Here is a 57,671-nt window from a genome sequence, read left to right as displayed (position 1 = left end):
GTACTCTACGGCTTAGACACCTTGTTGTCTAACCCAGATAGTATTGCCAATACAGCATGGCCCAACTACGCTAACGTTTGGTTGCCAGGCTGGTTAGATGCCATCAATGCTGGTACTAACTCCCTGTTCTTGACAATTGGCCCTGGCGACTTCTTGGTACACCATGCGATCGCTTTAGGTCTGCACACCACCACTTTGATCTTGGTCAAAGGTGCTTTGGATGCCCGTGGTTCTAAGCTGATGCCCGATAAAAAGGACTTCGGCTATGCCTTCCCTTGTGACGGCCCCGGTCGTGGCGGTACTTGCGACATCTCAGGTTGGGATTCCTTCTACCTCGCTACATTCTGGATGCTGAATACCCTTGGTTGGGTTACGTTCTACTGGCATTGGAAACATCTAGGTATTTGGCAAGGCAACGTTGCTCAGTTCAATGAGAACTCTACATATCTCATGGGCTGGTTCCGCGATTACCTCTGGGCTAACTCTGCTCAGTTGATTAATGGTTACAACCCCTACGGCGTGAATAACCTTTCTGTCTGGGCTTGGATGTTCCTGTTTGGACACCTAGTTTGGGCTACTGGTTTCATGTTCTTAATCTCCTGGAGAGGTTACTGGCAAGAGTTGATTGAAACCCTTGTTTGGGCACACGAACGCACTCCTCTAGCTAACCTAGTTCGCTGGAAAGATAAGCCCGTGGCTCTGTCTATCGTTCAAGGTCGTGTAGTTGGTCTAGCTCACTTCACTGTTGGCTACATCGTGACTTACGCCGCATTCTTGATTGCTTCTACTGCTGGCAAGTTCGGTTAATTTGGCTGCTAGTTTCGTAGATAAGTAATAAAAATCCCCTGCCGCAAGGTGGGGGATTTTTTCATTTTTGATTACTTTTTATACTTTTTTGGGAACTCTAAAGCACAGAAAATACTTTATGTACATATCAATAAGATGAGATTAGAAACTCAAGTTAAACAAAATTCGCATTGTGCAGTTTTTTCTCGAAATTACTCTGAACATCTTGATGAAGCAGTTGAAATTAGTAATTGTAATCCCAAACAGCCAATTACCTTCCGCTCATCTGTAGTTTGGTCATCAGCTAAAAAAGCAATAGAAACTCACGGTCAACGTAAAATTTACTTTGCAACCGTAGGAGATTTTAACTTAGTTAAATACGAAGGAAACTTAGAAAAAGTTGAATTGAATCCAGAATTAAATCCTCAAACAGCACAAGAGTTAATAATGTTTGACAGGGCTGCAAATTACCCCATAATTATCCCAAAATAATTTCAGAGCCTAACCTTTTTTCAGTAAATTCTCGAATATGAGTAAGAATAAACTTTCATTTGCTCATTAAGAGCAGATTATCGTATTATATTCAACTAATAGCCAAGGTTATACATACTTACAATATTTGTAACCACTGAGTTATAAAAAATGGTCATTTTGGGAAAATACTGCTTTCAGCAACAGTGTTTTCACAAAGAAGACTTGTATACCACCAAAAAACTGTACTTTAAAGAGATCGTAAATTGTCTAAGATAATCTCCTCAACACACTTTACAGAACTATACAGTGTAAATAAGAATAATAACTTAACCGAAGTAAAATTTTCCTGAATGCAGGCAATTAATGTTGTGATAGGGAAAAGAGTGAGTAGAGGAGAGAGAAAGCGATGAGGGATCCTTATCTGTTGGCAGCAGGCTTGTTAACAGGATTAGCAATACCAGCATCGGCTCTTCCACATTTGTCGATTGTCCTGCCAGAAAGTTCTAGATTCCTGTGGGATTTAAAACAAGGCTCGCAGACAATAGTAAGTAGACAAATCATCCCCAGCGTTGATCTCTCCTTACCAGAACTCAGTGGGCAAGCGTTCCAACCCCTAAAAAATTTACAGCCGACGGTAGACGAGAAAAATGTCTCTAGCGTACCCGAACCCAATAGTGAAGGATTACCAGCCTCAACAGAATCATTAGCCAACCCCAGCGCTCAAGCAACGAGTATTTCATTGACATCTGGTAATCAACTTTACTACCAAAGATTGGCGGCTTTGAAAACAGGTCAGATTTATACACGCGCTAATAGTAATAATTTGCAATCATTGTGGGAGTCGATCAGGAAACGTCAACTGACTTATGATGACTGGAAAAGTTTACTCGCTTTAGAAGCCAGAGCGATCGCTCGAGGTCAAGGTTCAAATCATCTAAGCATCTTAGTTGGTGATTCTTTGAGCATGTGGTTTCCTAGAGAAAAACTCCCCACTGGGAAATTGTGGCTCAATCAAGGCATCTCTGGAGATACTTCCAGTGGAGTTTTAAAAAGATTAGGGGCATTTTCGGCAACCCGCCCCAATGTTATTTACGTCATGGCTGGGATTAACGACTTACGAAAAGGCGATAGCGATGACACAATCTTGCGTAATTATCGCCGGATTGTCCGTCGTTTAAGGGAGACTCACCCAAAAACTGAAATCATTGTTCAATCAATTCTGCCTACGCGCCTAGCAAAACTTTCCAATAGCCGTATTCGTCACATAAATAGCCAACTAACCCAGATTGCTAAACAAGAAGGCGCTAATTATTTAAATATTTATAGCTGGTTTACGGATATGGAAGGAAATTTGCGCTCAGAGTTGACCACCGATGGTTTACACCTGTCGCAAGAAGGTTATGATGTTTGGCGCTCGGCACTACAGCAGATAGAATACAAGCTAACTCAGCGTGAAAATTGAGCGATCGCCTCAAGCTTCGAGCGATGTCTACGATGGGCTGCGCTTACGCAACTTTAGATTTATGGAAATTACCGATAACGATGCTATCACCATACGTTCGCTAATTGAAAATCAATTGGCAGCATTTCAAAAGGATGATGCTCAAGGTGCTTTTGCTTTCGCCAGTCCAGGAATTCAGGCGCAATTTGGCACTCCAGAAAATTTTGTCCAGATGGTGAAGATAAGTTACCCAGCAGTATACCGTCCTCGTTCCGTCTTTTTTGAGAAGATAACAACCATTGAGGGAAACATAACTCAGCCACTGCTACTACTTGCTCCTGATGGAGTTCCCTTAAGAGCTTTATATCTTATGGAAAAACAGCCGGATAATGCCTGGAGGATAAACGGCTGCTTTCTAGTTTCTGTAGAAGGTAAAAAAATATAAGAGTGTTCCAAAAAATAAATGATCCAAAACCCGTCATTGCGAGCGAAGCGAAGCAATCGCAAGGGCTGGGATTGCTTCGCTTCGCTCGCAATGACAATTGAGCATTTTTTTACTTGGAGGACTCTAACTGGATCTCTATAAAACCAAAATTTTATAATTTAACGCCCAAAGCTTGCCGATTATTCAAAACCTGATTCAACTTACCACTGCGATAACCTTCCAAATCCAGGGTTACGTAAAGAAATCCGAAATCCTGAAATACAGAAACTACTTTTTGTAAATCTGTCGTTAACACAAACTCTTTAATTTGTTCTGGTGATAATTCAATGCGTGCTGTATCCCCTTCCGATCGCACACGCAAATTCTGCCAACCCAGCTTTCTTAAGAAAATTTCGGCTCTCCCAACTCGTTGTAACTTAGTGACAGTAATCTCTTCACCATAAGGAAAGCGAGAACTTAGGCAAGGTTGAGCGGGTTTATCCCACCAAGGTAAACCGAGTTGTTGTGAAAGTTGGCGAACTTCAACTTTGGTAACACCCACTTCGGCTAAAGGCGATCGCGCCCCTCTTTCTTTCGCCGCCTGAATTCCTGGGCGATAATCATGCAAATCATCGGCATTTACCCCATCCACCACGTAGGGATAACCCGACTGCAAAGCTAAAGGTTTGAGAGTATCGTGCAACTCACTTTTGCAAAAATAACAGCGATTAACCGGGTTAGAGGTGTAATTAGGATTTTCCATCTCGTGAGTCTGGACTATTTTATGAGCAATCCCAATAGTTGCCGCTTGAATTTTGGCATCTTCCAACTCTTCTGGTAAAAGTGAAGGAGAAACAGCCGTGACAGCCAGAGCGCGATCGCCCAGTGCATCATAAGCAATTTTGGCAACTAAAGTGCTATCAACGCCCCCAGAGTAGGCAATCAATGCCTGATCCATCTCTTCAAATAAGGCTTTTAATTGCTCAAATTTTTTTGTCAGCATCATTTCCCAATCCTACTCAAACCCTATAGCACCCAACAATTTTTATTGTAGTCATTGGGAATTGGGAATTGGGAATTGAGAATTGGGTATGGCTCAAGAATCAATAAATAGTTCTTCTTCCCCTGCTCCCTGCCCCTTGCTCCCTGCTCCCTGCCCCCTGCTCCCTGCCCCCTGCTCCCTGCCCCCTGCTCCCTGCCCCCTGCTCCCCTACTCCCTGCCTCCTGCCCCACTGCTGTACTTGGCTACCAGACTGGCTAAAAGTGGTAAATCAATCGGCTTAGAAATATAGTCATTTACTCCAGCTGCTAGACAGGTTTCGCGATCGCCTTTCATCGCCATTGCTGTTTGAACAATTACCGGAATTGTCCGATATTGCTCGTGTTCTCGCAGTTGTTGCACCAAGTTAAGACCATTTCCATCTGCCAGACAAACATCCATTAAAATCACTGCTGGATCTAGCTGTGTTAGAGCTTCCCACATTTCGGTAGCATTTTTAACCCAAGTTACCTGATATCCTAATCTCCGCAGATAAATTTGCATTAAATCAGCGTTGGGTAAGTCATTTTCTACCAGCAAAATATCTTTAGAGGAACTAGGGGTGAAAGGTAGAGGAGATGAGGAATATTGGGCTTCCTTATCTACGTCATTTACGTCATCTCCCGCTACTCCCGCCTCTTGCTTAAGGGGAAGTACAAGGGTAAAACGGGAGCCGCCATCTACTTTAGATTCCACTTTCACAGAACCACCGTGAATTTGCGCGAGTTCCCGAGTTACTGCTAAACCCAAACCAGTCCCTTCAGCACCACCAGCGATAGCCTTGGCAATTTGAAAATAGGGTTCAAATAATTGAGTTTGGTCTTTTGGAGAAATACCACTGCCAGTATCCCAAACTGTAAAATGTACAGACACACCTTTGGGAACAACCTGTAAACCAACACTTCCTTTGCTGGTGAACTTTAGGGCATTGAAAAGTAAATTCAACAGCATTTGCTTAAGTCGCAAAGAGTCAGCTACTAGGGTTGTGATCTCGGAGTCAATTTCTAGACGAAGTTTTAAACCCTTATTAGCAGCTTTCTCTTTCACCAGTGCGAGAACATTGCTACATAACAGTGGTACATCTACTGTTTCCCACTGCACCTCTAGCTGGTTTGCTTCAATTTTAGAGAGATCCAAAATATCATTAATCAGAGCTAGCAAATGTTTACCGCTAGACTGGATGATGTGTAAATACTCTTGCTGGCGTTCTTTAGTTGGTTCATACCCTTGAGCTAACAGCAAGTGGGTAAATCCAATAATGGAACTAAGCGGTGTGCGAATTTCGTGGCTAGTGTTTGCCAAAAACTGATTTTTCAGTTGATTAGTGCGCTCCAATTCTTGATTAGAAGCACTTAACTCTTGATATTGTCGCTGCCAAGATAGGATATGTCTGAGTTGTACCAAGGCTGTAGTACAGTACTTGGCAGACCTAACCATCAATTCCGATCTCAGTTGAGCAAGTGAATCTATGAGCGACTCACAATTAGAGTTTAGGGGAGTTGCGGCGATAATTAGCCAGCCCATGACACAGCCAGAATCATCAGCTAACCGCCAAGCGCTTGGTGGCTGTTGATTCTCAAGCTGCTGCAAATCTTCGAGTTCTATAACCTGTTGCAATCTCAACAGCAGCTTTTTTTCTGCTGTTAACACTTCTAAAAATAAAGGTTGTGAGTTTGGGGATGGAGAATGAGAAACATAGCAAACTGTGGCAACAGCTTCTTGTGGTTGAAACAGAGCCATGCCTACAGCATAATCTGTAATCACCAGATTACTGCTGCTAACAGCAGTGTTAATCTCGTTAACCACCATTTGGAGAATTTCTGCTTCTGCGGCCTCTGCTTGTGGGACAGTATTACAAGCAGAAAGCAGGTAATCATTAAGACGACTTTGCAACTGGCTCAAGCTGCTCTCCAGCCACAACTTGGCGCGAAGTTGCTGAATTGTTGTCAAAACTTTTGGCGTTGCATCTATCTGTGAGTTCTGGTCTGATAAGCTTGAGTACTGCTGCATGGTCAACTAGACCGTTGAACAAATTTAGCTTCGTATAAAAATCCAAAAAGGATTTTATGCATATTAACCGACAATTCTTTTTTATTTATAAACCATAACTTATGTTGTTATAAACCATAACTTATGATGTCGAATTTAGCACTAGTCCAAAAAAATTATTCTATAAACCACTGTCCTAAAATTTTTTAAAGCAATTGAAGACTTATGGATATACAATTCGCCCAGCTAATCGTCAACGGGATTGCGGTAGGGAGCATTATTGCTTTAGCCGCAGTAGGACTGACTCTTACTTATGGAATTTTACGGCTATCTAACTTTGCTCATGGTGATTTTTTAACTTTAGGAGCCTATCTCACTTGGCTGATCAATAGTATTGGGGTTAATATTTGGCTGTCAATGATCCTGGCGGCGGTGGGAACAGTAGCAGCAATGCTGTTATCGGAAAAGTTATTGTGGTCGAAGATGCGCTCTATCCGTGCTACTTCCACTACGCTGATTATTATTTCTATCGGACTTGCCTTATTTCTTCGCAATGGGATTATTTTGATCTGGGGTGGCAAGAACCAAAACTATAATTTACCTGTAACCACAGCTTTAGACATCTTTGGCTTAAAAATACCGCAAAATCAATTATTGGTATTGGGGTTAGCGGTGCTAGCAATTTTGGCTCTGCATTACCTCCTGCAAAATACCAAAATAGGTAAGGCGATGCGAGCAGTTGCTGACGATCTTGACTTAGCCAGGGTTTCAGGTATTAATGTCGACCGAGTAATTTTCTGGACTTGGCTAATTGCTGGCACTCTTACGTCATTGGGAGGCAGTATGTATGGGTTGATTACAGCCGTGCGTCCAAATATGGGGTGGTTCTTAATTCTACCGTTATTTGCCTCAGTAATTCTTGGCGGGATTGGCAACCCTTACGGTGCGATCGCAGCAGCTTTTATCATTGGCATTGTCCAAGAAATTAGCACCCCCTGGCTAGGTTCCCAGTATAAACAAGGTATAGCACTGTTGATCATGATTTTGGTGCTGCTCATTCGTCCCAAAGGTTTATTCAAAGGAACGATTTGAGCAGCACCACTCCACTTCTAACTATTCAATAATGTGGAAATAGTAGGCTGCCACCAAGAAATTGATAGCTAATAACAACAGTGCCCAGCCTGTGCGAAAGGCGTAGGGAGGTTTAGCTCCACTGTCGGCAACTGGGGAATTAGCAGGATTCTTCGTTGTTTTAGCGGTCATAATGCGACTCTCCTAATGTCATGACTTTTTAAGGAATACCAAACTGGCGTACCAAATACCCAAATTCTTTAAGAATATTTGTGTGAAGTTGGGAATTGGGAAGAGGCAGAGGGGCAGGGAGCAGGGAGAAGAGGGGAAAGAGGTAATTTTTATTCTCCCCCTTGCCCCCTGCCCCCTGCTCCCTGCTCCCTTGCTTCATCCCCACTCCCCACTCCCTCCTCTCCAGCATGATAGGAACTGCGAACCAGAGGCCCGGAACGGACATGGTTGAATCCCATTTCCCATGCTAATCTGCCGAGTTGATCGAATTCCTCTGGAGTCCAATATTTTTGAACTGGCAGATGTTCTAAAGAAGGGCGCATATACTGCCCCATAGTCAAGCGATCGCACGCCACAGCCCTTAAATCAGCCATTGCTTCAATGACTTCATCAAGTGTTTCACCGTGTCCCAGCATCAAACCTGATTTAGTGGGAATTGTCGAATCGATTTCTTTAACCATAGCTAGTACTGAGAGCGAGCGATCGTATTTGGCCCCCCGACGCACTGGCCCAGTTAACCGCCGCACTGTCTCGATATTGTGATTGAAACACGCTGGTTTAGCTTTCACAATCATCGCTATTCGTTGGCGTTGACCTGATTCCCCAACACCAGCACCACCCCAAAAATCTGGGGTCAGCACTTCAATTTGAGTCTCTGGGTTTAATTGGCGGATAGTAGCGATCGTCTCCACAAAATGCCCTGCGCCCTGATCGGACAGGTCGTCACGGGCGACAGAAGTCAGCACTACATAACGCAATCCCAAAAGCTGTACAGCCTCTGCTACCTTTTGCGGTTCTTCTAAATCAAGAGGCATCGGTGAATGACCTTTATCTACTTGACAAAAAGCACAAGAGCGCGTGCAGGTAGGCCCCATTAGCAAGAAAGTTGCAGTTTTTTGGGCATAGCACTCTCCCCGGTTAGGACAGCGACCTTCTTCGCAAATTGTGTGGATTTGGCGCTGCTTAATAATGCGTTGTACGGTAGAGATTTCACTAGCTTTAGCGATCGGGCGACGTAACCAGCTAGGCATTGCCGCAATTTCAGATTTTAGTTCGGCTTGTTGTGACGAAATCATAGACATCCAAGCAAGATACGGATATAAAGTAGTGGTCTTTAAATGGACAAAACAAGAATAGACGCAGAAACGGTCTTAATATCTCCGTGTCTCCGTGCCTTTATATGCTTTATGCACTAAAACAAAGCTAAAGCCTTAAATATCACCATGACATAAATCGAAAAGAGCGCAAGCAAAAGTTTTACAAAACACCTCTGGCAATGTCATTTATACCGAAATATACTATCCCCCAATTGCTAGAAATTTTGTATATAGTGGGAGGATTCTCAAGGACAATCGGCAAAGTCGCTATTTACACTTAAAGTTTCTGTTAGAGCAAACAGTCGTGGCAAGCAACAAGATTTTAGTTATCGATGACACTACAGTTGTCAGGGTAAAAGTACGAGAAATGTTGCCTCCGGGCAATTTTGAGGTACTGGAAGCAAAAGACGGTTTAGAAGGACTAAATTTTATTCTTCAGGAAAAACTCAGCCTGATTATGCTGGATTTCCTGTTGCCTAAAATGAGCGGCTGGGAAGTTTTCCAAAAAGTCCAAGCCGATCCGGAATTAAGGAAAATTCCTTTGGTGATCATGTCTGGTCGCAAGGAAGAAGTAACTGAGAAGATCACGGAACCCTTTGAATACTTTGAATTTCTGGGTAAGCCTTTCGATCAGAAGCAACTAATTAACGCAATTAAGTTAGCTATGACTAAGGCGAAACTGCCGCGCCCAGAATTAGTCGCAGTAGGAGCAGGGGTTGCTGTTAAAAATAGCACGGTTGCAACTTCTAGTGTTGCAACTGCTACAGTAGCAGCCCCTAACGTCGCAAATACTGCGATGCCTATGGCGGCAAGCAACGCAACTCCTACTGTTGCCAATACTGCGATGCCTACGGCGGCAAGCAACGCAACTCCTACTGCTGGAGGAGTTTCGGACGCAGAAATTAATGCGTTGAACGAGAAAATTGTCAAAATGCAAGCTGAAATCGATGGCTTGAAGAAACAGCTAACTCAAGTTGTTACCTTTATTAAACAAAAAATCAAGTAGCATTTGTGTTCATTATTATTATCGCAGCTAAAAATGCCCCGTTATGATGAACGGGTGTCCGATTAAAAGCGGGTAAAAATAGTTAATTCAAAAATACTTATGTTGACAAATCATCGTTGACAACAAAATTCAGAAACAAGAAGAAAATTACACGTAGGAGCAATTCGTGAATTGCTCCTACATTTTGATTGTAATTTCGCGTAAGTTTTATAGGTGCATCTTCAAAAATAAATGGTATCAATTCCTCGTCTAGAAAAACATTCCTAGATCACCGAAGCCTGCCACAGTTTACTTTTAACCCAAGAAAAACGGCAGGCTTTTTTGTTGTTTAGTCTCCCAGATACAAAATATTTTTCATAACTTGATAGCTAACCCACAGACGTAAAACAGTAAGAGCAAATATTTACCAAATAAATTTAGTAGCAATGTGCTTGGCAATCTTATGTCTTTATGCCCAAATTAGCCTGTTCATAATTACATCCTTCAAAATCGGGTATTTAGGTAAAAATTAGTTTTATTAATACAAATTAAACAAACGAAATTATTATTTCATGATAATGATAGCCTTCACACGGGAATACTAAGCCATAGAAACAAGTATTAAGAGCATAGTCCGCAATGTTAGTAGTATTAGATACGTTATATGCATTTCCCGGCTATCGGATCACCGAGCAAATCTACTCAGGTAGTAAAACCCTTGTTTATCGGGGAATTAGAGAACAAGACCAAAAACCAGTCGTTCTCAAATTAATGCGGAATGAATATCCCACCTTTGCAGAAATCGCCCAGTTCCGCAATCAATATATCATCGCTAAAAACCTTGATCTTCCTGGCATACTCAAAACCTATAGCTTAGAAAGCTACCGTAACAGTTACATCTTAGTGATGGAAGACTTTGGTGGCATCTCCCTGCAAGACTGGCGACTAGAGAATAAGGAGAAGCAGGAAAATTGGCTTTCCCTTGATGAGTTTTTACACATTGCGATTAAAATTGCTTCTACTCTAGAAGGACTGCATCGCGATCGCATCATTCATAAAGACATTAAGCCTGCCAATATCCTAATAAACCCTACCACAGATGAAATAAAAATCATCGATTTTAGTATTGCTACTCTCCTACCAAAAGAAATTCAATCTCTTACTAATCCCAACATCATAGAAGGCACTCTGGCTTACATTTCTCCAGAACAAACCGGAAGGATGAACCGAGGTATTGACTACCGCACTGATTTTTATTCTCTTGGTGTAAGCTTCTTTCAACTCCTGACCGGACAATTGCCCTTCACTACAAAAGATCCGATGGAGTTAGTTTACTCTCATATTGCCAAACAACCGCTAAAAGCTAACCGAATTAACTCTAATATTCCGGCAATTTTGTCTGAAATTATCAGTAAACTGATGGCAAAAAATGCCGAAGACCGCTATCAGAGTGCTTCGGGGTTAAAGCATGACTTAGAGATGTGCCAAAGCCAGTGGCAAGAAACACAAAATATTGCACCCTTTCAACTAGGTGTGAGGGATATCTCAGATAGTTTCGTAATCCCTGAAAAACTTTATGGCCGCCAAGGTGAAGTTGAAACCCTACTCACTGCTTTTAAGCGTGTGACAGAAGGGGCAACGGAAATGATATTAGTCGCGGGTTTCTCTGGCATTGGCAAAACGGCTGTGGTTAATGAAGTCCATAAACCTATTGTGCGACAGCGTAGTTACTTCATCAAAGGGAAATTTGACCAGTTTCAACGTGACATTCCTTTATCAGGATTGGTGCAAGCTTTTCGAGATTTAATCGGACAACTACTTTCAGAAAGTGATGCCCAAATTCAACAATGGAAAACCAAAATTCTACGGGAATTGGGTACGCAGACTCAGGTAATTATCGATGTAATTCCTGAGCTAGAACAGATTATTGGTAAGCAACCTCCGGTTACAGAACTATCTGGCAATGCTGCTCAAAATCGTTTCAATTTATTGTTTCAAAATTTTATTCAAATCTTTACAACTAAGGAACATCCCCTAGTTATTTTTCTCGATGACTTGCAATGGGCAGATACAGCCTCTTTAAAATTAATTCAGTTATTGATGTGTGAAAGCAAGTTATCTTCTCTAGCCGAAGAGATAGAACAGATGCATGAACATCAGGCAGGATTCTTGCTAATCGGTTCCTATCGAGACAATGAAGTTTCCCCAGCACATCCACTTTATTTAACATTGCAAGAGATTGAAAAAGCAGAAGCAACTATTAATACGATCACCCTAACGCCATTAAATCAGGGTGATTTAAATCATCTCGTTGCTGATACTCTGCATTGTCCTGAAGTAGTTGCTATTCCTCTCACCCAAATGGTGTTTGCCAAAACTAAAGGCAACCCATTCTTTTGCGTCCAATTTCTCAAGTCTTTACATGATGACGGGCTAATTTCATTAAACTTTGATGTTGGTTATTGGCAATATGATATCTTTAAAGTCAAAGAATTAGCTCTCACAGATGATGTAGTAGAATTTATTGCCTTACAAATAGGTAAATTGCCAATATATACTCAAAAAGTTCTGAAACTAGCTGCCTGTATTGGTAATCAATTTGACTTAAAAAGTTTAGCGCTTGTCAATGAAAAATCTGTAGTAGATACAGCATCAGATTTGTGGCAAGCATTACTTGATGGGCTAGTTTTACCACAAACTGAAAATTACAACATTTTTGCACAAGAAAATACTAATCAAGAATTAGTTGTTCATGGAATAGAATCCATAGCATTTTCAAATCCTCATTTACAGTTACCTCAATATAAATTCGTACATGACAGAGTACAGCAAGCCGCTTATTCTTTAATTCCCGAAGAAGAAAAAAAGCCAATTCACTTAAAAATTGGGCTACTGTTATTGAACAATATTCCAGTTGCAGAGCAGGAAGAAAAGATTTTTGAGCTTGTCAATCAGTTTAATATCGCACTAGAATTTATCTCTTCTCAAGCTAAACGAGATGAACTGGCCCAGATGAATCTAATTGCTGGACGTAAAGCTTTAGCATCAACAGCTTATCCTGCTGCCGTTAAGTATTTAACTATCGGCATCCAACTGCTAACAGGTGATAGTTGGGAGACGCAACATCATCTTGCCCTGGATTTATATGAGACTGCAACAGAGGCAGCCTATCTAGCTGGCAATTTTGAACAGATGGAGGAATTAGCAGATGTGGTGTTAGGAGGTGAAACACTACTAGAAAAAGTAAAAGTTTATGAAGTCAAAATTCAGGCTTATGGGGCGCAGAACCAATCACTAGAGGCGGTGAATACTGCCCTAACTTTTTTGAACCTTTTAGGAGTGGAGTTTCCTGAACATCCAAGCCAATCTGATATTCAGTTAGCAATGACAGAATTAACGTTAAATCTCAATGGAAGACCTATTGAGGACTTAATTAATCTGCCAGAGATGATAGAAGCTCAACCTCTAGCAATCATGCGTATACTATCAACTGTAACCCCAATTACCTATGCAGTTGCTCCTAAACTTTTTCCACTGATTATTCTGAAACAAATCGAATTATCGCTCAACTATGGGAATGCCCCATTATCTGCTTTTGGCTATAGTAATTATGGGTTAATACTCAGCAGCTTAATAGGAGATATTGAATCTGGTTATGAATTTGGCAAACTTTCTAATAGTCTGGTGGATAAGCTGAATGCTAAGGATGTTCAAGCTAAAATAATGCTGGGATTTAACGCAACTATTCGGCATTGGAAGGAACATATTAGAGAAGGATTAAAACCTTTAATGGAAGGTTACTATGCTGGCTTAGAAATAGGAGATTTAGAATATGCAGCTTATTATCTCCACTCTTATTCCTACTCTTCATATTTTATTGGCAAAGAATTAACAGCCTTAGAGCGTGAGATGGCAAGTTACAGCAATGTCATCAGGCAAATTAACCAAAAAACGGTATTTAACTGGATTACTATCTATCAACAGAGTATCTTGAACCTGACAGTAAATTTAGGAGATACCTGTCATTTAATTGGTGAAGTTTACGATGAGAACAAAATGCTGCCCCTTTACCTTGACACTAATGATGTCATGGGAATTTTCTATCTATATGTAAGCAAACTACATCTCTGTTACCTGTTTCATAAATATCCTTTAGCCTTGGAAAATGCTACTTCAGCAGAAAAGTATTTACAAGGTGGTATAGGACAGCAAGTAACCCCTATTTTCTACTTATATGATTCACTAACACGGCTAGCTGTATACCCAGATTCATCTGATTCTGAGCAAAAATCCATTCTGAATAAGGTTAAAGTCAATCAGCAAAAAATAGAGCATTGGGCACATCATGCTCCGATGAATTATTTACACAAATATTATCTTGTAGAGGCTGAAAAGTATCGGATTAGTGGTCAATATCTTGAAGCAATGGAATTTTACGATCGCGCTATCTCGCTTGCAAAAGAGCATGAGTACGTTAATGAGGAAGCCCTCGCTCAAGAACTTGCCGCTAAATTCTATTTAGAATGGGGCAAATATAAAATTGCCCAAACTTATCTCACAGATGCTTACTATAGCTATATTCGCTGGGGAGCCTCAACTAAGGTTGACGATTTAACAAAACGCTATCCCCAATTATTAACTTCTATATTTCAGCAAGAAAAACAGAATATTGGTTCCAGCAAGGGAAGTATTTCTTGCAGTAACACATCCATATCGTCTCTATCTACTCTGAGTAATCAACAAACTGTTATTGGCTCAAAGACAAGTATTTCTGATTCTCTGGATTTAGCCGCATTCATTAAAGCATCTCAAGCCCTCTCTGGAGAAATCGAGCTAGAACGACTACTTTCTACGCTGATGGGAGTTGTGATGGAGAATGCAGGAGCCTCTAAATGCGCTCTAATTTTGAGCGAAGGTGATAACTTAGCATTGACTGTCACTGCGGTTTGTTCAAGTTCCAACTTTGAGGATACTTATACTGAGTTTCCATCGACTTTCCTAGAGTCAAGCTACGATGTTCCCATTACTTTGATTAACTACGTTAAACGTTCCAGAGAGATATTGGTGATTGATGATGCAATGGCTGTTTCTTTTCTAGCAGGTGATAACTATATTCTTAGTGAAGAACCTAAGAGTTTATTGTCTATGCCTCTTTTAAATCAAGGTAAATTGATTGGGATTCTTTACCTAGAAAATCATCTAACGACGGGAGCCTTTACGCGCGATCGCGTGGAAGTCCTCAAACTCCTCACCACTCAAGCAGCAATATCCTTAGAGAATGCCATCCTCTACAAGAATTTAGCCCAAGCTAAAGAAAGCTTGGAAGAGTACAACCATAACCTAGAAGAAAAAGTTCAGGAAAGAACGCAGGAACTCAACGACAAAAATAACTGTTTACAAGAAACTCTACAGGAATTACAACGTACCCAAATCCAATTGATTCAAAGTGAGAAAATGTCTTCACTGGGACAAATGGTAGCGGGCGTTGCTCATGAAATCAATAACCCAATTAACTTTATTCATGGCAATATTAACCATGCTAGTGATTATGTCCAAGACTTGCTGGATTTAGTAGTTGTTTATCAGCAAGAATATCCCCGTCCATCACCTTTAGTTGAGGAAAAATCTGGAGAGATTGACATAGATTTTTTAGCACAAGACTTGCCAAAAATTCTAGATTCAATGAAGGTGGGAAGCTCGCGGATACGAAATATTGTTTTGGGATTACGTAACTTTTCTCGCCTAGATGAATCTGAAATGAAGCCTGTAGATGTCCATGAAGGGATAGACAGCACTTTAATGATTTTGCAACACCGGCTGAAAGAAAATAGCAATTTTCCCGAAATTGAAGTCATTAAACAATACGGAAAGTTACCGGAAGTTATTTGTTATCCTGGTCAACTTAATCAGGTGTTTATGAATATCCTCAGTAATGCAATCGATGCTTTAGAAGATTCGTTTATCATTGCTCATCCATCATTGTCAAATAGTGACGAGCAAATAACAAAAGATATAGACGCATCATCGGCTGCTAATTTTGCCGGACAAATTCACATTTTTACTGAACTAACAAATTCTAATACGGCGATAATTCGGATTGCCGATAATGGTTCTGGTATGACAAAAGCGGTGCAGCAGAAAATTTTTGATCCATTTTTTACTACCAAGTCGGTAGGAAGTGGCACAGGTTTAGGGTTGTCTATTAGCTATCAGATTATTGTGGATAAACACAAAGGTAGTTTAACCTGTGATTCCACATTAGGAAAGGGAACTGAGTTCGTAATTGAGATTCCGATGCAACAGTCAGATATCAATAGGAATTCTATTTGATTGTTGAAAAAACTAATACAACTTAAATAGTTTTTTCCCATTGCCTATTACGCTTCGCGTACTACGCAAATAAATTTAAAAATCTAAGTATACGAGGGGCGCACAGATTTACGCCCCTCGTATATTTCAGAAATAAAATATGATTCCTACCGTGCTGCCTTGCCGTCTAGTTTACTTCAACCATCGCGCCGCATCTTTGGCATGGTAAGTCAAAATCAAATCTGCGCCAGCGCGTTTAAATCCAGTTAAAGTTTCCATAACTACTCGCTCCTCATCAACCCAACCATTGAGAGCCGCAGCTTTTACCATCGAATACTCACCAGAAACATTGTAAGCCGCAACTGGTAAATTACTCGCTTCTTTCACACGCCAGATAATATCCATGTACGCCAAAGCTGGCTTAACCATGAGCATATCAGCGCCTTCAGCGATATCCAATTCAATCTCTTTAATTGCTTCGCGCCCGTTACCTGGATCCATTTGGTAAGTTCTTCTGTCCCCAAATTGCGGTGTCGAGTCTGCTGCATCCCGAAATGGGCCATAGTAACCCGAAGCATATTTAGCAGCATAAGACAATATCGGCGTATCTTGAAATCCAGCCTCATCCAAACCTACACGAATTGCCTGGACAAACCCATCCATCATCCCAGATGGCGCAATAATATCAGCACCGGCTTTCGCTTGAGAAACTGCTGTTTTCTTCAACAATTCCAGAGTTGGATCGTTTAAAACTCGTCCTGTTAAATCACCAGTTTGTAAATAACCACAATGCCCGTGACTGGTGTACTCACATAAACAAGTATCAGCAATTACAATCAAATCTGGCACTGCTGATTTTACCGCCGTCGCTGCTTGTTGGACGATACCGCAATCATGCCAAGCGCCAGTGGCATCTACATCTTTATCAGCCGGAATACCAAATAAAATAATAGAAGGAATTCCTAAGTCATAAACTTCTTTTGCCTCTTCAACAATTTTATCTACCGAAAGTTGATAGACTCCGGGCATCGATTTTACTTCGTTAGCGATTCCCTCACCTGGTACGGCAAATAATGGGTAGATTAAATCGTTTGTTGTTAAAACAGTTTCACGAACCATTCGGCGCAATTGGGGATTAGTACGCAGACGACGGGGGCGATGTGTAGGAAACATAAAATTTTATGAAGAAAAACAACGCAAATGGACACAAAACAAAGCGTCACAAAAGCAGGTCAAAATTTTCCTGCCGTCAGACAGACTACAAACAGTGCTTAACTGTCCTTTGCCCTACTCTTAATCAAGTTGTGGGGCAATTTTGTATTCTACAGCTTGGTTGCATCTATCCGACGGGCTGGAAAAAAAACAACATAGTAAGCAATTCAAAATTCAAAATGGTAAAATCAAAATCCTCTGCTATTGGCGAATTGAGGGTTGAAATTTAAACGCAAAGTGGCACAGAGGTAAACGCAGAGGAACGCAGAGAATTCGTCACGAATTAATTAAATGTTGTACTTGGTAGCAAATGCCCAATGCCCCATTCCCAATGATTTGTGCTAAAGAAATCGGAAAATATAGGGATAACGGAAAGGTACATCAGGATTGCTGAGAACTCCGATGAGCGCCCAAATTGTTAATCCCCAGTGCAACAAATATCCGATACCCGCTAGTGGCCCCAGAACTAATAAAGGTAACACTAACCAACCAAATAGAAAAAACAGCGCTCCCAGAATTCCTCCATAAAGCCAGACATTAAAGTGGAAATTGATAGATTCTTTGGCGTTTTCTTTAACAACAGGATCATCAGATACGAACAGTATCGCAATAGGTATACCTACAGATACCAATGTCGTGCTGAGAAAAATGGCTCCATGTGATAAGCCAGATAGAAGCTTTCGCTTGTCTGTGTCGTACATTGCTTTCTCCTATTTAGTCAGATTGCTGGTTATATTACGACCCTATCACGGGCATCGTTGTCTTAAGATTAAAAGACTTGCCAGAGTAGAAAAAATTAAGTTAGCTAACAAACAAATACATTTATGTCTACTGAACTTGAGTCTGAACTTATTCAAGCGGTTGAACTTCGCCGCAACTTTGCGATTATTTCTCACCCCGATGCGGGTAAAACTACACTAACAGAAAAGCTACTCCTATACGGGGGTGCAATTCACGAAGCTGGGGCGGTGAAGGCGCGACGGGCACAGCGTAAGGCGACCTCTGACTGGATGGCGATGGAGCAACAACGGGGTATTTCTATTACTTCCACAGTGTTGCAATTTGAATACCGGGACTGTCAGATAAATTTATTAGACACACCGGGACACCAAGACTTCAGTGAAGATACTTATCGGACACTCGCCGCCGCCGATAATGCAGTAATGTTAATTGATGCAGCAAAAGGTTTGGAACCCCAAACCCGCAAATTGTTTGAAGTATGTAAGTTGCGGGGTATCCCAATTTTTACATTTATCAACAAGCTCGATCGCCCCGGAAGGGAACCTCTGGAATTGTTGGATGAAATTGAGCAAGAATTGGGATTGCAAACCTATGCAGTCAACTGGCCAATTGGGATGGGCGATCGCTTTAAAGGTGTTTTTGACCGACACAAGCAACAAATTCACTTGTTTGAACGTAGCGCCCACGGCAGCCGAGAAGCCCGTGATACGGTAGTCGAATTAGGCGATCCAAGAATAGAAGAACAGCTAGAAGAAAACCTCTACTACCAACTGAAAAATGATTTAGAACTCTTAGAAGGAGTTGGGCCAGAGTTAGATTTGCAGCTGATACACGAAGGTAAAATGACACCTGTGTTCTTTGGTAGCGCCATGACTAACTTCGGGGTAGAGTTATTCCTCAAGTACTTCCTTGACTATGCCCTCAAACCCGGTTCTCATGTCAGCAGTGTTGGCGAAGTTCCCCCTACATACCCAGAATTTTCGGGGTTTGTCTTCAAATTGCAAGCGAACATGGATCCGAAACACCGCGATCGCGTCGCATTTATCCGGGTCTGTACTGGTAAGTTTGAAAAAGATATGATGGTGAATCACGCCCGCATAGGTAAACTCATCCGTCTATCCCGCCCGCAAAAACTCTTTGCTCAAGAGCGGGAATCGATTGATGTAGCTTATCCTGGCGATGTGATTGGTTTGAACAATCCCGGTGTTTTTGCGATCGGGGATACAATTTACACGGGACAAAAGCTCGAATATGAGGGGATTCCGTATTTTTCGCCGGAACTGTTTGCGTCTCTGAGGAATCCCAACCCCTCAAAGTCTAAACAATTTCAAAAAGGCGTTGCGGAATTGCGAGAAGAAGGTGCTGTGCAAATTATGTATTCAACTGATGAAGCCAAGCGCGATCCAATTTTGGCGGCGGTGGGTCAGTTGCAATTCGAGGTGGTACAGTTTCGCTTACAAAACGAGTATGGTGTAGAAACCATATTAGATTTATTACCCTACAGTGTCGCCCGTTGGGTTGAGGGTGGTTGGGAAGCATTGGAAAAGGTGGGACGAATATTCAATACCACTACAGTTAAAGACAGTATGGGAAGGCCAGTGTTGCTATTTCGTAATGAATGGAATTGTCAACAGTTGCTGGGCGACCATCCAGAGTTAAAATTAAGCGCGATCGCTCCAGTTTTTTCTAGTCAACAACCAGTGAAGGAATGAAGAAGAATACAGAATCCAGAATTCTGAATTCAGAATTAGTCCTACAAAAGAGCTAACTGAATTCTGATTCCTGACTCCTGAATTCTAATCTTAATCGTTCACTTGACAAGCAAAACTTGGGCGCGGTTGAGTTCCACGGCATCCGAGGTTCGCGCTTTTGCACAAACGTGGATCACTTAGAAGAGATTGGAGTGCCAGAATTTGTATGCCTTCACATGCCAAATCGTCTTTGGAGGCTGGTTTAATTGCCCTAAAGCAGGGAAATTACCAAACAGCGATCGCTCAACTAGAACCTATTGCTAGCAGCCAAAGTAATGGTACTGCTAGCTTACAAGCCCAGGTTGGTTTAGTGATGGCTTATGCTCGCACTGGCGAAGTTTCCCAAGCGATCGCTATTTCCCAGCATCTCATTGAGAGTAACAATCCGCAAGTTCAAGAGTGGGCAACACGCGCTCTCGAACATCTGACAAAACGTAAGAAACGCGATCAAGAATCAAAAAATGTCGAAACTGGATTTGTTGCTTTTGATAATTCAACTCCAGATTCTTCCTCAGTTACCCCCCCGGTAACTCCTACAACATTAGAAGAAAAGCCAGAAGTTCAAGTAATAGAAACCAAGAGTGACGACACTCCGGCGATGGTGCCACTACCTAGACTCAAAGCTACAGTAGCGACACCACTACCACCACCGACTGCACCCTTAAACGGTTTCATGGGTTCTGTCACCCGTACCCAAGCCAAATTATTTGGTGTTATTTATTGGCGGCAAGCACAACGCGCTAAGGCGTGGCAACCCCTACGTAAGCCGAAATTAATTCCTTTGCGATTCTTGACAGCAGGAACATTCATTGCTCTATTTTGGATGATGCGAGAAATCCTCCAGTTCGCAATGAGATTCATCAACCTGACTTTAGTCAAATTACCTTATTTGCAGCCGTTGCAGCTTTTATACAACGACCCTACTAAATTGTTGCTAACAGTATTGGTGATTTTGCTCGGAGTATCACCTTGGTTGCTGGATCTGCTACTGGCAAAGTTGTATGGTCAGCGAGAATTTTCCAAAGACGTATTGAATGCCCATAGCCGCGAAGCCGTGCGGGTGCTACAACGTTGTTGTCAACAGCGCCACTGGCCGTTACCCAAACTGCGGATTTTACCAATGGCTGCACCAATTATTCTGACCTACGGTAGTTTACCACGTAATGCCAGGATTGTTGTCAGTCAAGGACTATTAGAGCAACTGGCAGATGATGAAGTCGCTATTATTTACGGCACGCAGTTAGGGCATATTGCTCACTGGGATTTTGCTGTGATGTCTTTGTTGCTGCTGGTGACACTACCAATTCATAAGCTATATCAGCGAATATCGGAGTTGGGAGACAAAATATCAGGGATTTGGCACTGGCCGGTGACAATTGTAGCTAGTCTCGTTTATGGACTTTGGGGTTTGCTAACTGGGACTGGATTGTGGTTGTCGCGGTTGCGGCTTTATTATAGCGATCGCGTCGCCTCTGAAATTACTGGTAATCCCAACGCCTTGATTCGCGCTTTACTCAAAATTTCCATTGGCATTGCAGCTGATATTCAAAAACAAGAACAGACCAGTTGGCAACTAGAAAGCTTAAATCTCTTGACACCAGTTAGCCACCAACAGAGCCTTTCTTTGGGCACTATTGCCAGCAATCTATCTTTTGAAGCCTTTTTGAAGTGGGATACTGCCAATCCCTATCGCCAATGGTTTACGATTAATAATAGTCATCCTTTGATAGGCGATCGCATCGAACGGCTTTGTAAAATAGCCCGTCACTGGCATCTAGACACCGAATTACATTTTGCTAGCGAACCATCAAGGGTTAAGCGTCAGTCTTTCTTATTACAAATCGCTCCCTGGTTAGGAATTCCTTTAGGGGTTCTGTTTGCAGCTTTGGTCTGGCTTACCTGGCAGCTAGCATTTGCACTCAAGTTTTTAAATCTAAAGTGGATATATGAAGATTGGTCTTTCATTACAGGCTGCCTTCTAATTGGCTTTAGCATTGGTACAGTGATGCGGATTAATTCTTTTTTCCCCGATATCAAATCCCCCACCGTACAAACTGACGACTACTTACCGAACCTATTAGCTGACCCTTCTGCTTTACCTATTGATAGCGTCAGCGTGCGTTTGGTGGGCAAATTATTAGGTCGTCAAGGTACTAGCAACTCCCTAGCGCAAGATTTAATTCTCCAATCCAGCGCAGGTTTAGTGAAATTACACCACATTTCTTGGCTAGGACAGTCAGTTAATCACCAGGATTTGATCGGTCGGCAAATTATCGTCACAGGTTGGTTCCGGCGAGGAGCAACACCTTGGATTGATATCCAAACCTTGGAAACCCAAAGCGGTAAAACCATCCATAGCCCTCATCCCATCTGGTCTACTTTTTTGGCAGTTGCAGCACAGGCTTTGGGCGCATACGTTTTTCTTACTGGTTAGTCATTAGTCATTAGTCATTAGTCATTGGAAATTAGGAATTGATTTATCTCTTCCCACTCAGAACTCAGCACTCAGCACAGATGAGGGTCATTGGTTATTTGCAAAGGACAAAGGACAACTGACAAATGACAAACCAAAATGTAAACAAAAGTTGCAGGTTCTCTTTCAAAGTGTTACATTTATTTACACAAACAATAGCAGCTAACATAACTAAGCACCACAGCTTAGTTATGAATTTGGATGCTTTTTCCCCCCTCCATACCTTTTTATCCTCCCAACACAGCAGGAAATCAACCAGCCATCGGCTGGTTTTTGTTTCAAAATATGCTCCCTTGAATAAAAAAATGTGTTTTATGTTACTATCCAGTAATACTAACGTTAGAAATGTATGCGCTAAACTAGCTACGTAGAAAATACCGTGATAATGTAAGGAATGGTATTTGATTCTGCGAAAAAGGCATGGAAGAAAGCGTGTACTTTAGCAGGCAATAGGCTATTAAATTTACAATTCTTAGAATTAAGGTGTTATTAGCTCACCATAGTGTGGGCCTTTGGATTAAACAAGCTTGATCCCAACGAAAAACTGTATTGTATAGGTTGACAGTTTCGAGCAAAAAAATGGTGGCAGTCTTGGTTAATAGCATCTATTTAAAAGCCAAAGCCAAGTAATTGTTTTCTCGCCTTGCCATGTTCATTTAACTCTGGAGGTATAGTTCATGTCCGTTCGCCTATATATAGGTAATTTGCCTAAAGAAGAAATAGATCGTCAAGATCTGCAAGCAGTTTTTGCAGCAGAAGGTGAAGCTGTAACTACTAAATTAATTAAAGACCGCAAAACAGGCAAATGCCGTGGTTTCGGTTTTCTTACCGTCAACAATGACGAACAAGCTGACGAAATCATTGAAAAGTATAATGGTCAGATGTTTAAAGACACTGCTATTAAGCTAGAAAAGGCATTACCTCGGACAAAGGGTGAAGAGGGCGATGAACAACAAGCTCCTAAACCAGTTCAAGCTGGTAGTACGCCCACTCCTGCCGTTAATAGAGAAGGTAGAGAAGGTAGCCGTCGGGAGAAAAGCTCTAAAAAGCCCCGTCGTGGAGGCGGTGGCGGTGGTTCCCGCGAAAACAGCACTACAACAACTACCGATTCAGACGCTATTCGTCCAGATCCTCGTTGGGCTTCGGAATTAGAAAAGCTGAAGCAGATGCTAGCTGCACAAACTACGAATTAATCCTTAAGGAAGAGAAATTAAAAATTAAAAGTCAGAATTTTTCTTGATTTTTAATTTTTAATTATTGGCTATCACCTAGCTGCTTAGTTAAAGGCTACTTGCAGCTATTTTTGTAAGTACATGCTGATACAAAGCAATTTGTATAGATCTGCTGTTAAAGTCGGCTTATAAAAAAATTAAGTTTTTGCGATTAGACGCATTAAAAAGGCAACTGAAGATAAGTGCAATGCCTACGACGGGCTGCGCCTACGCAGGAATTATCTGGATTTAACAAGCTATAGTCAATAATAGCTAGCTTCATAACGCCAAGAGAACCAGAGGCGCGTAGGCATAGCCCGCCGTAGGCATCGCTCTCCAGATAATTTACACTCAAGGTAAGACCGATCATTTGCAGCTTCTGTTATGTCTTCAACTTTAGATTCTTTGCCACCTGCGCTTGCTAAAATTGTCCAGCGTTTTCAACGCGCTTCCGAACCGAAGCGGCGTTACGAACAGCTAATCTGGTATGCTCAGAAGCTCAATGAGTTCCCAGAAGCTGAGAAATTACCCGAAAATAAAGTTCCTGGTTGCGTGTCGCAAGTTTATATCACAGCAACTTTGGATGACGGCAAGGTTGTGTTTCAGGGCGAGTCTGATTCCCAGTTAACCAAAGGATTAGTAGGGCTTCTAGTTGAAGGATTGCAGGGACTAACGCCAACTGAGATTGTCCAACTTACCCCAGATTTTATTCAAGAAACAGGCTTAAACGTTAGTCTGACACCTTCCCGCGCTAATGGTTTTTACAACATTTTTAAAACCATGCAAAAAAAAGCGTTGGAATGTAAGTTAGATTTGCCTAGCTAAACTTGGTTATTAGTCATTGGTCATTGGTCATTTGCAAAGGACAAAAGACAACTGACAAATGATAAAAACGTACAACTACCAAAATTTAGTCTTATGTCAACTAATGTATTATCTACCCCTGCTGCTACTGGTTTTGGGGGAGTAGTTCAAGAATATCTCTGGAATTGGGAAAATCAGCAATTGCGCGTTGTTTATGAAACCCTCGGTAAAGGTTCACCGTTATTGCTACTACCATCTTTCAGCAGTGTTTCGACACGTTTGGAAGTAAGCGAACTTGCCAGGTTACTAGCTCCCAATTTTCAAGTTGTAGCTATAGATTGGCCTGGATTTGGTGAATCTTCTCGCCCTAGCTTGGATTACCGACCGGAAATATATGAGCAATTTCTGGAAGATTTTGTCAAAGCTGTTTTTAATACTCCCATTACTGTGGTGGCGGCTGGTCATGCTGCTAGTTACGTTTTAAAATTAGCCCTCAAGCAGGCTGCTTTCTCAAAGATTTTATTGTTAGCTCCTACTTGGCGTGGCCCTTTGCCGACAATGGGCGCAAGTCAGCAAATAGCTGGCATGGTCAGAGGATTGGTGCGATCGCCTATACTTGGTCAAGCTCTCTACAAACTCAACACTACCCAATCTTTCTTAAGTTTGATGTACCGTCGCCATGTCTTTACCGACGCGGCTAAAGTTACACCCAATTTCATTGAGAAGAAATGGTACACGACTCAACAACCAGGAGCGCGATTTGCATCTGCTGCCTTTGTAACTGGTAATCTCGATGCTGTACACGAACAATCAGATTTTCTGGGACTTGTGCAGTCTTTAACCGTACCGCTCATGGTAGTACTTGGAGAATCTAGCCCCCCCAAGTCACGAGAAGAAATGAACGCTTTGGCAGCCTTACCAGGAGTGAAAAGCGTTGTTATCCCTGGTTCTCTGGGGCTACATGAAGAATACCCAGCAGTTGTTTTAGAAGCAGTTCAAGATTTTTTGTTCTCCTCAGAAAATTAAATCTTCGCACCAAGACGCAAAGAATCGTTTTGCACCTTGGTGCGAGATTAAAGTTAGTTCAAGCTACTGCGATTAAGTTTTTGCAAGCGAGAAAGAGAAAGCGCTAGTAGACCGACTATACCAAGACCAAGAACAGTTGATGACTCAGGTACTGCCTTGACTTCAAAATCAAAATTGAAAGCGCCAGACTCTTTAAAGGGAATACGGTGATTATCAGTGCCTAAATCCACTAATTTGAATGATGCAGAATAAGTTCCTAGTGGTGCAGCAGCATCAGTCCAAAAAGTAGGGGTGAACGAGAAATTATCACCACTGCCGATTGTGTAGATATCACCTACTGACTTGACAATATCAACGCCTGCTGAATCACCAATATTCAATCCACTGCTAATTGAGGCTAATTGTAAACCAATATTTGCACCCTCAAGAGACGATCGCCAGCGACCATTGGAGCTATTGAACAGATACTGGTTGTCTAATTCTTGTGAAGTTTCTAGAGACGCTATAGGTTCTATTGTCAGATTGCTATATTCCTTATCTGTTGCGGTACTAATCAAGCGACCAGTATAAAACCCTGTACCAGGTAATAATGTTAGCGGCGGTTGTTCTGAGTAAGATTCAGGAATTCGGTTATTTGTATTGGTTGAGTTAATGGTTAGGTTATCTAATGACCCTGAGTAGCTATAAGTACCAATGCCGTGGAAATGGCTAGATTCCGGCGTGTCTTCATCCCTGTGTGCATATAGAAGGGTCAGACGATTGTAATTGGGGTTCTCTAAACCTGCGTATGTCCCTGTAGAAAGAACTTCTAAACTATCTAACCCAATGTAAAAGCCAGTTTCGTCCGAATGATTATGAGTATCATCTGCTTGTGCTGGTGCTAAAGCAGTAGATAAAATCAACGGTGCAATGACCAAAAAATTGGCTGTAATAGACGCAGATGCTTGCACTGTTTGAGTTAATTGCTTTTTCAAGCAGGTAATGTTTCTTGAAACCACAACGCTTCTCCATTAAAGGATAATTTTTTTATCTGCGATAATGATTATCATTTTAGCTAGAGAGTTGTCAAGGTACTAGCCTGCGGGAAGTTGCAGGTTAGTACCTTGGATGGAATATTGCCAACTGATAAATATTTATTACTTATTACAGATGCATAAAAATAAAATGTTTAACGATTAAATTATGTGATGATTTTGCTGAAAGCCAAAGTAACAGTAAGTTCGCACAAAAATAGAAAAAGATTTATGATGTGTGATAATGATTATCCATAAGGTGAGACAAGAGGAATTTAGAGTATGGTGGCTGACGTAATCAACAATTCAGTTCCCGTTACTGTTCTTACAGGCTATTTGGGAGCAGGTAAAACGACTCTACTCAATCACATCCTCACCTACGAACACGGCAAAAAAGTTGCTGTGATTGTCAATGAATTTGGGGAAGTGGGTATCGATAATCAATTGATTATCGATGCTGATGAAGAAATTTTTGAAATGAATAATGGCTGTATCTGTTGTACAGTGCGCGGCGATTTAATTCGCATCATTGGCAATTTGATGAAGCGGCGCGATAAATTTGACCATTTAGTAATTGAAACAACTGGATTAGCTGATCCAGCACCAGTTATTCAGACATTTTTTGTGGATGAAGATTTGCAAAGCCAACTATCTCTAGATGCGGTGGTGACAGTCGTAGATGCCAAGCATATATGGCAGCACTGGGATGCAGACGAAGCACAAGAACAGATTGCTTTTGCTGATGTAATTTTACTTAATAAAACTGATTTGGTAGCGCCAGAAGAGTTAGATGAATTAGAAAAACGCATTCGGGCGATGAATGCGATCGCAAAAATCTACCGTACCCAAAATTCTGAACTAGGAATGGATGCTTTATTAGGTGTAAAAGCCTTTGATTTAGACCGTGCATTAGAAATTGATCCAGGTTTCTTAGGCGAAGATGCCCACGTACACGATGAAAGCGTCTTTTCTGTAGCTTTAGTAGAAGCAGGTGCAGTTGATGGAGAAAAATTAAACGCTTGGCTTTCGGAGTTACTTCGTACCCAAGGGACAGATATCTTTCGGATGAAAGGCATTTTAAATATTGCTGGAGAAGATAATCGATTTGTATTCCAAGGAGTACACATGATATTTGATGGCAAACCCGATCGCCCCTGGAAAGCAAACGAAACCCCCAAAAACGAACTAGTCTTCATCGGGCGCAACCTTGATGCAGCCAAACTCAAGCAAGATTTTCTCGCTTGTCTAGCGTAAATAGGGGATTGGGTATTGGGGATTGGGTATTGGGAAAAATTTACTCCCTAGTCCCCAGTCCCTAGTCCCTAGTCCCTATTCCCCAGTACCCAATAACTATGAACACCACAACCAGCAAATCTAAGGAATTTGAACAACACTATTCGGGGACACTTTCAGATTATGTAACTGCGATCGCTTGGTCGCCACAAGGTAAAACTTTAGCAGCAACCTCCGCCGCCGGGGAAGTAGTTCTGTGGAATGATGGCGAACTTACAACCTTACAAACTGGTAGCGGTAAATCAGTAGACTGTCTCGCATTTTCACCAGATGGCAAATTTTTAGCCGTTGGCGGACAAGATGGGCAGGTGAAAATTTGGCAGAATACTAAATTAATCGCCACCTTGGAAAATGCCCCCGCATGGGTTGACAAGCTAGCTTGGAATTACACCAGTAACCAACTGGCTTTTAGTTTGGGGCGTTACGTCCAAGTTTGGGATGCAGATACTCGTGAAATTGTCGTAACACTGAATTTCGATAACTCTTCAGTATTGGGTATAGATTGGCGTATTGACGGACAATACTTAGCCATTAGTGGTTACAAAGGAGTCAAAATTTGGCATAGTCAAAACTGGGATGAAGAACCATACAACCTAGATATGACTACTGTCAGCGTAGCGATGGCTTGGTCGCCTGATGGTAAATTCCTCGCCTCTGGCAACATGGATCGTAGTGTCACCGTTTTGGAATGGAACAACCCCGATCCTTGGGTGATGCGTGGCTTCCCTGGTAAAATTCGCCAATTGGCATGGTCAGAAGCTATGACCAAAGTGGGTGCGCCAATACTGGCATCTTCTAGCGTTGAAGGGATTGTGGTCTGGGAAAAGCTAGAGGATGATACTTTAGGCTGGGAAGCGCGAGTATTAACTAATCATGTGGGCGTGATTAATGCGATCGCCTTTGCACCCAAAAGCTTCCTTCTCGCTTCTGCTGCTACTGACGGCTGGTTGTGTTTGTGGAACAAAGCCAAAGAAGTATCCCAAATTATCACAGGTGTCTCAGCAGGATTTTCTACCCTAGCTTGGCATCCCGAAGGTAAGTTACTAGCCGCAGGGGGTGAACAGGGCGAATTACTTGTATGGTCAAAGGTTTTGCGGGGTCAAGGATTCGGGCGTAGTTAAAGTTGAACCTCGGCAATTTATTGGTTATGCTGTATCAGCAAAGCTATCTTTGTGTAAATTATGAACATAGTCAAACTGATTTTACTTGCTTGTCCTGCATTTCTAGTATCCATGCTGCTGGTAGTTAATCCAGTACACGCATCCAGCCTAAAATCTTTATACGCTACACAAATTGTTACTGTAGCATCTACACAGCAAAATCTCGATCTGGCAACACCGAACTTGATTCAAAGATCCAATCCGATTAGCGATCAACTTGGTTGCAATTGTGCAAACTGTGTTCAGTCTAAATTTCAGTCGCTACAAGGCAAGCTGCCATCAGTCGGTTTTTAATAAAGTTAGAAGTTATGAATCTTTTAAGGGCACAGCAATGCTGTGCCCTTATTAATTATTAATTAGCTTTTTGTAGATAGCGATCGCACCTGCGGCATCATTATCTATGTAATCAAGATATTCACTGAAGGTTACGCCTTAAAAAACAAGTAGGAAATTTAGGTTAATTCCTAAATACTAAGAAACCTGCTGGTAAGCTAGTGAGTTGGTGCGAAAGCGAACAGTATGCCGTAGGCGATCGCAATCTGCACCCAAGCTGTTAAGCTCTTGTTCAAAGAGCTAGTCCGGGGATTAGAAAACTTGCTAGAGTGAACAGAGTTAGCCTTAATGTCTAATCGCCAAAACCTATACATCTCATGGATTTTGCTAATATTGCATCCCAGCTAAACGCTGGAACGATTTTGCCAGAGGGGATTGTTATTCTCACCCTCTTGGGGGTTTTGATTGTTGATTTGATTTTGGGGCGTACATCCGCACGCTGGATTGGATATCTAGCGATCGCAGGTTTATTTGCTTCCATTGTCGCCCTATATTTTCAATGGGACTCTCCTAATCCCATCGGTTTTACCGGCAGCTTTAACAGTGATGACCTGAGTATCGTCTTTCGCGGCATCATTGCCTTGTCTGCGGTTGTGACTATACTGATGTCAATTCGCTACGTCGAGCAGAGCGGTACTCCTTTAGCTGAATTCATCGCTATTTTGCTGAGTGCTACTTTAGGAGGGATGTTTTTATCCGGGGCTAGTGAGTTGGTGATGATTTTCATCTCCCTAGAAACCCTGAGTATTTCCTCCTACTTGTTAACAGGTTATACCAAGCGTGACCCCCGTTCCAATGAAGCGGCGCTAAAATACTTGTTAATTGGAGCTTCCAGTACAGCAGTATTTTTGTACGGTGTATCACTGCTGTATGGATTATCGGGAGGACAAACTGAATTAAGTGCGATCGCTAATGGTATTGCCGCAGCGAAAGTAGGACAATCTTTAGGTTTAGTGATTGCCCTAGTTTTTGCGATCGCGGGTATTGGCTTCAAAATCTCCGCCGCACCCTTTCACCAGTGGACACCAGACGTTTACGAAGGCGCTCCCACCCCAGTCATCGCCTTTTTATCTGTCGGTTCCAAAGCAGCTGGGTTTGCCCTAGCCATCCGCTTGCTGACAACAGCCTTCCCCCTTGTTGCTGAAGAGTGGAGATTTGTCTTCACTGCTCTAGCCGTTCTTAGCATGATTTTGGGTAACGTAGTCGCCCTAGCTCAAACCAGCATGAAGCGAATGCTAGCTTATTCATCCATTGCCCAAGCTGGGTTTGTGATGATTGGCTTGATTGCTGGCACACAAGCCGGGTATGCCAGTATGATATTTTACCTACTGGTTTACCTGTTCATGAACCTGTGCGGTTTTACCTGCATCATCCTGTTCTCACTGCGGACAGGAACCGACCAAATTGCCGAATACTCCGGCTTATATCAAAAAGACCCACTCTTAACACTGGGTTTGAGTATTGCCCTGCTTTCCTTGGGTGGTATTCCACCATTGGCTGGGTTTTTCGGCAAGATTTACTTATTTTGGGCTGGTTGGCAAGCAGGACTTTATTGGTTAGTCTTGCTGGGCTTAGTTACCACCGTCGTCTCCATCTACTACTACATTCGCGTAGTTAAGATGATGGTAGTAAAAGAACCTCATGAAATGTCTGACGCAGTAAAGAATTATCCAGAAGTGCGTTGGGATTTGCCTGGGCTAAGACCTTTGCAAGTTGGGTTGGTAATCACATTAATTGCCACTTCTGTAGCAGGAATTTTGTCAAATCCCCTGTTTACATTGGCGAACAATTCCATCTCCAATACCCCATTTTTGCAAGCAACAATCAACAGAAATGTCAAAGCAGAAAATCCACTGCTGCCAAAGTTAGATTCGGTTAGTCAGTCTCAACCCTCAGTTGATTCTACCGCTAAGATTTAACCGAGTATCAACCCAATCTAATCACAGACACGCCTGTTTGCTAATTAGCAGACAGGCGTTTGTCATCCAAGTTATTGCTAGAGGAATGCCCTCTATTTCCTTCAAGAAACTGAGTTAACAGGTATCTTGATCACAAATTCCGCGCCTTCTCCCGGAACAGAAATACAGCTAAGTTGTCCGCCATGTTTTTCAACTATAATTTGATAGCTTACAGATAGCCCTAGTCCCGTGCCTTTACCTACTGGTTTAGTAGTAAAAAATGGATCGAATACCTTTGAGTGAACTTGTTCATTTATTCCCAAACCATTATCAGCAATACTAACCGTTATCCATTTGTCATCTATTACTTCAGTTGTGATTTGAATTTGAGGATTATTTGTCAGCTTTGGATTGTCAGTTGTTTGTGAATTTACCACCAGCGTCTCCAGTGCATCAATGGCATTAGCAAGAATATTCATAAACACTTGATTAAGTTGACCAGGATAGCAAGTTACATTGGGTAGTTGACTATATTTTTTAATGACTTTAATTTCTGGGTACTCATGCCTAGCTTGGAGTCGATGCTCCAAAATCATTAAAGCACTATCAATTCCTTCGTGAATATTAACGTTTTTAAGTTCTGCTTCATCGAGTCTAGAAAAATTACGTAGTGATTTAACGATTTCCTGAATGCGTTCTGTTCCCACTGTCATTGACCGGAAAAGTTTAGTTATATCTTGAATCAGAAAATCTAAGTCTATTTCTTCTAGTTCCTCTTGGATTTCGGGTGGAGTATTTGGACAAACTTGTTGATAAATTTGCACCAATTTTAGTAAATCATAAGTATATTTATGGGCATGGTGAAGGTTCCCATGAATAAAACTCACGGGGTTATTAATTTCATGAGCAATACCAGCAACCATTTGACCTAAGCTAGACATTTTCTCAGCTTGGATAAGTTGAGTTTGCGTCAGTTGTAGTTCGTTTAGTGTTTCTTGTAGAGCAGTTGTACGTTCCTCAACCCGAATTTCTAACTCTTGATTTGCTTTCCAGAGTTCTTTCTCCGCCTGTTTACGTCTCTGTATTTCTTTTGCTAACTCATCGATTTTTTGGTTTAGAAGAACAAAATTACTGCTAGCTAAAGTTCTATTTTCTAAACGTAAGAGAATTAAAGCTGAAGATTCAGGAGACCAAGGTTGAATAACGGCTCCTTGACTACGACATATTAGCGTTTGTCCATCATTTTTTTGTAAAGTCAACGAGCCAATCACCATTGCTCTACTACTTGAGCAAGCTTGCAGGTACTTTACAACATCGTCAGTAGACTGAGTTACAAGTTCAAACAGCATTTTCCCTCGCAGTTCCTGACGACGTAATCCCAGCATATCTGCTAGTGGTTGATTGGTAGCTAACAACTGACCCTCTCCACTTACCAGCAGTAAAGGTTCTGGCAAAACTCTGGCAAATTCAAGAAATTGTTCAGGAGTCATGGGGCTTCCAATTTCAGGGTTCGATTCTAATTTACATATCTGCACTCAAGCTTGTATCCGATAGTTAGTTTAGCAAGGAAGAGTTTACACAGATTCTAGTCCCCTAAAGTATTCTCGACCTTCTGCATCTTCTGCCTCTTCTGTAAGTTTTAAGTAAACAATAACTTTGCATCCAGAAGCACCCTGTGCTATTGTCTCTTGCAATTCTACTTTCGCATATCCCAGATTGTTAGCTGCGATCGTCCCAAAAACGTTTGAAGTCATCATACACATGGCAGGGCGATTAAGCACTTTGTCACCAAATGGGCAGACGCGGTTGCCAAAGACAATCTTTTCATCATCCTGCTCAATTACATAAAAATCGCCCTGGATTCGTTTTTTTAAATCAATCAAGACATCAGCGACTTGCTTACGGGAAAGTTTGGAGACTTCTAGAGCAGATTTGTAATCTTGGTTGAGTTGTGTAGCCATCCTTTCGCCAACTACACTAATAAATCCAGAAGCTTCTTCCAAGCCAACTACATCCTGCAAAGTGCCAGACAATTCTCTGATTAATGTACGCAAAAATATATCGCGTTCTAAAGAAATATTAAGCGTAGCTATCGAATTATTAAGTGCATTAGTCATAAATTTTGAAGACACATGAAACTACAGTTATAGAGTTCCCCAAAATAACCATAAAGTAACTGCTTGATATCTTTCTTTAGAGAACTTCGTACTTACTTGTGTTTCTAATAAAATGTGATGGTGATTACAAATTATGAATCAACATTTATTTTTACTAAAATTAATTTGAATAATTGATAGATTTACTATTTTAAGAGATGGGAATGCTGATGATAAATTCAGAGCCTTTCCCCAACACAGATTTTACTTCTAGAGTTCCCCTATGTTTCTGGACAATTATTTGATAGGCAATTGATAATCCTAATCCTGTTCCTTTTCCCACGGGTTTAGTTGTGAATAAATGGTCGAACATTTTTTGCTGAACATCAGATGATATTCCTACACCATTATCTTGAATGCTAATCAAAGCGTAATTTGTATCTTGAGTTTGGACAGTAGCAGTATGAATTGTAATTTGATTGGGATTTTTCTTGATTTCATCAAACCTCAATCCAGAATTAGATTCTTCTAAAGCATCAACTGCATTTGCTAATAGATTCATAAATACCTGATTTAGTTGTCCTGGAAAACATTGTATGGGAGGAAGATCGCCATAATTTTTAACTACTTGAATAGCTGGACGCATCCTATTATCTTTCAATCGGTGCTTGAGAATAAGGAGAGTGTTGTCAATACCTTCATGAAGGTTAAAGATAACTTTTTGTTCTGTATCTGCTCTAGAGAAAGTTCGCAAGCTGTTACTAATATTAGAAATGCGATCAGTGCCTTCTTTCATTGATGAAATAAGCTTAGGTAAATCCTCACGAATATACTCTAGATCGATTGTTTTGATTATTTCTTGAATTTTTTGGGATGCTTGAGGATAAGTTTCCTGATAGAGATCAATCAGGTGTAACAGGTTATTAATATACTCTTGAGCCGGAGTCAGATTACCTGCTATAAAGCCAACTGGATTATTAATCTCATGAGCTACATCTGCAACAAGACTTCCTAAACTAGACATTTTATTCTGCATTATCTGAAGATTAAGAAGCATCATTTCTAGTTCATGGCTTCTTTCTTCTAAGCTGCTTTGATATTCCTTTAATTCATCAATTACTTTCCTGAGCAAATATTCTTTTTTTTCATTTGTCTCTTCTAGTTTTACCCGGTCTGCTTCAGAACGCTCTAATTGCTTTTGGAGAATTCTATTTGCTTTTTTTAGTTCCTTAATTTCTTTTTGGCAATCCAGAATTTCCATCAGCTTTTACCGAGTTCCCAAAATTAAAGTTACAAATGTCTCATTATGAAATTGTGTCTGGCTGATTCGATCTATAGGAGCAATTTCTCCATAAGAATAAAATCCACAACCTGGTAAATGGTAATCCAGACAGAGTTTCGTATTTTGGTATTCTTCTTTTGCTCTCGTACCAAGTATTTGCCGACGAGCTACACATGAAAAAAATAAAACAGCACTTGGCTCTACACCTGGATAATTATCTAAGGCATTCGTGAATGATGCCTTGGAAGCTGCCAAAATATCTTCATAACCTGCTTCTGCAATTTGAATCATAGCTTGATCGGGAACATCTGCGAAAAAGGTGATGCTGCCAGATTCCTGATTGTAAGCAATAGGCGCTCTTATATAAAAACTATCTCCATTCTGCTCTGATACTGCTAAAGGATATTCCATTGAAGGAGGGAGTAAACCTAGATAATGGTGATAAAAATCTAAAGCTGGTTTACCATCTATTTCATAGATTATGTTCTTATCTACCTTAGTTACTTGGCTTACTTGACCAATGGGATGCCAACCACTTGCAACACCATGAGAAAATAATATTTTTCCCGAAAAAAGCAGAATTGGTACAGAATCACTTAATACTTCTGTTTGAAAAAATTGATATGTATTTTGATACCTAGACTGATCGCCTGCTAAACCACCGAATATTGGTATATGTTGACCAAGAGCTAACTTTAAGCCATTCAATATAGATACACCACTAATTGTCAGACTTTCTGGATGAGTTAAACATAGCTTTGGAGTTGCAGTACTTTTTACTTTGGCTTGCTCTACAGCTTGTTTAGTTACAGCAATCGGATCACCTGAGACTTTCCGTCCAACTCCTGCATAAATTTCAACTTCATCTGAGCAAAATAACATCAAGGTGATTGAGTCTTGCTGAAACTCTAAGACTGAAGAAATTTCTCCATCCGTTGTTCCACCAATTAACTCAATCCTCGGAAAAGCCTGATGAATTTGCTGCAAAATCAAAGAATGTTCAAAGTCAATTGCACAAAAAAGAATCCCAGCTTTTGGTATATCTCCTGCAAGTGAACTGACGCATTGCTGAATAACTTCTTCAACTGCGGATAGAGAATCTGGATCGTTACTGTGACCGACTACTGTTTTAAACATAAATTTATCTATATTGAGTGAAAATGATTTTTCTACAAGATTAGAATTCCCAGATGGTCAGAGACATTTTACTGATTTATTAATTTCTGATGAAAATACTAGATAGCCTACTGCTAATCTCAAGCAAAGTATGAACAATAAGTATCTCTAACATTTTATAACACTACTTAGTATGATTATGATATGGAAGTTTAATAATAAACTCTGAACCTTCTCCTAGTGTTGAATTTACCTCCACGGTTCCTCCGTGTTTTTCTACAACAATTTGCCGAGCAATTGATAATCCTAATCCTGTGCCTTGGCCTACAGGCTTGGTAGTGAATAAATGGTCAAAGATTTTTTGTTGGACATCAGGCGACATTCCTACTCCATTATCTTTAATCTGAATTAAAATATGGTTATTGTCTTCAGTAAGAGTGGTCTGAATCAAAATTTGATTAGGATTTGCTTCAATTTCAATATAAGTCCGTCCTATATTAGACTCTTCTAAAGCATCAATAGCATTAGCTAATAAATTCATAAATACCTGATTTAGTTGTCCGATAAAGCATTCTAAATCAGGCAAGTTATCGTAATCTCTAATTATTTTAATATCGGGTCTATCCTCAGATGCTTTTAAGCGGTGCTTGAGAATCATGATTGTGCTGTCAATACCATCATGAATGTTGCAAGAAACTTTGCGATCGCTATCTGCACGAGAAAAGGTTCTCAAACTAGTACTAATATTACGAATGCGCTGAACACCCTCTTTCATTGAAGAAATTAAGTTAGGTAGATCGGAAAGTATATACTTCAAATCTCTTGCTGTAATTTCCTCTTGAATTTCTGGAACTGGATTAGGATAATGCTGCTGATAGAGGCTAATAATATTAATCATGTCTTGGAAATATACTGAAGCGTGTCCGAGATTGCCATGAATGAAACCAACTGGATTATTAATTTCATGAGCAACTCCTGCTACTAATTGACCAAGAGCAGACATTTTTTCTGTCTGTACAAGCTGAATTTGAGACTCTTGTAGGTCTTTTAATGCCTTAGATAGCGCTGCTGTTCTTTCTGCAACTCGTTTTTCCAAAGTTTTTGTGAGATTTCGTAATTGCAGATGGGTTTTAATTCTAGCTAATAATTCTTCTTCATGGAAGGGTTTAGTGATGTAATCAACTGCACCTATATTTAAACCCTTTACCTTACTATCAGTATCAGAATTCGCCGTCATAAAAATTACTGGTATATCACAAGTAGCTAAATTTTCTTTCAGCTTTTTACAAGTTTCAAATCCATCTATTCCCGGCATCATTACATCTAATAAAATTAAATCAGGTGATTGATATTCAGCCTGTTTAATTGCCCTACTGCCATCATTTTCTGTAATAACTTTAAAGCCGAAGTTTGTTAATATATCAAAGACAATTCCTAAATTTGTCGTAGTATCATCTACCACTAAAATTAAACTATCTTCTGGGAGATTGAGCATTTGTAAATATGGCTTATAATTCATGTCTTTAAATTAAATTAACTCCTTGCTGATTGTTTACTATTGCTCTGCGATCGCAGCTAAGTTACCTCCACTTTTTTTTCGCAGACTGAGTTGACAAATTTATCCCCTGACAATTATATAGTTCCCAAAAACTCTGGTAATAGCAACATTTTCATACCAAATTCCTCTATGCGACTACGGGAGCGATCGCTACAGGATGGACATCAGCTATAAATCTGCACTTTCACTTTCATTAAAGATCCTCTTTAATGAAAGTGATCCTTATGAAATTAGTTACTATTACCCTTGTCTTTTGATAAATGTAATGCTAGCCATAGCAATATTTTTTATCTAGTAAGTTAATTTATTCAGTTAGTCAACGGTGTTTTTAATGTTGTAAATAGATACTGTTGATGGTTTTTCATTAACTTTTATAGTTCAGGGTAATTTCGGTTATTATTTCGCTAGTAAATATTGAACAATAAACAGTAATCTTTAAAAAAATTATATAAGCTTACGCATCACTGATGGAGTGCGGAAATCATTGTTACATTTTGCAGAAAGCCTGTGTTTATGAGGATTTTTTTCAAAAGGTATATTATAGAAAATTAAAAAATATATTGGCTTTCTTTTCCTGTAATTAATGCTCGTTATTTTAAACTTATAGATTGTTATGAAGGAATTACTTTCCCCCAATTTATACTGCCCATTTGTGTCCCAGATCAATAAGCATGTTGATACTCTAGAAAGGCACGCTCTTGAATGGGTACTTAACTTTAACCTCTTAGCCAATGAATCATCTTATAAGCGTTTTTGCAAATCAAAGTTCTTTTTTCTAACAGCAAGTGCCTATCCTAAGAGTCAGCTTGAAGAACTTAAAATTGCAAACGATTGGTTGAGTTGGGTTTTTATCTGGGATGATCAATGCGATCTATCAGACTTAAAGAATCAACCTGGAGTATTAAAAGCTTTTCACCAAAGATATTTAGAAATCTTGAACGGTGCGGAACTCACAAGCCGGGATACAATATTCAGTCATGCATTAATTGACCTACGACAAAGAACTCTTCAAAGAGCTAGCATAAAATGGTTCAATTACTTTATCAGCTACTTAGAAGATTACTTCTATGGGTGTGTTCAGGAAGCAACCAACCGCGCCAAGGGAATTGTACCTGATGTAGACACTTATATTATGATCCGTAGATCAAGTGTGGGGGTTTATGCTGTTCTCGCATTAGCGGAGTTTTGTAATCAGTTCATGATTTCCGATGTTTTAAGAAATCACTACCTTGTAAAAAATTTGGAACTAATTACAACTGACATTATTGCTTGGTCTAACGATATTTTTTCAGCATCTAGAGAAATAGCTAGTGGTGATGTTCACAATTTAATATTTGTACTGCATCATCACAAGCAAATTTCTATAGAAGAAGCAATGGAGCAGGTGAAAAAAATCCATAATGAAGAAATCAATTCTTTGATTAATTTAGAATCATTGCTTCCATATTATGGAGAAGAACTAGATATTTCAATTACGAAATATATATCAGGAATGCATAGTTGGATTCGTGGTAATCTCGATTGGTGTTACCAGTCATCTCGCTACGATATTTTAGAAAGGCTAGAGTTAACAGAATTCAAATAATGCCAACCTGAGTTAGTAACTCATAATTACTAATGATTGATATTTGTAATCTAAATGTAACTAACATTCTAACTACTACCTTAAAAAATTAAATAATAAGAATTAATGACCATTAACTGACTACAATCTTAAACAAGAAAAAATGAAACTACCTAATATTCTCAAAAGTCCTTCTTTACTACAAAAGCTTCATTGGGTTAGTGACCCTGTAAGCTATATGGAAAATGCAGCCCAGCAATATCCTGATATTTTTACTGGTGAGATAATCGGTTTTGGGGATACAGTGGTTTTTGTGAATCACCCCCAAGCAATTCAGGAAATATTAACTAACGATCGCAAAAAGTTTATCGCTGTTGGGGAACTCAACGGCATTTTAAAGCCTCTTTTGGGAGATTATTCAGTCCTGACGTTAGAAGGCGATCGCCACAAACGCCAACGACAAATCGTGACACCCTCTTTTCATGGAGAACGGATGCAAGGCTATGGTCAGCTAATCTGTAATTCTGCTAAAAAAATCTTTGGTCAGTTACCACTAAATAAGCCGTTTTTCGCTCGTGATTTAACGAAAGAAATATCTCTACAAGTCATTTTCCAGTCTATCTTTGGCTTTTATGAGGGAGAAAAAATTCAAAAAATTAGGCAACTATTGCCATTGTTGTTAGAGCTTTTTGAGTCGCCTCTTAGTTCTAGTTTATTCCTTTTCCCATTCTTACAACAGGATTTAGGAGCTTGGAGTCCTTGGGGAAGGTTCCTGCGTGTTCGTGAGAAAATTGATCAATTTCTTTATAACGAAATTGCCGAGTGCCGACAACAAGCCGATCCAAAACGTACCGATATTCTCTCTTTGCTAATAGCATGTCGAGATGAAGCAGGCGAACCGATGACGGATCAGGAATTGCACGATCAATTAATTACCCTAATACTTGCCGGTTACGATACTACTGCAACAGTCATGGCTTGGGGATTGTACTGGATTCACCACAATCCTTTAGTCCGTGAAAAACTGCTCCAAGAACTGGATACTCTCGGTGATTCCCCAGATCCTATGAGCATTTACCGCCTGCCATATCTCACAGCTGTCTGTAATGAAACCTTGCGAATTCATCCTGTTACTATGTTTTCGTTTCCCAGGGTAGTGCAGGAACATACCGAATTATTGGGACATTCTTTAGAGCCTGGAACTATACTAATTCCCAGTATTTATCTGACTCATCATCGACAGGATTTATATCCCCAGTCTAAGCAATTTAACCCAGAGCGTTTTATTGAACGCCAATTTTCTCCTTATGAATTCCTGCCCTTTGGTGGTGGTGTCCGTCGTTGTATGGGCGAGGCTTTGGCTCTATTTGAAATAAAGCTAGTATTAGCAACCGTTGTGTCACATTATAATTTGGCTTTAGTTGAGCGTCGGCCAGAGCAACCTCAGCGTAGAGGTTTTAACCTTGCGCCAGGCACTGGAATCAAGATGGTAATGACAGGAGAACGTGCGCGTCAAGAGCCTTTAATTAATATGACAACTACATCCGTATCTTAGTAGCTTGTCAAGTTGAAAATATTAGTCCGCTTTGATTTCTGAATTTACAGCGTTTTTCAGGTAAATGAAGTACACAGGTAGGGGCACAGCACTGCTGTGCCCTTAAAATCATCTGTACCTCACAAAGTTACAATCTGCTGTAATATTTATTGAAGTCAATCTGGCGCTAAAAATTGATTTATTGGATCGTTTGTAGGACTTATATCGTGTTTGACTTAATACTTATGTCATTGCAAGCGTTGCGCGGCAATCCCAAACCTTTGCGATTGCTTCATTCCACTTCGTTGCATTCGCAATGACATATTATAAGTGATTTGCCGAACATGGTATTACGCATTGACAAGAAATACTAAATATGAATAAAGCTTAAAAACCATATCTTTCGTGAGGGCACAGCATGGTCTATGTACGTAGTTTACCGCCGTAGGCATCGCAGGATAATTAAGAAAAGCCTGAAATAGGCTATTTCAGGTAACGCATATCACCATGTATTTATACAGTGCGTAAGTCGTAGTTTGTTTGCTAAAAATTAATTGTTAGTGAATTGGTCGGCTATGACTGCGCCTAAACCAGCCTAGAAAAACCCAAAATTAAGTTGCTATTTTTTAATCGGAATTTAATTTTTATACATTCTTTTTAAATATTATTGCGTAAATAAATCAGCCTCATTTGCCAAAGGGGGAGGCGATCGCTTATAAAACCTCTAAAATCTATTGATATGGCTATAGCAATTACTCGCTCTATGATTCGGCGGTTCCTTAAAAAACCAATCTCTAACTAGTGCGATCGCTCACCGTATTTGTGACAGCAGCACGATAAAATTCTAAAACCATAATCGTACTAAAAGGTCTAAATGGCAGAAACATTATTCTTCAACGCCTTACGGGAAGCCATTGATGAAGAAATGGCGCGTGACTCCAGCGTATTCGTTCTCGGTGAAGATGTCGGACACTATGGCGGTTCCTACAAAGTTACCAAAGACCTGTACCAAAAATATGGCGAACTCCGCATTCTAGACACCCCCATTGCCGAAAATAGCTTCACTGGCATGGCGGTGGGAGCAGCGATGACTGGATTACGTCCGATCATCGAAGGCATGAATATGGGCTTTTTATTGCTCGCTTTCAACCAAATATCTAACAACGCTGGGATGCTGCGCTATACTTCCGGCGGTAATTTTAAAATTCCAATGGTAATTCGCGGCCCTGGGGGTGTGGGAAGGCAGCTAGGTGCAGAACATTCCCAACGATTAGAAACCTACTTCCAAGCTGTGCCAGGCTTGAAGATTGTTGCCTGCTCCACACCAAGAAACGCCAAAGGACTACTAAAATCAGCTATCCGCGATGATAACCCGGTGTTGTTCTTTGAACACGTTTTGCTTTACAACTTGAAAGAAGATTTACCAGAAGAAGAATATTTACTACCCTTAGATAAAGCCGAAGTTGTGCGCCAAGGAAAGGATGTCACAATTATCACTTATTCTCGGATGCGGCATCACGTGCTGCAAGCAGTAAAAACACTTGAAAAACAAGGTTACGATCCAGAAGTTATTGACTTAATATCCCTCAAGCCATTAGATTTTGATACTATTGGTTCATCAGTACGTAAAACCCATAAAGTGATTGTGGTGGAAGAATCCATGCGAACTGCGGGTATCGGAGCAGAAGTTATCGCTTCAATAAACGATCGCTTATTCGATGAATTAGATGCGCCAGTACTGCGGCTTTCTTCCCAAGATATTCCCACACCTTACAACGGCAATCTGGAACGACTAACAATTATCCAACCAGAGCAAATCGTGGAAGCTGTGGAAAAAATGGTGGCGTTGCGAGTTTAGAGACTTGGGATTGGGGACTGGGTACTGGGGACTAGGAGAATAACTTATACCCAATCCCCGATCCCCAGTAACCAATCCTTACTCATAACTCCTCAAAAGAGCGCTATTATAGCCTTTGTCAGTTGCGAGTTATGGTATGCAAAGACAGCGATCGCTATTAATTTTGATTTTAGTCCTGATAATCGCCGCGATTACGGTGATTGTCACAATTCCAATCTCCTTGGGGCTGGACTTGCGGGGAGGTTCACAGTTAACCATTCAGGTGAAACCATCAGCAGAAATTCCTAAAATCACCGAACGAGAATTGGAAGGTGTGAAGAGAGTTGTCGAAGGCCGGATTAATGGTTTGGGTGTTTCTGAGCCAGTGATCCAAACAGTGGGCGCAGATAAAATATTGGTACAATTGCCAGGGGTGAATAATCCAGAGCAAGCTGAACGGGTGCTAGGAGGGACGGCGCAGTTAGAATTTCGTACCCAAAAGCCGAATACAGAAACTCAATTGTTGGCTTTCCAAGCATCTAGAGCGGAATTGAAATTCAAGCAAGAAGAGTTGAGAAAAAGTACAGACAAAGCAGCAATAGTTAAAAATCAAGAAGATTTACAAAAAAATAATCAAGCGATCGCAGAATTGTTTGAAAGCACCGATCCACCGCTAATTGGCAAATACCTCAAGGATGCTTATGGTGAACCCACTCAAGGTAACAACTGGAATGTTGCCATTCGCTTCGACCAACAGGGTGGTCAACTATTTGCCAATTTGACGAAAAATCTTGCTGGTACTGGGCGGAGCATTGGTGTTTTTCTGGACAATGAACTGATTAGCGCTCCTACGGTGGGTATAGAATTTGCAGCCGCAGGTATTAGTGGTGGCTCTGCCGTAATTACAGGACGGTTTACCGCACAAGAAGCTAATGATTTGGGTGTACAGCTACGTGGTGGCGCACTACCCGTACCAGTAGAAATTGCTGAAATTCGCACTGTTGGGGCAACCTTGGGTAAAGACAGTATAACTAGCAGTATCTACGCTGGTGTAGGTGGTCTGACTTTAGTATTAATATTTATGGTAGTGTACTATAGATTACCAGGGCTGATTGCCGATATCGCACTTTTGATCTACGCCCTGCTAACCTGGGCTACCTTTGCTTTGTTGGGTGTCACCCTAACCTTGCCAGGAATTGCCGGTTTTATCCTCAGTATTGGGATGGCGGTTGATGCAAATGTGTTAATTTTTGAGCGGACGCGGGAAGAATTGCAAGCAGGCAAAAGCCTGTATCGTTCTATAGAATCTGGCTTTTACCGCGCCTTTTCGAGTATTTTAGACGGCAACGTTACTACTATCATTGCTTGTGCTGCACTATTCTGGCTAGGGGCTGGTTTGGTGAAAGGCTTCGCCCTAACGTTAGCGTTGGGTGTAGCAGTGAGTATGTTTACAGCAATTACTTGTACTCGCACCTTGATGTTTTTAGCATATACAATTCCCGCGTTCAAGAAACCAGAACTTTTCTGTCCGAACCTGCCAACAAATCAGGCAGAGGTGGCTCAATGAAACTAAGTATTAACAAATCGCGATCGCTTTGGTGGGCTATTTCTAGTGCCATCATTCTTGCTGGTATCATCTCAATGGTGATTTCTTGGCAAAACCCAAGTATCAAAGCACCCCTACGTCCCAGTTTGGATTTTGTCGGTGGTACACGATTGCAGTTTGAACGGGATTGTACCAAACCCGGTAACTGCGACCAGCCAATTGATATCAATGTCGTTCGGGAAGTAGCGAAAACGCAGGGATTGGGTGATAGTAGCATCCAAATTATCGCTGACAGAAGCACTGGTGCAGAAAATGGCATCTTAATTCGCACAAAAAACTTGGATACCGAGCAGCGCACTAACTTGCAAAATGCCTTAAGCGAAAAAGTCGGTACTTTTGACCAGCAAAAAAACCAATTTGATAGTGTTGGCCCTACTCTGGGGAGAGAATTATTTACTTCTGGTGCCATTGCCCTGATCGTATCCTTTGCAGGCATCATCGTTTACTTGAGCTTCCGGTTCCAGTTAGATTATGCGGTGTTTGCGATCGTTGCTCTATTGCATGATGTCTTTATTACGGCAGGGATTTTTTCGATTTTCGGTTTAGTATTGGGTACTGAAGTAGATAGCCTGTTCATCGTTGCTCTACTGACAATTACAGGTTTCTCAGTTAACGATACAGTGGTGATTTACGATCGCATCCGGGAAACCCTCAAGACGAATCCTAACCGAGCGATCGCTGAGATTGTGGATGATGCAGTTAACCAAACTTTAGGACGGTCAATCAACACGACCTTTACTACAATGCTGTCATTGTTTGCCATCTTTCTGTTTGGCGGCGAAACTCTGAAAAACTTTGCCTTAGCTTTAATTATTGGCTTTACAGCAGGAGCTTATTCAAGTATTTTCATCGCCAGTACTCTTCTAACTTTGTGGCGAGAGCGCAACGGTCAACGCGCGGTAGTCAGTGGTGAGTCGATTGATACATCTGCTGGTAATTAATCATTGGGCATTGGTTATTCTTTTTTTCTCCCTTGTTCTTCTTATCTTCCCCTGCCTCCCCTGCTCCCCCATCTTCCTCATCCCCCACCTTCCCACAGCCTATGGATCAATCAGAACACTCTTCAATAACTGACCCATCCTTTGCTCAACAAGTACAAAGATTACACAAGCTGACAATATATGCCAGATGGCTATTTGTCGGCTGTTTATGGCTTACCATTGCACCTGTTAGCTTGTGGGGTCTACGTACAGAAATTTCTCTGTGGAAACAATATTTTACTTGGGTAGCGGTGCGATATGGACTCTTCTACCATCCACTGTCTACCTTTGGTTTAGCATTTTGCATTGGGATGACTGCTGCTGTTTTAGTTTGGCAAAGTCGGAATATCTTGTTTGGACTACCACCGCAGGAAAAACAACGTTTAGAAAAACAAGTTTATCGTATACGTCAGCAGGGGCCAAGTCATCCTCTGTGGAAGTGGGTTTGTCAATAATTACATATATACGTACAGCAATTTTTAGCAAAATATGACTTAAATATACAAAGATATTGCCGAAGGTGGATGCCATACATGAATGATTCTCAGATTCAATTTAGCGATTGCAAGTCTGAAATTGACCTTTACCAACTCCAAGAACTGTTAAACGTTTCAGCTTTCTGGGCAAAGGGACGCAGTATTGAAGATTTAAGTATAGCCATTGCCAACAGTGAACCAGTGATTTCTGTCTGGGATAGCGATCGACTTATTGGCTTTGCTAGAGCAACATCTGATGGCATATATCGCGCCACAATTTGGGATGTTGTCATTCATCCAGAGTATCAAAGTAGTGGGCTGGGAAGCAATTTAGTGAAAACTGTTTTGAGTCATCCCCGCATGAGGCGGGTTGAGCGCATTTACTTAATGACTACTCACCAGCAGGGATTTTATGAAAAGATTGGTTTTCAGCCTAACACCACCACTACGATGGTGTTACACAACTTAGCTCACCTTGCTTTGGTTCCTGCTACAGAAGTTCAGCTTCAGGAATCACTAGGGGGATAGAAATTTGTAGTCTGGTAATTTCCTGATGTGGTTCCTTGGCAATGGTCGAAGGCAAGATTTCCAACTTTCCTCCCATAACTTCCATCACAGTCTGATTGATTAACAGCCTCATTCCTGGCGAAAGAGCAGCATTCTTTTGATCAATCTGGATCGTCTGCTGATCAGATTTGAGCAAATCAATCGGCTCGCTCCAGGTTATAGCATGAGTTGGGATATCCAGCCAAATGTTTACAAAATTATTTGTAGGTATGGTGCTACTGGATATACAGATGCTGCCTTCCTCCATTTGAGCAATGGCAGTGTCTATTAAACTGATCAATATTTGGCGGAGCCAGAGGTAATCTGCCAAAACATAAATTTCTGGATCAACAGGTGACAATTGCAAGGGAAAATTGCGATTTGCCGCCAGCATATAAGTTAATTTATGCACCTCTTCCAAAATTTGGGCTAACGGTCTAGGCTGAATATCTAATTTATTAGTCCCGTGTTCTGTTCTAGCAACGGTGAGAATTTCATCTATCAGCTTAAGCAACTTCAGCGTTCGCTCGTGAGCTTGGGCAATAAATTCTCGTTCTTCAGCTGGATCTTCACACAAATCTGACAAAATTAACTGATGCAAACCAATCAGACCATTGAGAGGCGATCGCAATTCATGAGTAGTCCGTGCTAAAAAACCAGCTTTAAACTGGCTCATTTCCCTTGCCATCAGGTATGCTAGCTGCGTTTGCTGTAGCTGTTGTGATATGGGTGGCATCTCCTCTTGCTCTAATGGCGCTACAGGGGATGAACTAGATAAAACATTTGGCGATGCCTGCTTTGGGCGTAGCCATCGCCCAAATAACCGATAGAAAACCATACCTAGTGCTAATCCTGCTCCTAGATATATCCAGTTGCTCCAATTCATAATCGGTAATTATTAACTTATTAGTTGACCACAACAGCGCAAACTAAAGTTCCAGATTTCTCTGTTGTGAAAATCAGGAAAACAACATTATAACTACCTATATTTTGTTATCACTCGAAATATCTAACTTTATCGCACCTTCGCGTAAAATCTGCCAATTCATGCCTGTCCATTTTGCAACGGTGGAAGGCACGCCCATTCCTGCTGTTTCACCCTCACATTCTGTAGTTGCGAGAGTCAAAACCTGGGGAAACTGAACCTCAATTTCTGCCATCCTTTGCAAAGGTGGCTGACCGGAAAAATTAGCGCTAGTGGTAGCAAGGGGGCCTGTTTGCGCCAAAATAGTTCGAGCGATCGCACTGTTGGGGACTCGAATTCCAATTGTCGTTGGATCGATAGGATTCATAACTTTTGGTAAGCGATCTGAAGCTGGCAGTACTAATGTCAGCCCTCCTGGCCAATGTTTCTCAACTACTTCTTGCCAAACTTTATACTCGTTTTCACTACCTTTAACATACAGCCACAAATCTTCAGCACTAGCAGCCATCAAAATCAAAGGTTTATCCTGACTGCGTTGCTTCGCTGCAAAAATTAACCCGGCTTTTTCTGGTATCGCCGCAAGTGCAGGAACAGTATCCGTAGGAAAACTCACCAAAGCACCAGCCTGTGCGCCAGCTATAAGATTTTTTAAAGAAACTTGTGTCATGTTTACAAAGTTAGGAGTAGAGACGCGATTAATCGCGTCTGTACAGAAGTTAGGAGTGAGGAATTCCATAACTCATCACTTATCACTCCTAACTTTTGTAAGCAAGGGCAAAGCGTTCAATTCCAGCTAAATCAGCGTGAATTTGAATCTTACAATAGCTTCCTTGATTTTGCAAAAGTTCTCGCACTGCATCCGCTTGCCCTGCCATCATCTCAATCAGCCACACGCCACCAGGTTGCAAATAGCTGGGAGAAATTTCTATCAAATGGCGAATGCAATCTAAGCCATCACCACCACCATCCAAAGCTAGATGTGGTTCATGGTTAAATACTTCTGGTTGCAGGGTAGGTAAGGTGCTGGTGGGTATATAAGGAGGATTCGACACCATACCACTGAACTGACCTTTGAGAAATGCCAGTGGCTCCCACCAAGAACCTCGATAAAATTTAATCCGATCAGCAAAACCCAAATTATCAGCGTTGGTTCGGGCGATCGCTAAAGCTTCTAAACTGTAATCAACTGCATGAATTGTTGCTGGCAAGACATCTGCTAATCCCAGTGCGATCGCTCCACTACCAGTACCCAAATCTGCCCAATGTCCTGAGACATCGTTAGCTGCTGCTAAAGCTAAATCAATTAAGCATTCTGTTTCTGGTCTGGGAATCAAAACTGCGCTTGACACCGCAATTTGAAAGTTACGCCAAGGTGTAACTCCGGCAATATATTGCACTGGTAAGCGATCGTTTAATCGTCTCTGCCATAGCTGGTTTAATTTTTCTAGAGGCAATTGCAGCTGAATTTGCGGCCAATTTTTAAAAGATTCCAAACGCAGTGCCAAGCGATCTAGCCCAGCAACTTCTAAAAGTAGCCAATCTACCTCCATTGTTGGCACATCAGTGGCGATCGCTGCTTCAAGAGCAGCATTTCGCCACTGCCAAAGTTGTAAACCAGATATCAGATGCTTCTCCCCCATACCTCAACCTTGGAGCGCAGATCCGTTATTTTTTCGGAGCGGGCGCAGCAGCAGGCTTGGCTGCGGGTGATTGATTCGGCGCAAGTGAACGAATAAAATTGATAGACTCCCGTGATGGATACAGAACAATTTTATTGATACTAGGATCAGTGCTGCTATTGAGAGCCTCCATAACCCCGTACAAATCCACTACCTGAATTTCTGTGTTATTTGCTTCCTTTGGCACGGCTTTTTTGAATTGGTCTAACAGAGCCACTGCTTGCTCTTTTTCAAAAAAGAAAGGGATGTATCGCTCGTTACCTTGTGCAAGGGGAATTGTCAAATAGCTATTATCTTTCTTAAATTTGGGTACAAATAAGGGAATCCCATTGAATTGCTCCCCTTTTTTGCCATTTTGATTCAGCATACTTGTTGCTGAAGCTACCTGTGCTTGCGTCGGTACTAAAGTATAAATTACAGAGTCTGATTTCTTTTTGCTTTCTTGGACTATTTTATAGTAATCTGCCAAGGATAAAGGTCTAACCTGTAAGGTGCTTGCCAATTGGGGATTTTCTTTTTTGAGCCGATTATCAAGAAATTTTTGAGCATCTTGCTTGCTAATAAAAAACCCTACTTGAGAGACAGGTTTAGATGCGGCGTTGTTCCTTGAAAGAACTACGAATTCGCCTTTAGGATTGGTAAGCGTGAAGACAGGTACTTCTTGGAGCTTTTTTACTATCTGATCTTGGGGCAACGCTACCGCCTCTAAATTGCCCATTCCTGGTAGATTGCCTATTCCTGAAAGTCCTGTTAAAAATACACTGCCAGCTATACCCAATGTTGCGCCCAAGCGAATAAATGATTTCATGACTGCTCCTCGCATCAATAAGCCAATTAAATTAAACAAATGGTTGGATTTGCACAGCACCAACTAGCTTTAGTTATATAGCAATCTATTTCAGTTGTAAAAAATTCATCGTGCGCGTTGAGGTTGAGGGTTAAGCGTGAGGCAGCCCGGTCTTGTTGTTCCAACAAAGAGCGACTGCCGTTAGCGCAAGCGGTAGCGACGCAGGAGCGTCACCCGCAGGGTCAACGGTCAAAGTCCAATATTCCCCAACTATTTAGGATTGCTATAGTATCGGTTTCACAAATTTAGCACCCTAAATTTGTGTTTTTCTTGATTTCGCTTTGCTATTCACCACGAAATCTTGTAGATGCCTACCTGTAGATGCCTATTATATATCTTCTCAAAAACTGAAAAATTTCTGTCTGACTTTCTCGACCTTAGATATGATAAATGTCATTCTATCGGCTTTCTCTAATATCGGTTGACGCTATTACTTAATCAATCGTTCCACCCAGCTTACTTGATATCTTCTCAAATCTATACAAAGCTCAGTACAGGAATATCTTACTCCTTAACGGCGAAATTTGCTTGTTAGAGTTTAATAGGAAACCAAATGATATAATAGGCAATTTACTCTTAACCGCAAAAACGTGCAATCAAATCGCACATCTTAACGAAAAAATTCTATCAATTTACTTTAGATATTAAATATGTAACTAAAATCGGGATGACAGGATTTGAACCTGCGGCATCCTGCTCCCAAAGCAGGCGCGCTACCAAGCTGCGCTACATCCCGTTTATACTCATCTACTTTTGAGCTTGGGTTTTATCCCATCAATAGCGATCGCGCTTTTTCAAAAGTATTAAAGTAACTATATCACATCATGCGGCTTATGCCTAATCTTTTTTCTCCTTTGCCAAGAGCAAGATAAATTATATTTTTCTACTGATAAAGGTTTTTTGCCGACTTAGTTTTACAAGATATATACTACTTGCGCCCTCGTCGGCTGAACCTTACAAAAGTAACTACATCAAAATAATAGATTTTCACCATTTGACCTGATTTCTTGTGCAAATCGGGTTTTATTTTGATCGAGTGCTAGTGAGGATACCAAAACATGCCTTTAATGCCTTCTGGATCAGCCATAAACCCCATAGTCCGGTAGAAATCTACAACATGGGGATCAGCAAAGAGAGTGACATTACTAATTTCTTCACTTCTAAGTTTTTTGAGAACGTACTTCATCAGCGCTTTACCCAGTCCTTGACTTTGGAAATCTGGGTGAACCACCACATCCCAAATAGTGGCATTAAACGCATGATCTGAGGTAGCGCGGGCAAAACCAATGAGCCGCTTTTGGTTTCCTCTCACCTGCCACATTGAGGCGACAAGAAAACTATGCTCAATAGCTTTTTTCACTTTTCTTAGAGGACGACGCGACCAACCAACTGCATCACAGAGTTCCTCTAGCTCATACAGGTCAATATCTCGCTCCGTACTGAAGACGATGCGAGTTTCCTTTGAAGAAGCTTCGCTAATGCTGTTGGGGTTGGAGTTACCCGCAGCATCCAGATGTTCTTCAAAGGGGTTTGTCCTAGTTGTCGCTACAGATTCAGGAGTACTAAACCAAGTTTTCCAAAAACCCATGCCAACGTGGTTCGGGTAGTATAACTAGATTGCTTTCCACTCTCAGGAGTGTTGATTCACACTTAACATAGCTACCGCCATTTGCTAACCCCTTACACTCAAAGTTCTTCGGTTGTTTTGGGGATTTGCAATAGTAACAGCTAGTTAGAGCGTGTTTCACACCAATCATTTTCAACTTTAGCATTTAGTTGTAAAGGCTAGGAGAAATTCCCCAAAAGGGTAGGGATATATAGGAATCTACTTTGATTTTTGTTCGTGCAGCGTGGCGTAGCCATACTAACTTAGCTTAATAGGCAAGAAGGCTCTTTGAGTTGTACCGAGTTTTTTCAAAAAATCAAATGTGAATCCCATAAACTAATTCAATATTCAAAATTACGCCCTGTTCAGTTCCTCCTCTTGCTTGCCAATGCAATTGGACACCGAAGTTATGATGGTGGAAAGTCACACTTAAAATTCAAAATTTAATATGGAACAACCAAATCCTGGCAATTGCTCGTATAAAGCTTAAATGCACGTTAATTTAGGAGTGAATTGTATACAAGAGATTGAGTATTCGGGAAAATTCTTTCCTAGTCCACAGCCCCCAACACCCAGCCCCTAGTCCCCAGGTGATGAAAGCAAGCGAGTTTTACCCTTAACAATGGCTTCTGGTTTAAAATCTTCAACACTGGAACTCCTAAAACGCTTTAACCGAGCGTTTCCCCAGTTTTATGAGCAATTCGTCAGCAGTGAAATTCAACTGCAAAATTTGCGCCTAGCCTACCGTCTCTATAAAACTAGACGCGCTGTTATTGAACTGAAACCGGAAGGTAGTAAAAGTGCTTTGCATTTTGCTTACCGCAACCAGTCTTTTCTCCTCAGCGATATTTTTGGTGTACTAGCAGCTTATGGGTTGACTATTCACGGTCTGAGCCTATACGGTCAGATCCGTCCGCCAATGTTAGTTTTTATCAAATTGTTGGTATCTCGTGGTAGTAAAGCCTTGACCGATAAAACCGCAGAAAATGTCTGTCGCGCCATCCGCGAGGCTTTAGGAGGTCGGTTTGAGGTAGAAGAGATGCTGGCAGTAGAATTTAATCTAGATACTGGTTTAGAGCAAGTACAAACTGAGTTCTATGTCGATCCGGTCTTTCATCTCCCTGCCTTAGTGATTGAAGCCGATAATCAACCAGGATTATTCTACAAAGTGATGTACGCCATCTGGCAGGAAGACCTGTTGGTAGTCAATGCCAATTTATTGGTTTGGCGTGGACGTACACGGCTAATTCTCTACTTGTTGGGGCCAAATGAAAGCCTTATTCCTGAATATCTCGGTCACAAAATTGCTGAAGGAGTGCGACAGAGATTGCTGGGGAAATGAAAAAAGTGAGGAGTTATGAGTTAAATAATTCGTAATTCGTGATTCGTAATTAAAAATTCGCGGCTTATGTGAGTTGGAGTCTGGAAAGGCGTAAATACGTCAACATAGCTAAAAATCTTGGCTAAACCACAGCCTGAAACCCTTGCTATCGGTAGGGCATTTTTAATTCATATAAGGCGTAATTCCTTACTCCTAACTCCCGTACAGACGCGATTAATCGCATCTCTCTTCCGATTCTGTATTTAGTCGCACCCGTCCTTCGGGGTACGATATAAGTATGGCAACTATCGAAATCTTGGGCGTTCCACACGCATACGAGCTAACGGCTCCCACTTCCTGCCCCCACGCTTTAGTATTTATCCACGGTTGGCTTAATAGCCGTGGATATTGGCAACCTGTGATTTCCCGCCTATCAGATGATTTGCAGTGCCTTTCCTATGATTTGCGGGGTTTTGGTGAATCCCAGTCTCAGGTAAAAACTGATTTTAGTCGGGCACAAACTTCTCTGAGTCTGATGCCCATCTCGAATAATGGGCTTGGCTCACCAATCGATTCTCTTTATACTCCTGTTGCTTATGCTCAGGATTTAGGCATTCTCCTAAAACAGCTAAATATTACCAGTGCTTGGCTAATTGGTCACTCCTTGGGAGGTACGATCGCTCTTTGGGGAGCAGATCAAATATCTGAGTGTGTTAAAGGAGTTATTTGTATCAACGCTGGCGGCGGTATTTACCTCAAAGAAGCCTTTGAGCAATTTCGCTCGGCGGGTCAAAAATTTTTGCAAGTCCGTCCGCGTTGGCTCTCCCAAGTACCTTTGATTGATTTGCTGTTTACTAGAGCCAGTGTAGTTCGTCCTATAGACCGCCATTGGGCACGTCAGAGGCTGATTGATTTCGTTGTGGCTGACCCAGAAGCAGCGTTAGGAACTCTGTTAGATTCAACAACGGAAGAAGAAATCAATCGTTTACCTGAGCTAGTATCCCAACTGAAGCAGCCAGTTTATTTTTTGGCTGGTGCTGAAGATAAAGTTATGGAACCTAAGTATGTACGCCATTTAGCTAGCTTTCACAGACTGTTCCAATATTGTGGTGACAATGTTCTGGAAATTCCTAATTGTGGACATTTGGCTATGTTGGAACAGCCAGATGAAGTTGCCGATCGCATTCGGTCGATAGTCATTAGTCATTAGTCATTAGTCATTGGTCGTTGGTCATTGGTCATTAGTCATTAGTCATTAGTCATCGGTGGTTACAGCTAACAAAGGACAAAGGACAAATGACTATTCAACAGGATGATACAACTTCATTACCTGGGTCAGGGCTAACCTAGACTCAACGCCTAGTGTGAGAGGCGATGTATGACCATGAGATAGATGATCGGCGGCGGCGCAGCCGATCATGGCGGCGTTATCGGTACAGAATTTGAGAGGTGGGAATAAGACACGGAGGTTATGTTGAATGGCGGCGGCTTGAAGGTTTTTTCTCAATCCGCTATTAGCTGCTACACCGCCACCAATAGCAATTGTGTCTAGACCATAGTCTAGGGCGCAGGCGATCGCTCTTTTGGTTAGCGATCGCGCTACGGTTTCCTGAAAGCTAGCTGCTACATCTGCCACTGGCACTTGTCCACCATCTTTTTCTAATTGCTGCACTAAACGCAATACAGCCGTTTTTAACCCACTAAAACTTGAATCATAACGATGAAACCCACCGCCAGGTAAAGAAACTTTTCCTTCTGGTAGAGCAAAGGCTTGGGGATTTCCTTGTTGTGCCAACTTGTCAATTACTGGCCCACCGGGATAACCCAGCTTTAATAATCGTGCCACTTTATCAAAGGCTTCACCCGCAGCATCATCACGGGTTTGTCCTAATGTTTCGTAGCTACCACAATCTTTGACGGAAATCAAGCTTGTATGTCCGCCAGAAACTAATAAACTCAAGAAAGGGGGATTTAAACTTGATTCGCTCAAGTAAGTTGCATAAATGTGACCTTCGAGGTGATGAACTCCCAAAAAGGGCTTGTTGTGTACCATTGCTAGGGTTTTGGCGGCAGTTAACCCCACTAACAGCGCTCCTACAAGTCCAGGCGCACAAGTGGCGGCAATTGCGTCTATTTGTCCCCAGTTTAGCTGGGCTTGATCTAGGGCTTGTGCGATCGCAACATTTATCGTTTCTAAATGCTGGCGAGACGCTACTTCTGGCACTACCCCGCCATATTGCTGATGCACTGGAATTTGCGAGGCTACAATACTACTGCAAACTTTACGATTGTTAACAATTGCGACGGCAGTTTCATCACAGCTAGTTTCTATTGCTAAAACGGTTGTCATTTAAGGTAATGAGTGCTGAGTCTAAAGTCCTGAGTAATCAAGAGAAAATCTTGCTTCTTTACTACCCTACAACAACAATTCTTATACTCAGAACTCGTTACTCAGTACTCAGTACTCAGCACTTATTTTGGTTGAGAAGCTTTAACTTTTATTTACTTAAACTTTACTCGGTTCCCACCCAAGAGTATGATGACTTCCTAGTTATGCAAATAAACTAACTGTACAAGCCGCTTCGTTTTGTACAAAAAACTTCTTGTTTTGTAATAAAAGGAAACAACTCTATGCGACGATTGTTTGCTTTGATGTTAGCGATTTGTCTTTGGTTCAATTTTGCCTCCCCAGCACAAGCTTTAGGGGCTAATTTGACACCGTGCAAGGACAATCCCGCTTTTCAACAGCTAGCAGCTAATGCCCGTAATACAACTGCTGATCCCGAATCTGGGAGAAAGCGGTTTGAACGCTATTCTCAAGAGCTATGCGGCCCTGAAGGTTATCCCCACTTGATTGTTGATGGCCGTCTAGATTATGCTGGTGACTTTTTGATCCCTAGCATTCTATTTCTATATATTGCTGGTTGGATTGGCTGGGTAGGTCGTGCCTACCTGCAAGCGATCAAAAAAGAGCCGAACACAGAGCAAAAAGAAATCCAAATCGATCTTGGTTTGGCACTACCGATCATAGCGTCAGGTTTTACTTGGCCAGTAGCAGCACTCCAAGAATTTCTCTCTGGAAAATTAACAGCCAAAGATACAGAAATTCCTGTTTCTCCACGCTAATTCAGCTTAACTAATTCATTTTTTTGGAGACTAAGTTCATGGCAGATAAAGAGAGCCAATCATCCTATTTGGTTAAGTTTATTTCCACAGCGCCGGTGGCAGCAACTCTATGGCTGTTTGTCACAGCAGGTATCTTGATTGAATTCAACCGCTTTTTCCCCGATCTCCTTTTCCACCCACTGCCATAAGTGGAAAATGGAATTTAGCACAGTTGAATTTCTTGTGTTTTTCCTAAAATTATGTAATTGATGTATTCAGCTTAGTTAAGCAGAATTATCACCCAAATAGGTAGCACAAAGAGTTTTTTGAAACTCGTGATCCTGTTTACAGATCGCGAGTTTCACAGTTTTAAAACTAGCTAAATTAATTTTTCTAAACTTCTTAGCTAAAAGACATCTTTAGCTACAATTATTATTAATATAAAAATGCCACCATTTTAAATTTAGAGGCAAACATAAAATATGGCACAAGCTGTAGATGCATCAAAGAATCTCCCCAGCGATCCCAGAAATCGGGAAGTTGTTTTTCCCGCATTCCGCGATCCACAGATCGGTAATCTAGAAACCCCGATTAATGCTTCTCCCTTGAGCAAGTGGTTCATTAATAACTTGCCAGCTTATCGTCCTGGCATAACTCCTGCCAGACGTGGTTTAGAAGTTGGTATGGCTCATGGTTACTGGATATTTGGCCCCTTTGCTAGATTGGGCCCACTGCGAGATACAGATAATGCCAACTTAGCTGGGTTATTGGCAGCCATTGGCTTGATTGTTGTTCTGACGGCGGGGCTATCCCTTTATGCAAATAGCAATCCTCCAAAAGCGCTTGCCAGCGTTACCGTACCTAACCCTCCAATAGATGCTTTCAACTCTAAAGAAAGCTGGAACAATTTTGCCAGTTCTTTCTTGATTGGTGGTATTGGTGGTGCAGTGGTTGCTTACTTTTTGACTAGCAATCTAGGGCTAATTCAAGGTTTATTTGGTTAATTTAGAAATTAGGAGTAGAGACGCGATTAATCGCGTCTGTACAGGAGTTAGAAGTTATGAATTTAAACTCCTAACTCCTAATTCCTAACTCTTAACTTATTTAAACAGAACCGTTTCAATGTCATTTAAAGCAGTTTCAAAATCGTCATTAACGATTTCAATATCAAATTCATCTGCGGCTTGAATTTCTTCTTGGGCACGCAATAAACGACGGACGATCGCTTCTTCAGAGTCTTGGGCGCGATCGCGTATCCGTTTCTCCAATTCTTCAAAAGAAGGCGGTAAAATGAAAATGCTGAGGGCACTGGGGAAGGAAGCACGAATTTGTCTTGCACCTTCTAACTCAATTTCTAGCACTACCAATTTGCCAGATTGAATTTGGTTAAGTACAGCTTCACGGGGAGTGCCGTAATAGTTACCAGCAAATTCTGCCCATTCTAAAAACTCACCCTCAGCCACTAATTGTTCAAACTTACTACGGCTGATAAAGTAATAATTTTTGCCATCGATTTCCCCTGGCCGGGGAGAACGAGTCGTTGCGGATACGGAAAAATAAAGTTCTGGATGACGCTCTAGGAGCGATCGCATTAAAGTACCTTTACCAACCCCACTGGGGCCAGTTAAAACAATCAGTCTGCCTAAATGTAAGCCTTCTGCGTTGGTAGCACTACTTTGGATCGGTAAAACTGGCATTATCCCCTCAACCTGCGAATCAATAAATAGATATTTATTATTCATTAGTCTTGTGTTCTCGGCCAAGTCCACTAGTGACTAAAGAATTTTTAGTAAGGGTGACAGCAAACTTATCTAATTCAGATGGTACTGCTGATCCGGTACAAAGAGCAGTCGGAATAATCTACTGCTAATTATCTACAGTTTGATGATCGCGGGAAATTACAAAGCGATTTGCTACCGTTTCCGGTTGAATTGCCGACAGAATTACATGGCTGGAATCGGTGATAATTACAGCCCTAGTCCGACGGCCGTAAGTTGCATCAATTAGTTGACCTCTATCCCGTGCATCCGTAATAATCCGCTTAATCGGGGCAGACTCTGGACTGACAATGGCTACTACTCGGTTAGCAGACACAATGTTACCAAAGCCGATATTGATTAATTGAATCTCCATAAAAAAATTTACGCCAAAGGCGGTTTGATAAGCTTCAAATCAACTTATTTCTATGTTATCGCCAAAGAACAGGAGTTACAACGCTTAAATTAAAGCCAGCCTTCGCTTTTAAATAGTGTCTGCTTTTTTTTCGCTGTTTATCACCGAAATTTGCTGAAAATCTTTCCAAAGGTATAGGCGCAATTACACTGATACCAGCTAGTTGGATGATGTAAATTTATTTTCTTTGAAACAAGTATCTGGCTCGGAAATTGATGAAGAGCAAAATCGATTGGAACAGTCTCGCTCTAACTGCACTAGCTCAGTACAATGTCAGCGTTGCTCAATTGGTATTCTTGGGTCATAGCGAAAATGTGACGTTTCGCGTTGAAAAGTGGCTATCAAAGCGTGCGTCAACTGCCCAATGAGCATCAGAGTATCTTGGAAGCGTTCTTTATTGGAGCAATAGTAAACAATTTTGCTTTTTTAGCATCGCAACCAAATGAACACGATTACTTATTAGAAACCGTACCTTACGTTAGTGAAAGCCTCTGTAGCAAATATCTTAAAGGCGAACCATTTTTGTTCGAGTCGTAGCTATTCTGTTTTTATCGAACAGAATCCAGGAGTCAGGAGCCAGAATCCCGGATTTCTCACCACACCTCGAATGGAGGAGTAATGAGTAGTGAGTAAGGAGTAATGAGTAAAGTTCTTAACTTA

General features: G+C 41.3%; 51 protein-coding genes and 1 tRNA gene (1 of these 52 running past the window's edge). 29 read left to right on the top strand and 23 right to left on the bottom strand.

Annotated elements, in window-relative coordinates; all coding sequences use genetic code 11:
* The 4 genes from psaB to VB732_RS02065 all read left to right on the top strand — a co-directional run.
* On the top strand, positions 1–807 hold the end of the coding sequence (psaB, locus tag VB732_RS02080; RefSeq protein ID WP_323229144.1) for a photosystem I core protein PsaB. 1,425 nt of this gene lie to the left of the window's left edge; 807 of the gene's 2,232 nt are visible here — the last part of the coding sequence; its start codon lies beyond the left edge, outside the window; the stop codon is at positions 805–807.
* Between the two features lie 135 nt (positions 808–942).
* Positions 943–1,278, top strand: coding sequence for a hypothetical protein (locus VB732_RS02075; protein WP_323229142.1), 336 nt, complete (start codon positions 943–945; stop codon positions 1,276–1,278).
* Positions 1,279–1,666: 388 nt separating this feature from the next.
* Positions 1,667–2,722 carry an SGNH/GDSL hydrolase family protein gene (locus VB732_RS02070; protein WP_323229141.1) on the top strand — a complete coding sequence of 352 codons (1,056 nt, stop codon included), beginning with the start codon at positions 1,667–1,669 and terminating at the stop codon, positions 2,720–2,722.
* Positions 2,723–2,783: 61 nt separating this feature from the next.
* Positions 2,784–3,146, top strand: a complete 363-nt coding sequence (locus VB732_RS02065; protein WP_323229172.1) for a DUF4864 domain-containing protein — start codon at positions 2,784–2,786, stop codon at positions 3,144–3,146.
* Between the two features lie 151 nt (positions 3,147–3,297).
* On the opposite strand, the gene larE is transcribed toward VB732_RS02065, so the two are convergent.
* Together larE and hrmK are read right to left on the bottom strand one after the other, a co-directional pair.
* Positions 3,298–4,131 carry an ATP-dependent sacrificial sulfur transferase LarE gene (larE, locus tag VB732_RS02060; RefSeq protein ID WP_323229139.1) on the bottom strand — a complete coding sequence of 278 codons (834 nt, stop codon included), beginning with the start codon at positions 4,129–4,131 and terminating at the stop codon, positions 3,298–3,300.
* A 204-nt stretch (positions 4,132–4,335) separates the two neighbouring features.
* On the bottom strand, positions 4,336–6,174 hold the full coding sequence (gene hrmK / locus VB732_RS02055; RefSeq protein ID WP_323229138.1) for a hybrid histidine kinase/response regulator HrmK: 1,839 nt from the start codon (positions 6,172–6,174) through the stop codon (positions 4,336–4,338).
* A gap of 204 nt (positions 6,175–6,378) precedes the next feature.
* Between hrmK and VB732_RS02050 the strand changes: the two genes are divergently transcribed.
* Positions 6,379–7,245 (top strand): branched-chain amino acid ABC transporter permease, encoded by an 867-nt coding sequence (locus tag VB732_RS02050; protein ID WP_323229136.1) that lies wholly within the window; start codon positions 6,379–6,381, stop codon positions 7,243–7,245.
* 21 nt (positions 7,246–7,266) lie between these two features.
* Here VB732_RS02050 and VB732_RS02045 read toward each other — a convergent pair whose 3' ends face one another.
* Positions 7,267–7,416, bottom strand: coding sequence for a photosystem I protein PsaX (locus VB732_RS02045; RefSeq protein WP_185581604.1), 150 nt, complete (start codon positions 7,414–7,416; stop codon positions 7,267–7,269).
* Positions 7,417–7,565: 149 nt separating this feature from the next.
* Positions 7,566–8,531: a lipoyl synthase gene (gene lipA / locus VB732_RS02040; protein WP_323229134.1), complete on the bottom strand. Its 966-nt coding sequence runs from the start codon at positions 8,529–8,531 to the stop codon at positions 7,566–7,568.
* A gap of 325 nt (positions 8,532–8,856) precedes the next feature.
* Here lipA and VB732_RS02035 point away from each other — a divergent pair, with 325 nt between their 5' ends.
* Positions 8,857–9,558: a response regulator gene (locus tag VB732_RS02035; RefSeq protein WP_323229132.1), complete on the top strand. Its 702-nt coding sequence runs from the start codon at positions 8,857–8,859 to the stop codon at positions 9,556–9,558.
* Positions 9,559–10,176: 618 nt separating this feature from the next.
* Positions 10,177–15,867, top strand: coding sequence for an AAA family ATPase (locus VB732_RS02030; protein WP_323229130.1), 5,691 nt, complete (start codon positions 10,177–10,179; stop codon positions 15,865–15,867).
* Positions 15,868–16,038: 171 nt separating this feature from the next.
* On the opposite strand, the gene hemB is transcribed toward VB732_RS02030, so the two are convergent.
* Both hemB and VB732_RS02020 read right to left on the bottom strand, forming a co-directional pair.
* A complete protein-coding gene (gene hemB / locus VB732_RS02025) occupies positions 16,039–17,019 on the bottom strand; it encodes a porphobilinogen synthase (RefSeq protein WP_323229129.1) in 981 nt (326 codons plus the stop codon).
* A gap of 380 nt (positions 17,020–17,399) precedes the next feature.
* Positions 17,400–17,759 (bottom strand): DUF4870 domain-containing protein, encoded by a 360-nt coding sequence (locus tag VB732_RS02020; RefSeq protein WP_323229127.1) that lies wholly within the window; start codon positions 17,757–17,759, stop codon positions 17,400–17,402.
* Between the two features lie 123 nt (positions 17,760–17,882).
* Here VB732_RS02020 and prfC point away from each other — a divergent pair, with 123 nt between their 5' ends.
* The 3 genes from prfC (at position 17,883) to VB732_RS02005 (ending at position 23,216) form a co-directional block, all read left to right on the top strand.
* A complete protein-coding gene (gene prfC / locus VB732_RS02015) occupies positions 17,883–19,511 on the top strand; it encodes a peptide chain release factor 3 (protein WP_323229126.1) in 1,629 nt (542 codons plus the stop codon).
* 205 nt (positions 19,512–19,716) lie between these two features.
* On the top strand, positions 19,717–21,984 hold the full coding sequence (locus VB732_RS02010; protein WP_323229125.1) for a M48 family metalloprotease: 2,268 nt from the start codon (positions 19,717–19,719) through the stop codon (positions 21,982–21,984).
* A gap of 716 nt (positions 21,985–22,700) precedes the next feature.
* Positions 22,701–23,216, top strand: coding sequence for an RNA-binding protein (locus tag VB732_RS02005; protein WP_323229124.1), 516 nt, complete (start codon positions 22,701–22,703; stop codon positions 23,214–23,216).
* Positions 23,217–23,415: 199 nt separating this feature from the next.
* Here the strand turns inward: VB732_RS02005 and VB732_RS02000 are convergent, their stop codons facing one another.
* Positions 23,416–23,604 carry a hypothetical protein gene (locus tag VB732_RS02000; protein ID WP_323229123.1) on the bottom strand — a complete coding sequence of 63 codons (189 nt, stop codon included), beginning with the start codon at positions 23,602–23,604 and terminating at the stop codon, positions 23,416–23,418.
* A gap of 14 nt (positions 23,605–23,618) precedes the next feature.
* On the opposite strand from VB732_RS02000, the gene VB732_RS01995 reads away from it, so the two are divergent.
* Together VB732_RS01995 and VB732_RS01990 are read left to right on the top strand one after the other, a co-directional pair.
* Complete coding sequence (locus VB732_RS01995) at positions 23,619–24,059, top strand: SufE family protein (RefSeq protein ID WP_323229122.1); 441 nt, start codon at positions 23,619–23,621, stop codon at positions 24,057–24,059.
* A gap of 93 nt (positions 24,060–24,152) precedes the next feature.
* Positions 24,153–25,064, top strand: coding sequence for an alpha/beta hydrolase (locus VB732_RS01990; protein ID WP_323229121.1), 912 nt, complete (start codon positions 24,153–24,155; stop codon positions 25,062–25,064).
* 53 nt (positions 25,065–25,117) lie between these two features.
* Here VB732_RS01990 and VB732_RS01985 read toward each other — a convergent pair whose 3' ends face one another.
* A complete protein-coding gene (locus tag VB732_RS01985; protein ID WP_323229120.1) occupies positions 25,118–26,062 on the bottom strand; it encodes an all3515 family Zur-repressed PEP-CTERM protein in 945 nt (314 codons plus the stop codon).
* Positions 26,063–26,359: 297 nt separating this feature from the next.
* Between VB732_RS01985 and VB732_RS01980 the strand changes: the two genes are divergently transcribed.
* The 3 genes from VB732_RS01980 to VB732_RS01970 all read left to right on the top strand — a co-directional run bounded on the left by VB732_RS01980 (position 26,360) and on the right by VB732_RS01970 (position 28,824).
* Complete coding sequence (locus VB732_RS01980; RefSeq protein ID WP_323229119.1) at positions 26,360–27,331, top strand: GTP-binding protein; 972 nt, start codon at positions 26,360–26,362, stop codon at positions 27,329–27,331.
* Positions 27,332–27,429: 98 nt separating this feature from the next.
* The gene (locus VB732_RS01975; protein ID WP_323229118.1) at positions 27,430–28,491 is read left to right on the top strand and encodes a WD40 repeat domain-containing protein; all 1,062 of its coding nucleotides are present in this window, start codon (positions 27,430–27,432) and stop codon (positions 28,489–28,491) included.
* A gap of 60 nt (positions 28,492–28,551) precedes the next feature.
* Positions 28,552–28,824, top strand: coding sequence for a hypothetical protein (locus tag VB732_RS01970; protein ID WP_323229117.1), 273 nt, complete (start codon positions 28,552–28,554; stop codon positions 28,822–28,824).
* A gap of 197 nt (positions 28,825–29,021) precedes the next feature.
* On the opposite strand, the gene VB732_RS01965 is transcribed toward VB732_RS01970, so the two are convergent.
* Positions 29,022–29,177: a hypothetical protein gene (locus VB732_RS01965; RefSeq protein WP_323229116.1), complete on the bottom strand. Its 156-nt coding sequence runs from the start codon at positions 29,175–29,177 to the stop codon at positions 29,022–29,024.
* A gap of 3 nt (positions 29,178–29,180) precedes the next feature.
* On the opposite strand from VB732_RS01965, the gene VB732_RS01960 reads away from it, so the two are divergent.
* Entirely contained in the window at positions 29,181–30,782 is a 1,602-nt protein-coding gene (locus VB732_RS01960; protein ID WP_323229115.1) for an NAD(P)H-quinone oxidoreductase subunit N, read from the top strand.
* 101 nt (positions 30,783–30,883) lie between these two features.
* On the opposite strand, the gene VB732_RS01955 is transcribed toward VB732_RS01960, so the two are convergent.
* From VB732_RS01955 to VB732_RS01935, 5 genes are all read right to left on the bottom strand, one after another.
* Positions 30,884–32,251 (bottom strand): ATP-binding protein, encoded by a 1,368-nt coding sequence (locus VB732_RS01955; RefSeq protein ID WP_323229114.1) that lies wholly within the window; start codon positions 32,249–32,251, stop codon positions 30,884–30,886.
* 84 nt (positions 32,252–32,335) lie between these two features.
* Positions 32,336–32,878, bottom strand: a complete 543-nt coding sequence (locus tag VB732_RS01950; protein ID WP_323229113.1) for a methanogen output domain 1-containing protein — start codon at positions 32,876–32,878, stop codon at positions 32,336–32,338.
* Positions 32,879–33,068: 190 nt separating this feature from the next.
* Entirely contained in the window at positions 33,069–34,118 is a 1,050-nt protein-coding gene (locus VB732_RS01945; protein WP_323229112.1) for a sensor histidine kinase, read from the bottom strand.
* Positions 34,119–34,124: 6 nt separating this feature from the next.
* Positions 34,125–35,276 (bottom strand): FIST signal transduction protein, encoded by a 1,152-nt coding sequence (locus VB732_RS01940; protein ID WP_323229111.1) that lies wholly within the window; start codon positions 35,274–35,276, stop codon positions 34,125–34,127.
* A gap of 163 nt (positions 35,277–35,439) precedes the next feature.
* Complete coding sequence (locus VB732_RS01935) at positions 35,440–36,774, bottom strand: response regulator (protein WP_323229110.1); 1,335 nt, start codon at positions 36,772–36,774, stop codon at positions 35,440–35,442.
* Positions 36,775–37,426: 652 nt separating this feature from the next.
* Between VB732_RS01935 and VB732_RS01930 the strand changes: the two genes are divergently transcribed.
* The 7 genes from VB732_RS01930 to VB732_RS01900 all read left to right on the top strand — a co-directional run bounded on the left by VB732_RS01930 (position 37,427) and on the right by VB732_RS01900 (position 45,338).
* Entirely contained in the window at positions 37,427–38,398 is a 972-nt protein-coding gene (locus tag VB732_RS01930; RefSeq protein WP_323229109.1) for a terpene synthase family protein, read from the top strand.
* 142 nt (positions 38,399–38,540) lie between these two features.
* The gene (locus tag VB732_RS01925) at positions 38,541–39,932 is read left to right on the top strand and encodes a cytochrome P450 (RefSeq protein ID WP_323229108.1); all 1,392 of its coding nucleotides are present in this window, start codon (positions 38,541–38,543) and stop codon (positions 39,930–39,932) included.
* 853 nt (positions 39,933–40,785) lie between these two features.
* Positions 40,786–41,769, top strand: coding sequence for an alpha-ketoacid dehydrogenase subunit beta (locus VB732_RS01920; RefSeq protein ID WP_323229107.1), 984 nt, complete (start codon positions 40,786–40,788; stop codon positions 41,767–41,769).
* A 136-nt stretch (positions 41,770–41,905) separates the two neighbouring features.
* Positions 41,906–43,315: a protein translocase subunit SecD gene (gene secD / locus VB732_RS01915; RefSeq protein ID WP_323229171.1), complete on the top strand. Its 1,410-nt coding sequence runs from the start codon at positions 41,906–41,908 to the stop codon at positions 43,313–43,315.
* Complete coding sequence (secF, locus tag VB732_RS01910) at positions 43,312–44,295, top strand: protein translocase subunit SecF (protein WP_323229106.1); 984 nt, start codon at positions 43,312–43,314, stop codon at positions 44,293–44,295. Before secD ends, secF begins: the two co-directional genes overlap by 4 nt.
* Positions 44,296–44,396: 101 nt before the next feature.
* A complete protein-coding gene (locus VB732_RS01905) occupies positions 44,397–44,789 on the top strand; it encodes a hypothetical protein (protein WP_323229105.1) in 393 nt (130 codons plus the stop codon).
* A 78-nt stretch (positions 44,790–44,867) separates the two neighbouring features.
* Positions 44,868–45,338, top strand: coding sequence for a GNAT family N-acetyltransferase (locus VB732_RS01900; RefSeq protein ID WP_323229104.1), 471 nt, complete (start codon positions 44,868–44,870; stop codon positions 45,336–45,338).
* Here the strand turns inward: VB732_RS01900 and VB732_RS01895 are convergent.
* The 6 genes from VB732_RS01895 to VB732_RS01870 form a co-directional block, all read right to left on the bottom strand.
* The gene (locus VB732_RS01895) at positions 45,301–46,242 is read right to left on the bottom strand and encodes a HAMP domain-containing sensor histidine kinase (RefSeq protein ID WP_323229103.1); all 942 of its coding nucleotides are present in this window, start codon (positions 46,240–46,242) and stop codon (positions 45,301–45,303) included. The genes VB732_RS01900 and VB732_RS01895 overlap by 38 nt on opposite strands.
* Before the next feature lie 97 nt (positions 46,243–46,339).
* Positions 46,340–46,948 (bottom strand): L-threonylcarbamoyladenylate synthase, encoded by a 609-nt coding sequence (locus VB732_RS01890; protein WP_323229170.1) that lies wholly within the window; start codon positions 46,946–46,948, stop codon positions 46,340–46,342.
* Positions 46,949–47,036: 88 nt separating this feature from the next.
* Positions 47,037–47,921: a peptide chain release factor N(5)-glutamine methyltransferase gene (prmC, locus tag VB732_RS01885; RefSeq protein ID WP_323229102.1), complete on the bottom strand. Its 885-nt coding sequence runs from the start codon at positions 47,919–47,921 to the stop codon at positions 47,037–47,039.
* A gap of 25 nt (positions 47,922–47,946) precedes the next feature.
* Positions 47,947–48,768, bottom strand: coding sequence for a Tic22 family protein (locus VB732_RS01880; protein WP_323229101.1), 822 nt, complete (start codon positions 48,766–48,768; stop codon positions 47,947–47,949).
* A 701-nt stretch (positions 48,769–49,469) separates the two neighbouring features.
* Positions 49,470–49,543 (bottom strand) — tRNA-Pro (locus VB732_RS01875).
* 303 nt (positions 49,544–49,846) lie between these two features.
* Complete coding sequence (locus VB732_RS01870) at positions 49,847–50,395, bottom strand: GNAT family N-acetyltransferase (RefSeq protein WP_323229100.1); 549 nt, start codon at positions 50,393–50,395, stop codon at positions 49,847–49,849.
* 640 nt (positions 50,396–51,035) lie between these two features.
* On the opposite strand from VB732_RS01870, the gene VB732_RS01865 reads away from it, so the two are divergent.
* Together VB732_RS01865 and VB732_RS01860 are read left to right on the top strand one after the other, a co-directional pair.
* Complete coding sequence (locus VB732_RS01865) at positions 51,036–51,755, top strand: hypothetical protein (RefSeq protein WP_086763971.1); 720 nt, start codon at positions 51,036–51,038, stop codon at positions 51,753–51,755.
* Positions 51,756–52,032: 277 nt separating this feature from the next.
* Positions 52,033–52,944 (top strand): alpha/beta hydrolase, encoded by a 912-nt coding sequence (locus VB732_RS01860; RefSeq protein WP_323229099.1) that lies wholly within the window; start codon positions 52,033–52,035, stop codon positions 52,942–52,944.
* A gap of 90 nt (positions 52,945–53,034) precedes the next feature.
* On the opposite strand, the gene tsaD is transcribed toward VB732_RS01860, so the two are convergent.
* The gene (tsaD, locus tag VB732_RS01855; RefSeq protein WP_323229098.1) at positions 53,035–54,084 is read right to left on the bottom strand and encodes a tRNA (adenosine(37)-N6)-threonylcarbamoyltransferase complex transferase subunit TsaD; all 1,050 of its coding nucleotides are present in this window, start codon (positions 54,082–54,084) and stop codon (positions 53,035–53,037) included.
* Positions 54,085–54,365: 281 nt separating this feature from the next.
* Here tsaD and VB732_RS01850 point away from each other — a divergent pair, with 281 nt between their 5' ends.
* From VB732_RS01850 to VB732_RS01840, 3 genes are all read left to right on the top strand, one after another.
* Positions 54,366–54,860 carry a Photosystem I reaction center subunit III gene (locus tag VB732_RS01850; RefSeq protein ID WP_323229097.1) on the top strand — a complete coding sequence of 165 codons (495 nt, stop codon included), beginning with the start codon at positions 54,366–54,368 and terminating at the stop codon, positions 54,858–54,860.
* A gap of 38 nt (positions 54,861–54,898) precedes the next feature.
* Positions 54,899–55,048: a photosystem I reaction center subunit IX gene (gene psaJ / locus VB732_RS01845; protein WP_323229096.1), complete on the top strand. Its 150-nt coding sequence runs from the start codon at positions 54,899–54,901 to the stop codon at positions 55,046–55,048.
* Positions 55,049–55,321: 273 nt separating this feature from the next.
* Positions 55,322–55,843 (top strand): photosystem I reaction center protein subunit XI, encoded by a 522-nt coding sequence (locus VB732_RS01840; protein ID WP_323229095.1) that lies wholly within the window; start codon positions 55,322–55,324, stop codon positions 55,841–55,843.
* A 96-nt stretch (positions 55,844–55,939) separates the two neighbouring features.
* Here VB732_RS01840 and gmk read toward each other — a convergent pair whose 3' ends face one another.
* Positions 55,940–56,536: a guanylate kinase gene (gene gmk / locus VB732_RS01835; RefSeq protein WP_323229169.1), complete on the bottom strand. Its 597-nt coding sequence runs from the start codon at positions 56,534–56,536 to the stop codon at positions 55,940–55,942.
* Positions 56,537–56,705: 169 nt separating this feature from the next.
* A complete protein-coding gene (remA, locus tag VB732_RS01830) occupies positions 56,706–56,972 on the bottom strand; it encodes an extracellular matrix/biofilm regulator RemA (protein ID WP_012410221.1) in 267 nt (88 codons plus the stop codon).
* A 254-nt stretch (positions 56,973–57,226) separates the two neighbouring features.
* Between remA and VB732_RS01825 the strand changes: the two genes are divergently transcribed.
* Positions 57,227–57,379: a hypothetical protein gene (locus VB732_RS01825; protein ID WP_323229094.1), complete on the top strand. Its 153-nt coding sequence runs from the start codon at positions 57,227–57,229 to the stop codon at positions 57,377–57,379.
* Positions 57,380–57,671 lie beyond the last annotated feature (292 nt).

The sequence above is a fragment of the Nostoc sp. UHCC 0252 genome (genome assembly GCF_034931145.1).
Classification (GTDB): domain Bacteria; phylum Cyanobacteriota; class Cyanobacteriia; order Cyanobacteriales; family Nostocaceae; genus Nostoc.
The sequence above is the reverse complement of the archived record's forward strand: the minus strand, read 5'-3'. Positions and strand labels throughout refer to the sequence as shown.

Coding starts and splice junctions, on each gene's coding strand:
- VB732_RS02075 (WP_323229142.1), top strand. CDS start 943: ATGAGATTAGAAACTCAAGTTAAACAAAATTCGCATTGTGCAGTTTTT.
- VB732_RS02070 (WP_323229141.1), top strand. CDS start 1,667: ATGAGGGATCCTTATCTGTTGGCAGCAGGCTTGTTAACAGGATTAGCA.
- VB732_RS02065 (WP_323229172.1), top strand. CDS start 2,784: ATGGAAATTACCGATAACGATGCTATCACCATACGTTCGCTAATTGAA.
- larE (WP_323229139.1), bottom strand. CDS start 4,131: ATGATGCTGACAAAAAAATTTGAGCAATTAAAAGCCTTATTTGAAGAG.
- hrmK (WP_323229138.1), bottom strand. CDS start 6,174: ATGCAGCAGTACTCAAGCTTATCAGACCAGAACTCACAGATAGATGCA.
- VB732_RS02050 (WP_323229136.1), top strand. CDS start 6,379: ATGGATATACAATTCGCCCAGCTAATCGTCAACGGGATTGCGGTAGGG.
- VB732_RS02045 (WP_185581604.1), bottom strand. CDS start 7,416: ATGACCGCTAAAACAACGAAGAATCCTGCTAATTCCCCAGTTGCCGAC.
- lipA (WP_323229134.1), bottom strand. CDS start 8,531: ATGATTTCGTCACAACAAGCCGAACTAAAATCTGAAATTGCGGCAATG.
- VB732_RS02030 (WP_323229130.1), top strand. CDS start 10,177: ATGTTAGTAGTATTAGATACGTTATATGCATTTCCCGGCTATCGGATC.
- hemB (WP_323229129.1), bottom strand. CDS start 17,019: ATGTTTCCTACACATCGCCCCCGTCGTCTGCGTACTAATCCCCAATTG.
- VB732_RS02020 (WP_323229127.1), bottom strand. CDS start 17,759: ATGTACGACACAGACAAGCGAAAGCTTCTATCTGGCTTATCACATGGA.
- prfC (WP_323229126.1), top strand. CDS start 17,883: ATGTCTACTGAACTTGAGTCTGAACTTATTCAAGCGGTTGAACTTCGC.
- VB732_RS02010 (WP_323229125.1), top strand. CDS start 19,717: ATGCCTTCACATGCCAAATCGTCTTTGGAGGCTGGTTTAATTGCCCTA.
- VB732_RS02005 (WP_323229124.1), top strand. CDS start 22,701: ATGTCCGTTCGCCTATATATAGGTAATTTGCCTAAAGAAGAAATAGAT.
- VB732_RS02000 (WP_323229123.1), bottom strand. CDS start 23,604: ATGATCGGTCTTACCTTGAGTGTAAATTATCTGGAGAGCGATGCCTAC.
- VB732_RS01995 (WP_323229122.1), top strand. CDS start 23,619: ATGTCTTCAACTTTAGATTCTTTGCCACCTGCGCTTGCTAAAATTGTC.
- VB732_RS01990 (WP_323229121.1), top strand. CDS start 24,153: ATGTCAACTAATGTATTATCTACCCCTGCTGCTACTGGTTTTGGGGGA.
- VB732_RS01980 (WP_323229119.1), top strand. CDS start 26,360: ATGGTGGCTGACGTAATCAACAATTCAGTTCCCGTTACTGTTCTTACA.
- VB732_RS01975 (WP_323229118.1), top strand. CDS start 27,430: ATGAACACCACAACCAGCAAATCTAAGGAATTTGAACAACACTATTCG.
- VB732_RS01970 (WP_323229117.1), top strand. CDS start 28,552: ATGAACATAGTCAAACTGATTTTACTTGCTTGTCCTGCATTTCTAGTA.
- VB732_RS01965 (WP_323229116.1), bottom strand. CDS start 29,177: ATGTATAGGTTTTGGCGATTAGACATTAAGGCTAACTCTGTTCACTCT.
- VB732_RS01960 (WP_323229115.1), top strand. CDS start 29,181: ATGGATTTTGCTAATATTGCATCCCAGCTAAACGCTGGAACGATTTTG.
- VB732_RS01955 (WP_323229114.1), bottom strand. CDS start 32,251: ATGACTCCTGAACAATTTCTTGAATTTGCCAGAGTTTTGCCAGAACCT.
- VB732_RS01950 (WP_323229113.1), bottom strand. CDS start 32,878: ATGACTAATGCACTTAATAATTCGATAGCTACGCTTAATATTTCTTTA.
- VB732_RS01945 (WP_323229112.1), bottom strand. CDS start 34,118: ATGGAAATTCTGGATTGCCAAAAAGAAATTAAGGAACTAAAAAAAGCA.
- VB732_RS01940 (WP_323229111.1), bottom strand. CDS start 35,276: ATGTTTAAAACAGTAGTCGGTCACAGTAACGATCCAGATTCTCTATCC.
- VB732_RS01935 (WP_323229110.1), bottom strand. CDS start 36,774: ATGAATTATAAGCCATATTTACAAATGCTCAATCTCCCAGAAGATAGT.
- VB732_RS01930 (WP_323229109.1), top strand. CDS start 37,427: ATGAAGGAATTACTTTCCCCCAATTTATACTGCCCATTTGTGTCCCAG.
- VB732_RS01925 (WP_323229108.1), top strand. CDS start 38,541: ATGAAACTACCTAATATTCTCAAAAGTCCTTCTTTACTACAAAAGCTT.
- VB732_RS01920 (WP_323229107.1), top strand. CDS start 40,786: ATGGCAGAAACATTATTCTTCAACGCCTTACGGGAAGCCATTGATGAA.
- secD (WP_323229171.1), top strand. CDS start 41,906: ATGCAAAGACAGCGATCGCTATTAATTTTGATTTTAGTCCTGATAATC.
- secF (WP_323229106.1), top strand. CDS start 43,312: ATGAAACTAAGTATTAACAAATCGCGATCGCTTTGGTGGGCTATTTCT.
- VB732_RS01905 (WP_323229105.1), top strand. CDS start 44,397: ATGGATCAATCAGAACACTCTTCAATAACTGACCCATCCTTTGCTCAA.
- VB732_RS01900 (WP_323229104.1), top strand. CDS start 44,868: ATGAATGATTCTCAGATTCAATTTAGCGATTGCAAGTCTGAAATTGAC.
- VB732_RS01895 (WP_323229103.1), bottom strand. CDS start 46,242: ATGAATTGGAGCAACTGGATATATCTAGGAGCAGGATTAGCACTAGGT.
- VB732_RS01890 (WP_323229170.1), bottom strand. CDS start 46,948: ATGACACAAGTTTCTTTAAAAAATCTTATAGCTGGCGCACAGGCTGGT.
- prmC (WP_323229102.1), bottom strand. CDS start 47,921: ATGGGGGAGAAGCATCTGATATCTGGTTTACAACTTTGGCAGTGGCGA.
- VB732_RS01880 (WP_323229101.1), bottom strand. CDS start 48,768: ATGAAATCATTTATTCGCTTGGGCGCAACATTGGGTATAGCTGGCAGT.
- VB732_RS01870 (WP_323229100.1), bottom strand. CDS start 50,395: ATGGGTTTTTGGAAAACTTGGTTTAGTACTCCTGAATCTGTAGCGACA.
- VB732_RS01865 (WP_086763971.1), top strand. CDS start 51,036: ATGGCTTCTGGTTTAAAATCTTCAACACTGGAACTCCTAAAACGCTTT.
- VB732_RS01860 (WP_323229099.1), top strand. CDS start 52,033: ATGGCAACTATCGAAATCTTGGGCGTTCCACACGCATACGAGCTAACG.
- tsaD (WP_323229098.1), bottom strand. CDS start 54,084: ATGACAACCGTTTTAGCAATAGAAACTAGCTGTGATGAAACTGCCGTC.
- VB732_RS01850 (WP_323229097.1), top strand. CDS start 54,366: ATGCGACGATTGTTTGCTTTGATGTTAGCGATTTGTCTTTGGTTCAAT.
- psaJ (WP_323229096.1), top strand. CDS start 54,899: ATGGCAGATAAAGAGAGCCAATCATCCTATTTGGTTAAGTTTATTTCC.
- VB732_RS01840 (WP_323229095.1), top strand. CDS start 55,322: ATGGCACAAGCTGTAGATGCATCAAAGAATCTCCCCAGCGATCCCAGA.
- gmk (WP_323229169.1), bottom strand. CDS start 56,536: ATGCCAGTTTTACCGATCCAAAGTAGTGCTACCAACGCAGAAGGCTTA.
- remA (WP_012410221.1), bottom strand. CDS start 56,972: ATGGAGATTCAATTAATCAATATCGGCTTTGGTAACATTGTGTCTGCT.
- VB732_RS01825 (WP_323229094.1), top strand. CDS start 57,227: ATGAAGAGCAAAATCGATTGGAACAGTCTCGCTCTAACTGCACTAGCT.